The sequence below is a fragment of the Hydrogenophaga sp. R2 genome (assembly GCF_049843595.1).
Classification (GTDB): Bacteria; Pseudomonadota; Gammaproteobacteria; order Burkholderiales; family Burkholderiaceae_C; genus Hydrogenophaga.
This window is the reverse complement of record NZ_JBBHZN010000001.1, coordinates 784,448-839,536: the sequence shown is the minus strand read 5'-3', so window position 1 is coordinate 839,536 and position 55,089 is coordinate 784,448. Positions and strand designations below refer to the sequence as shown.

Here is a 55,089-nt window from a genome sequence, read left to right as displayed (position 1 = left end):
ACCCGATGGACCCGCTGACCGAGGCCCTGCTGATGTTCGCCGCCCGGCGCGACCACCTGCAGCAGGTCATCGAGCCGGCCCTGGCCGCCGGCGAGGTGGTGCTGTGCGACCGCTTCACCGACGCCACCTTTGCCTACCAGGGCCACGGACGTGGCTTCGATCTGCAGGTGCTGTCGCTGCTGGAGGCCTGGGTGCAGGCCATGCCCGACGACACCGTGCGCCAGCCCGACATGACGCTGTGGTTCGATCTGCCGGCCGCGGTGGCCGCCACCCGCCTGGCCTCGGCCCGGGTGCCGGACCGGTTCGAGGCACAGCCGCAGGTCTTTTTCGAGCGGGTGTCCGCCGGCTACGCCGCACGGGCGGCCGCCGCCCACCACCGGTTTGTGCGCATCGACGCGCATCAACCGCTGGAACGCGTGGCCGACGAGGTGCGGGCCGCTCTGGCTGCACGCACCTGGCTGCCGGGAGCCGGGGCATGACGGACGCCCGGACCCTGCCACCCTGGCTGCAGCGCCAGCTGGAGTCGCTGCTGGCCCAGCGCGGTCACGCGCTGTTGCTCACCGGGCCGAGCGGCCTGGGTCAGTACGAGCTGGGCATGGCGCTGGTGCGGGCCTGGTTGTGTGAAAACCCGCTGCCCACCGGTGCGTGCGGCACCTGTGGCAGCTGCCACGCCATCGATGTGCGCACCCATGCCGACCTGCGCGTGCTCATGCCCGAGACCCTGTGCCTGGAACACGGCTGGCCGCTGGACGAGTCCACCCAGAAAGAACTGGACGACAAGAAGCGCAAGCCCAGTCGCTGGATCCGGGTCGATGCCGCCCGCGATGCCGTGGGCTTCGGTCAGACCACCCGCTCGCGCGGGCGGACCAAGGCGGTGCTGGTGTTCCCGGCCGACCGCCTGAACACCGAATCGGCCAACGCCCTGCTCAAGACCCTGGAAGAGCCGGCCGGCGACCTGCGTTTCCTGCTGGCCACCGAAGCGGCCGACCAGCTGCTGCCCACGGTGCGCAGCCGTTGCCAGAGCCATGCCCTGGCCTGGCCCGACGAAGACGAAGCCCTGGCCTGGCTCCAGGCGCAGGCCGGGCAGGGTGTTGACCGCGCCACCGCCCTGGTGTGGTGGCGCGCGGCCGGTGGTCGACCAGCCGATGCGCTGGCCTGGGCGTCGCTGGGACTGACCGAAGCGGTCTGGCGGGCGCTGCCGCGCGCGCTGGCCAAGGGCGACTGGAGCAGGCTGGCCGACTGGGGTGCCGCCCGCCAGCTCTCCGTGCTGCAACAGCTGTGCCATGACCTGATGGTCCATGCCACGGGCGCAACGCCCCGGTACTTCAGGCCCGAGGATCTGCCGGCGCCGCCACCCTGGCGGGCCCTGGCCAACTGGTCGCGCGAGCTGGGAGCGGCAGCGCGCACGGTCGAGCATCCCTTCAATGCCGGCCTGATGCAGGAGGCCTGGGCCGCCCGGGCCCGCCAGGTGCTGGGCAAGGGCGTGACTTCTGTGGCGGCACGGACTCAGTCAGCCCGGGTATCGGTATGAGGCGGCAACGCTTGCCGCTACACTGCGCCCCATGAGCACCAACCCGTCTTCGTCGGCCGCCCGGCCGAGCGTGATCCAGCTCTCCATCAAGGAAAAAGCGGCGCTGTACGCCGCCTACATCCCCTTGTTCGCAGACGGCGGCATCTTCATTCCCTCGGCGCGGGACTACAAGCTGGGCGACGACGTGTATGTGCTGCTGAGCCTGCCGGACGATCCCCAGCGCTACCCGGTGGCCGGCAAGGTGGCCTGGGTGACCCCGGCCAAGGCCCAGGGTGGCAGGACCCAGGGCGTGGGCATCCGGTTTCCGGCCGACGACAAGTCGCGACAGCTCAAGCTCAAGATCGAGGAGATCCTGGGCGCCTCCATCGGCTCCGACCGGGCGACCCAGACCATCTGACCGGGCCCGTGCCCGGCCCCTGACAACGACACCGCCCCGGGCGGTGTCTTCATTTGGCGAACCGACATGTTCATCGACTCCCATTGCCACCTGAGCTTTCCCGAATTGCGGGAACGCCTGCCCGAGATCCTTCAGGCCATGGCCGACGCCCAGGTCAGCCAGGCGCTGTGCATCTGCACCACACTCGAAGAGTTCGACCAGGTGCACGCCCTGACCGCGCAGCCGCAGCTCTGGGCCACGGTGGGCGTGCACCCGGACAACGAAGGCGTCCAGGAGCCCTCGCTGGACGATCTGCTGGCGGGCGCCGCGCGCGCCAAGGTGGTGGGCATCGGCGAAACAGGACTGGACTACTACCGGCTGGAAGGGCGTTCGCTGGCCGACATGGAATGGCAGCGCGAGCGGTTCCGGACCCACATCCGCGCCGCACGGCAGACCGGTTTGCCGCTGGTGATCCACACCCGGTCGGCATCCGACGACACGCTGGCCATCCTGCAGGAAGAGGGTGGCTTTGCCAGCCCGCAGGCGGGCACGCCGGTGGCCCGTGGCGTGTTCCATTGCTTCACCGAGACCGAGGCCGTGGCCCGTGCGGCGCTGGACCTGGGCTTCTACATCTCGCTCTCGGGCATCCTCACCTTCCGCAACGCCGCCGACCTGCGCGACGTGGCGCGTTTCGTGCCGATGGATCGCCTGCTGATCGAGACCGACAGTCCCTACCTGGCGCCCGTGCCGTTCCGGGGCAAGACCAACACCCCGGCCCTGGTGCCCTGGGTGGCGCGCCAGCTGGCCGAGCTGCGCGGGATGTCGGTGGAGGCGGTGGCGCAGGCCACGAGCGACAATTTCCACGCGCTGTTCAACCGGGCCCAGCCGGTCGAAAAACCTCAAGCAACACTTCAATGAAATGAAAAAGCGCGTTGTTCTTAAATCATTTTTGGCCATGGCGGCATGGCCACTGCTGGCCCAGGCAAACTCGTTTGAACGCTTCTTCAGCGCCATCCAGCGGGACGACGCCGATACCCTGCAAGACCTCGCCGCGCGGGGCTTCGACCTGAACACGGTCAACCCGCAAGGCGAACACCCGCTGTTCCTGGCCATGAAGGCCGAGGCCTGGCGCGCGGCGGCGTTCCTGATCTCGCGCCCGGAGGTGAAGGTCGAGTCCCGGTCTTCCAGCAACGAGACGCCGCTCATGATCGCGGCCATCAAGGGCCGTCTCGACCTGGCACGGGGCCTGATCGAGCGGGGGGCCGAAGTCAACAAGCCCGGCTGGACCCCGCTGCACTACGCTGCCACCTTCCCCGGCCCGGCGGCGCCCGACATGACCCGGCTCATGCTGGAGCACCACGCCTACATCGATGCGGAATCCCCGAACGGATCGACACCGCTGATGATGGCCGCCCAGTACGGCAACACCACGGTGGTCAAGCTGTTGCTGGAAGAGGGTGCCGACCCGCTGCTGAAGAACAAGCTGGGGCTGACCGCCATCGACTTTGCCCACCGCGCCAACCGGGCCGAGGCCGCCGGCATCATTGCGGCATTCGTGAGGGCCCGGCAACCCCGTGGCACCTGGTGAGGGCCGCTGTCCACGTCCCCTGAGTAGGTGTAACCCACATTTGCGGGGTGTGGCGCACGCCGGACAATCCCGGCCACCTTCCATCTGAGGAGACGTCGTGAAGTTGGCCAGTCAAAAAGATTTTCTGTCGGGATTGATGTTCACCATCGTGGGGGCCTCGTTCGCGCTGGGCGCCCGTGAATACGAAGTGGGCGGCGCCGCCCGCATGGGACCCGGGTATTTCCCCATGATGCTGGGCATCCTGCTGACCGTGCTGGGCGTGATCGTCACCATCCAGTCGTTCCGCAAGGGGGGCGCCGACGGCGACCCGGTGGGCTCGATCGCCTGGCGCCCGCTGTGCTTCGTGCTCGGCGCCAATCTGCTGTTCGGTGCGCTGCTGGTCGGTGTTCCCGCCCTGGGCATCCCGGCTTTCGGTCTGGTGGTGGCCCTTTATGTGCTGGTCATCGTGGCGGGTTTTGCCCAGCCGGGCGGCAACATCAAGCATTCGCTGGTGCTGGCCACCGTGCTGGCCGTGGGCAGCTACGGCGCCTTTGTCTACATGCTCAACCTGCAGTTCCCGGTGTGGCCTGCGTTCCTGACCGCCTGACCCGGAGACACCTGCCATGGATCTGATCAACAACCTCTCGCTGGGATTCGGTGTCGCGTTCACCTTCCAGAACCTGCTGTACGCCTTCGTCGGCTGCCTGCTGGGCACGCTGATCGGCGTGCTGCCGGGGATCGGCCCGCTGGCCACCATCGCCATGCTGCTGCCGGCCACTTACGGCCTGGAGCCGGTGTCGGCTCTCATCATGCTGGCCGGCATCTACTACGGCGCGCAGTACGGTGGCTCGACCACCGCCATCCTGGTGAACCTGCCGGGCGAATCGTCCTCGGTGGTGACCGTGATCGACGGTTACCAGATGGCGCGACGGGGCAGGGCAGGCCCTGCGCTGGCGGCTGCCGGTCTGGGCTCGTTCTTCGCCGGCTGCGTCGGCACTCTGGTGCTGGCCGCCTTCGCGCCGCCGCTGACCGAGGTGGCGCTGAGCTTCGGGCCGTCGGAGTACTTCGCGCTGATGGTGCTGGGTCTGATCGGTGCCGTGGTGCTGGCCTCGGGTTCGCTGATCAAGGCCCTGGCCATGATCGTGCTGGGCCTGCTGGTGGGTCTGGTGGGCACCGACGTGAACTCGGGCGTGGCCCGCTACACCTTCGACATTCCCGAACTCACCGACGGCATCAACTTCGTGGTGATCGCCATGGGCGTGTTCGGCTACGGCGAGATCATCAGCAACCTGTCGCACTCGGAAGAGAAGCGCGAGGTCTTCACCGGCAAGGTGACCGGCATCATGCCCACGGCCGAAGACTTCAAGAACATGCTGCCGGCGGTGATCCGCGGCACCTCGCTGGGCGCGGTGCTGGGCATCCTGCCGGGTGGCGGCGCGCTGCTGTCGTCGTTTGCGGCCTACACCATCGAGAAGAAGACCAAGCTCAAGCCGGGCGAGGTGCCTTTCGGCCAGGGCAACATCCGTGGTGTGGCAGCGCCCGAGTCGGCCAACAACGCCGGCTCGCAGACCTCGTTCATCCCGCTGCTGACGCTGGGCATCCCGCCCAACGCCGTGATGGCGCTGATGGTGGGTGCCATGACCATCCACAACATCCAGCCCGGACCGCAGGTGATGAGCAGCAACCCGGAGCTGTTCTGGGGCCTGATCGCGTCCATGTGGATCGGCAACGCCATGCTGGTGATCCTGAACCTGCCCCTGATCGGCATCTGGATCAAGCTGCTGACCGTGCCTTACCGCTGGCTGTTCCCGGCCATCATCCTGTTCTGCGCCATCGGCGTGTACTCGACCAACAACAACAATTTCGACATCTGGATGGTGGCGCTGTTCGGCCTGATCGGCTACGGCTTCATCAAGCTGGGCTGCGAGCCGGCGCCCTTGCTGCTGGGCTTCATCCTGGGTCCGATGATGGAAGAGTACCTGCGGCGTGCGCTGCTCATCTCGCGCGGCGACTGGAGTGTTTTCGTGACGCGTCCGATTTCGGCCTCGCTGCTGGTCGCGGCCCTGGTGCTGCTGGCCATCGTGCTGTTGCCGTCGATCAAGAAGAAGCGCGAAGAGGCCTTCGTGGAAGACTGACGCTGCCGTCGTCCCATGACCAGGAAACCGCCAGCGATGGCGGTTTTCGTCGACACCTTGAGATTCCACGATGTATATTATGTAAATATAAGGAGACGGATCGTGAAGCTCAGTCCGGCGGCCTGCCCAGGTGCCACTCCACCCAGGTAAATACCCCCTTGGGTGGCCCTGTCGAACGACCGTTCGCGACCTACAATTCGTCGCCTCCACAACCCATGGCAGCTTCGATCTGCCGAACGTGAAACCATGAAACACCTGCTTTTCTCCCTGACCCTGATCGGTGCCGTGACCCTGGCCGCCTGCGGCAAGAAGGAAGAGCCCGCTGCCGCCGCTCCGGCACCGGCACCGGCCGCTGCACCGGCTGCTGCTCCGGCCGAGATGCCCGAGCTGAAGGTCGCGATCGACCCGACCTACCAGCCGTTCACCTTCAAGACCGCCGACGGCAAGCCCACCGGCTTCGACGTGGACATCGCCGAGGCGCTGTGCACCGAGATCAAGCGCAAGTGCGTGTACGTCGAGCAGGTCTGGGACAGCATGATCCCCGGTCTGCAGGCCAAGAAGTACGACGTGATCATCAGCTCCATGTCGATCACCGACGAGCGCAAGGCCGTGGTGGACTTCACCGACAAGTACTACAACACCCCGAGCCAGATCGTGGTGAAGAGCGACACCAAGTTCACCGACCTGGCTTCGCTCAAGGGCAAGAAGATCGGCGTGCTCAAGGGCAGCACCCAGGAAAAGTACGCCATGGGCGAACTCAAGACCGTGGGCGTGAACGTGGTGCCCTACGAGGCGCAGGACCAGGTCTACCTCGACATCAAGTCGGGCCGTCTGGATGGCACCGTGGCCGATCGCGTGGAAGTCACCGGTGGTTTCCTGAGCAAGCCCGAAGGCCAGGGTTATGGCTTCGTGGGTCCTGAGCTGAAGGAGCCCAAGTACTTCGGCTACGGCGTGGGCGTGGCCCTGCGCCAGGGCGAGACCGAGCTCAAGGACCAGCTCAACGGCGCCATCAAGGCCATCCGCGCCAACGGCACCTACGACACCATCGCCAAGAAGTACTTCGACTTCGACGTCTACGGCCAGTAAGGACACCCAGGTTTGTCCGGCTATTTCAGCTCCATCCTGCAAGGCGCCCTCCTGACGGTGGGCGTCTCGCTGGCCGCCTTGCTGGTGGCCATCGTGCTGGGGCTCATCGGTGCTGCCGCCAAGCTGTCGGGTCGTCCGCTGGCTGTGGCGGTGGCCACCGTGTACACCACGCTGGTGCGTGGCATTCCCGAACTCGTGCTGATGCTGCTCATCTTCTATGGCGGCACCATCGGCCTGAATCACCTGATGGAAGCGCTGGGCAGCAAGAAGACGGTGGACATCAATCCGTTTCTGGCCGGCGTGCTCACCATCGGCTTCATCTACGGTGCCTACATGACGGAAACCTTCCGGGGCGCCATCCTCTCGATCCCCAAAGGCCAGATGGAAGCCGCCTGGGCCTTCGGCATGGGTCGGCTGCAGACCTTCCTGCGCATCACGCTGCCGCAGATGGTGCGTTACGCCCTGCCCGGTTTCACCAACAACTGGCTGGTGCTGATCAAGGCCACGGCGCTGATCAGCCTGATCGGCCTGCATGAAATGACGTACCTCGCCAAGCAGGCCAGTTCGGCCACCCGCGAGCCCTTCACCTTCTACCTGTTCGCGGCAGCGCTGTTCCTGGTCTACACCTCGGTGTCGCTGTGGGGCCTGCGCTGGCTGGAGCGGCGGTTCAGCATGGGCGTGCGCCGTGGACACGTCTGATCCCACCCGGAGCCGATGCCGATGAAGTGGGAGGTGATCTTCCGACCGGACACCCTGGCCATGTACGGCGAGGGTCTGCTCACCACCCTGGGTCTGCTGCTGTCCTCGCTGATCATCGGGGGCATCCTGGCCCTGGTCTTTGCCCTGGCGCTGGTCAGCCGCATCGCGGTGCTGCGCTGGGTGGTCGGGGCCTACACCTATGTGATACGGGGCACGCCGCTGCTGATCCAGCTCTACCTCATCTACTACGGCATTGCCCAGCTGGAATGGGTGCAGGACCGCTGGGACACCGTGTGGCCGTGGACCCACTTCAAGGACCCGTTCTTCTGTGCGCTGCTGGCCTTCAGCCTGAACACGGCCGGCTACACCGCCGAGATGATCGCAGGCGCCATCCGCGAAACCGCCGCCGGCGAGATCGAGGCCGCCCAGGCCATGGGCATGAGCCCGTGGCAGGCCATGCGCCGCATCGTGCTGCCCAGTGCCCTGCGCCGCACCCTGCCCGCGTACAGCAACGAGGTGGTGATGATGCTGCACAGCACCAGCATCGCCAGCGCGGTGCCGGCCATGCTGGACGTCACGGCGGCTGCCAGCCGCATCTATTCCGACTTCTACCTGCCGTTCGAGGCCTACATCGCGGCGGCCGCCATCTACCTCACCATCACCTTCAGCCTGGTGGGACTGTTCCGCCTGGCCGAGCGCCGTTTCCTGGCCCATCTGGCGCCCCGCGCCCACTGAAGACCCGCCATGACGCGCACCGAACATCCGCTGCTCAGCCCCAGCCTGGGGTCCTGCAAGCAACTCGTGTCGTTCGGCTTTGGTGATCCGCAGGCACGTCCCAAGGTCTACATACAGGCCAGCCTGCATGCCGAGGAACTGCCGGGCATGCTGGTGGCGCACCACCTGCGCGGCTGGCTGGAAGCCGCGGAAGCGGCCGGGCACCTGCGGGGCCATGTGGTGCTGGTGCCGGCCGCCAACCCCATCGGCCTGAACCAGCGGCTGGACCACAAGCCCATGGGGCGGTTCGAGCTGGACACGGGTGAAAACTTCAACCGCCACTACCCCGATCTGGCCCAGGCCGTCTGGGAACCGCTGCAGCCGCTGCTCACCGATGACCCGGCCCGCAACGTGCAGGCGGTGCGCCAGCTCACCGCCGCCTGGCTGGACGCGTGGCAACCCGCCACCGAACTGCAGAGCCTGCGCCGCCACCTGCTGAAGCTGGCCCACGATGCCGACCTGGTGCTGGACCTGCACTGCGACTGGGAAGCCGTGATGCACCTCTACGCCGAGCAAGCCTGCTGGCCGCCGCTGGAGCCGCTGGCCCGGCTGCTGGGCGCGCAAGCCGTGCTGCTGGCCAAGGACTCCGGTGGTGGTCCGTTCGATGAATGCCTGTCGGGCCAGTGGTGGCAGCTGGCCGACCGCCTCAAGGCGGCCGGCCTGAACCACCCGCTGCCGCAAGGCTGTGCCAGCACCACGGTGGAACTGCGCGGCGAGGCCGACGTGCTGCACGAGCACGCCACACGCGACGCCCAGGCCTTGCAGGCCTTCCTGGTGCATGTGGGTGCCGTGGCCGGTGATGCCCCTGCCCTGCCACCCCTGCCCTGCCGCCCCACCCCGCTGGCCGGCTCGGAAACCCTGCACACCCCGGTGCCGGGCGTGGTGGCCTACCGAGCGAAAGCCGGCGACCGCCTGGCCGTGGGCGATCCGGTGGCCGATGTGATCGATCCGACCGCACCCGGGCAATCCCGTGTGCACACCGTGCGCGCCGGCGTGGCTGGCGTGCTGTATGCGCGTGTGTCCAGCCGCTATGCGGTGGCGGGCGCCGAGATCGGCAAGATCGCCGGCGAACATGCCTTCCGTACCGGGCCCCTGCTGGGTGCCTGACCTCCCTGAAACCTGACTCCCCCCATCCCATGACCGACGCTGCAGCACCGGCCAACACCCGCCCCTTGCTGGAGGTGCACGACATCCACAAGCGCTTCGGTGCCAACGAGGTGCTCAAGGGCGTGTCGCTCCAGGCCCGTGCGGGCGACGTGATCAGCCTGATCGGCAGCTCGGGCTCGGGCAAGAGCACGCTGCTGCGCTGCATCAACCTGCTGGAAAAGCCCAACAGCGGGCGCATCGTCCTGGGCGGTGAAGAGCTGGAGCTCAAGGCCGACAAGGCCGGTGAACTGCAGGCGGTCAAGGCCGAGCAGCTGCAGCGCCTTCGCACCCGGCTGGCCATGGTGTTCCAGCACTTCAACCTGTGGGCCCACATGACGGTGCTGCAGAACATCATCGAAGCGCCGGTGCATGTGCTGGGCGTGCCGCGCGACCAGGCGGTGCAGACCGCCCGCAAGTACCTGGAGCGCGTGGGCCTGCAAGGCGTGGAAGACCGTTACCCGGCCCACATGAGCGGTGGTCAGCAGCAGCGGGTGGCGATTGCCCGGGCACTGGCGGTGGAACCGGCCGTGATGCTGTTCGACGAACCCACCAGCGCGCTCGATCCCGAGCTGGTGGGCGAGGTGCTGCGGGTGATGAAGCTGCTGGCCGAAGAAGGCCGGACCATGCTGGTGGTGACCCACGAAATGGGCTTTGCCCGCGAGGTGTCGAGCCATCTCATCTTCCTGCACAAGGGCTGCATCGAGGAACAGGGCGTGCCGGCCGAGGTGCTGGCCCGCCCGAAGAGCGAGCGCCTGGCCCAGTTCCTCAAGGGCAACCTGAAGTGAGGCTCAGCCCCCGGTTCTGGGGGGCCGCGAGAGTTCCATGGCGTCGCGGGCCAGGCGGAACTTGAGCGTGGGCGCGGTGAAGTCGGTGAAGGGTGCGCCCATGGCAATCTCGCCGCTGTCGTGCAGCACGCATTCCTGGCGCCGCAGTGCAATCACCTGCTGGCTGCCCTCGAACCGGACCCAGGTGCCGTAGCTGCTGGTGTCTTCCAGCGTGAAGTTGCCCGAGCGGTGGTCGATGCGCGCATGCAGCCGCGACACCCGGGGATCGGACACGGTGAACTGGGCTTCGGCCACCCGGCCGATGGCCACCGGCAACTCCGCCATGGTGAAACGCCGCGAGGTGTCCAGCCAGCTCAGCTCGATGCCGCCCCCCTTGGCGCCCCGCCCCTGGGGCAGCATGTGCAGCGCAGCGGGCACGGTCAGGAAATCGGAGTTCACCTCGGTCTGCCATTCGATGCGGTAGACGTGGCTGGGATCGGTCTTGCCCCGGATCTGCATGGGGCCCAGGTTGCGGTAACGCACCGTGCTGCCGGGGCTGAGCGCCTCGATGACGCTGGCCGACGCCAGGATCTGTTCCGGGCCCGCCAGGTCGCTGAGGCGCGACGCCATGTTGACCGCATCGCCGAAACAGTCGCCGTCCACCAGCACGATCGGCCCGCGCGCCAGACCGATCTGCAGCTGCAGTTTCAGCGGCGCCGGCCACTGCTGCACCCGCTGGGTGTGTTCGGTCTGCACCTGCACGCAGGCCTCGATGGCACGGCGCGAGTCCGGAAACGACATCAGCACGCCGTCGCCCAGCATCTTCACCACCGTGCCGCCGTGCTCCTGCGCCTTGGCGCCGATCCACTGGGTGATGCGGGTGATGGCCTTGGTGGCCCGGTCGTTGCCCAGGGCTTCGAACACCGAAACGCTGCCGGTGAGATCGGCGAAGGCAATGGTCAGATCGGGCATGTCGAGCAGCAACTCGCGGTCTTAGGTATTACAAGGTTAATGCAAAAACTCAATATCGAATGCTAACCGCATGATTTGACTGTTGTTTTTTTTGTTCACAGGGCCATCATGAATTGCGGCTGTCATGAGGCCAGCTTATCCTGAACGCCACGTTACACCTGACACATCTGCACCATGCGTCTGTTCAAGCAGGGATTGCCCCACAGCCTGTCGGCCCTGCTTCTGGGTCACGACGGACCACGTCGCCACCCGGGAGCCGCCGAAGCCGACCCGGTCGAGCCGGTTCGTCAGGCCATGCTGGACGTGCTGGGTGAGGACGGTCACCGCCTGAACCCCACGCTCTCGCGTCGCCTGCGCTTCCTGCACGATGCGCAGGCCCTGTGGTACGCGCGCTCCGAGGTGGTGGCCACACTGAGCCAGCTCCACGGCGAAGCCGAAGCCGTGTCCCGCGTGCAGCGCCTGCTGCCGCTGTTTGAAGGCCGCATTCCGGCCAGCCTGATCGCATCCTGCCGCGTGCCGGGCCGCTGAGCCGTTCACCGCGTCATCCCCAGAAGATCAGGGCATCGCGTCCCTGTACCGCCAGATCGACCGGCTGCCCCACCGGCAGCACCACCTTGGTGGGCACATGCCCGAACGGCAGCCCGCCCAGCACCGGCGCCTTGATCTGCATGCGCAGCCAGGCGGCCACCGTGTTCATGCCGAAACCCCGGTCGTAGCCCGCCACCGGCTGATGGCCGGTGAAGCGCCCCAGCAGCACCGCCTTCTGCCGGCCCAGCACGCCGGCGTGCAGCAGCTGCGTGAGCATGCGTTCGATGCGGTACGGGTGCTCGTTAACATCCTCCAGGAACAGCACGCCCCCCCGAATGTCCGGCATGTAGGGCGTACCGACCAGGCTGCACAGCACGCTGAGGTTGCCGCCCCACAGCGTGGCCTGGCGGATGTGCAGGCCGCGCTCGGGCAGCGTGGCGGCGTCCGGCGCCGGCAGGCGCCAGCCGGTGCCCTCCCCGTGGCCGACCAGCAGATCGTCGAAACAGGCTTCCATGATGTCGTCGGGCGTGCCGGCCACGCCGAAGTCCTCGCCCAGCGCCGGACCCGCCCAGGTCGGTGTGCCCTGCCCGGCCAGCACCGCCATCTGAAAGGCGGTGAAGTCGCTCAGGCCCACGAAGTGCGTGCCGCGCTGCACCGCCTTGGCAATCGCCTTGCCGGGCAGCGCCGGCAGCAGGCGTGTGAGGCCGTAGCCACCGCGGCTGATGAGGGCCACGTCGGCCCCGCTGGCGGCGGCCCGGCCGATGGCCTCCAGGCGGGTGGCGTCGTCCCCGGCGAACCGCATGTGGGCGGTCAGGGCGGCCGGGTCGATCTCGACCTCGTGGCCCAGCGCCTGCAGCCGCTTCACGCCGCGGCGGAACGCGGCCTTGTCGCGCACGGCGCTGGACGGGGAGTAGATGTAGATGTGGCTCATGGGCTCAGGGTGAAGAAGGAGACTGGAAATGGACCAGGGCCTGGCGCGCCACCGGCTCGCCGTGCTCCTGGACAAAATGCCCGGCCTGCGACAGCACTACGGGCTCGGGGCAGTTGCGGATGCAGCGGTGCAGCCGGCGCATGACCGGCTCGCCCAGCACCGGGTCGGCCGCGCCGATGACCATCAGGCTGCGGCCCTGCCAGCGCTCGGACCAGAACACGGCGGCCTCGCGCGAGACGGCAGCGCCCTCGTCCTGCGGCTGTTCGGGCACCAGCGTAGGGAAGGCGCGCAGGGCGGCGCGGTGGCCGCGGTCGGGGAAAGGTGCGTCGTAGGCGGCGCACTCGGCGGCACCCAGCTGCGGGTTGCCGCGCGCGAACAGGCGCGAGACGCTGTAGTCGGGCCGCTCGGCGCACATCTGGCGCCAGGCCAGAAAGCCGGGCGACAAGGGCTCCTGGCCCGTGGCGAGCAGCGTGTTCATGACCAGCAGGCCCTGGTAGCGCTGCGGCGCCGCCATGGGCAAGGTCAGGCCCAGAATGCCGCCCCAGTCCTGCACCACCAGCACCACCCGCTGCAGGTCCAGCCGTTCGATGAATTCCAGCAGCACCTGGCGGTGAAAACCGAAGCTGTGGGCCGTGGCCTTCTTGGGCTTGTCGCTGCGGCCGAAGCCGATCAGGTCGGGAGCCACCACGCGGTGACCGGCTGCGGTCCAGACCGGGATCATGTGCCGGTACAGGTAGCTCCAGGCCGGATTGCCATGCAGGCACAGCCAGGTGATGGGCGCATCCGGCGGGCCTTCGTCCACGTAGGCCATGCGCCAGCCGTTCTGCGACGGCAGATCCTGCACATGGCGGACCCGCCACGGAAAGCCGGGCAGATCGGCGAAGGCGGCGTCGGGCGGGCGCAGCGCGTCGTCGCGCAAGGGCTGGGCATTGACCCGGCGGGGTTGAAAGAACGTCCGCAGCAGCGCGGCCGATGCATCGGCCAGCACACCACCGGTGACACGGGTGTGGTGGTTGATCTGCGGCATGGCAAACAAGTCGGTCACCGAACCGGCCGTGCCGGTCTTGGGATCGGTGGCACCAAAGACCACCCGCTCCAGCCGGGCATGCAGCATGGCGCCGCTGCACATGGCGCAGGGCTCCAGGGTGACGTAGAGGGTGCAGCCGTCGAGCCGGTAATTGCCGAGTCGCTCGGCCGCAGCCCGCAGGGCCACGATCTCGGCATGGGCGGTGGGGTCGTGGGCGGCCACCGGGGCGTTGGCGCCGGTGGCGATCACCTCACCGTTGCGCACCACCACCGCGCCCACCGGCACCTCGCCGCGGGCGGCGGCGGCCCGGGCCTGGTCCAGCGCCAGCCGCATGAAGGCCTCGTCGCGCGGGTCGTGGGCAGAAGCGGGGGACATCCGTCGAGTGTAGGCCAGCCCCAGGGTATTCCCGGGTCGGCGCGGCGGCCTCTGGCATCATCGCGGGTTGCCCTGGGTTAACCCTGATGTCGCACGCTCCCCTGCCCTCCACCGCCCTGCACCCGGCTTCCACGCGCCAGTGGGAGCTGGACGCTCTGCGTGGCCTGCTGCTGGTGCTGATGACGCTGACCCACATGCCCACCGGCTTTTCACTGCCCCTGGGCCAGCCCTTCGGTTATGTGTCGGCGGCCGAGGGCTTCGTCTTCCTGTCGGCGGTGATGGTCGGCCGGGTGTACGGCGGCCTGGCGCTGCGCCGTGGCGACGAAGCCATGCGCACCGCCGTGTGGGCCCGGGCGCGGCGCCTGTACCTGTGCCAGATGGCCCTGCTGCTGCTGGCCTTCACCGTGATCGCCTGGCTGGGCCTGCGCAACCACCAGGGCGGCGTGACCGGCCTGCTGGAGTTCTACCTGGCCCAGCCCTGGACCGCCGTGGTGGCCGCCAGCCTGCTGGTCTACAACCCGCCGCTGCTCGACATCCTGCCCATGTACACCGTGTTCATGCTGGTCACGCCGTGGCTGCTGGCCCATGGCCTGCGCCAGGGCTTTGGGCTGGTGCTGTGCGGCAGTGCGCTGCTGTGGCTGGCCGAACAATGGAACGCCGGTGCCTGGCTGCACACGTGGCTGGCCGGCTGGAGCCCGGTGCCCTACCGCGACATGGGCGCCTTCCACTGGCTGGCCTGGCAGGGCCTTTGGGTGGCCGGCCTGTGGCTGGGCAGCCGCCGCGAACCGTTGCCGCGCCCGCCCTGGTGGCTGGTGCTGCCGGCCGCTACCTACGCCCTGACCATGCTGGTGTGGCGCCACAACGTGGGCCAGGACCCCATGCCCGGCGTGGCCGCCGTGGCCTTGCTGTTCGACAAGTGGGGACTGGGACCGCTGCGGGTGCTGAATTTCGCCAGCGTGCTGGTGCTGCTGCTGGCCGCCGGGCCGTGGTTGTCACGCCATCTGCCGCGTCTGGCCCCGCTGGAACTGCTGGGCCGCCAGTCACTGGCCGTGTTCTGCGCCCATGTGGTGGTGGCCCTGTTCACCCTGGCCTTTTTCGGATCGACCCAGGTGCAGCGGCCCTGGACCACCGACGGGGTGCTGCTCATGGGCGCCTTCGCGGCCCTGCTGCTGACCGTCCTGGCGCTGGAAGAGCGCCGTGCACGGGGTCGGTCCGGTGCCCGGCGTGCCCTCAGGGCCGAAGGTGGGCCGACACCACCTGCCGCCACAGCGCATAGCCCTCGGCACTGAGGTGCAGCTGGTCGCGCACGAACAGCTCGACGCGCGGCCGACCGTCGTTGTCGATCATGGGGGTGTGCACATCGACATAGTCCATGTTCGGACTGGCCAGCACCCAGGTCTGGATCAGCAGGTTGGCCTCGCGCATGGCGTCCAGCCAGGCCATGCGCGACGGGCTGGGCTTGATCGACAGGTAGGCCACGCGGGTGTCGGGCAGATCGGCGCGCACCCGGTCGGTCAGGCGGATGAAGCTGGCCAGCAGGTCGTGGGGGCCACGCCCCTCGGTCAGGTCGTTTTCGCCGGCATACACCATGAGCAGGCGCGGCCGGTGCGGCAGCACCACCGGCGCCACCCAGTCGGGCCATTCGTACAGGCAGGAGCCGCCCACACCCCGGCGCCGCACCGCACCGGCCTCGGGAAACGCGGTCTCCAGCCCGTGCCAGAGCCGCACGGACGAGCTGCCCACGAACAGCACGCCCCCGGGCACCGGCGGGTTCTGCCGGTCCGCCAGGGCGAAGGCGTCGAGTTCGGCGCGCCAGCGGCTCACGCCTGGCTTTCTGCCGGTTCGCCGGTGAGGCCCAGTCGGCGCATCCAGGCGGCCAGGGCCTGCTCGTCGGTGGTGCCGCCCTCGTAGGCGGCCAGCATGGCCGCGTGCGACTGGGGCCGGTGCTGGTTGAGCTTGACCTTGCACTGCCACTCCAGCACCCGCAGCTCGAAGGCGTGGATGCCGTTCATCATCTTGTGCTGGTAGTCCTCGGGCAGCGATCGCCACTGCTCGGCATAGGCCGGGTCGTGGTCGTGGATCAGGTGCTTGAGCAGGCGGTCCTTGTCGTCGAAGGACTCGATGAAGCGGGCCTCGACCGTGGCATGCACCGCCAGGTAGCTCCAGGTGGGCACCATCTGGCGCTCGGTGTAGACCCGGGGCGACATGTAGGCCTGCGGGCCCTGGAACACCACGCGGGCCCGGGGCCGCTGGCGCAGGAAGCCGGCGTGCGGGTTGGGTCGGGCCACATGGCCCAGCAGCGTGAAACCGCCCTCCTCTTCGATCAGGTGCAGGGGCAGCGGCGTGATGAAGGGCAGGCCCTGGTCGTCCACCGAAATCAGCTGGGCCAGCGGGTGGTCGCGAACGATGCGGGGCGCGATGGCAGGGTCTTTGGCGGCGAACTGGGGGGGCAGGTACATGTGCACTCCTGAACGGTCAGGGCTTTTCAGTTTAGTGGAGGGCTGACCGTCCGTCCGGCAGCGCGCTACAGTTCGCCCTCGTCGGCACCGAGTCGGCGCACCACCGAGACCGTTCCATGTCCGTCACGTTCCAGACCGTCAAACCCGGCGCCCGCCTGGCCGATCAGGTGGCCGCCACGCTGGAGGCCGAAATCCGCTCGGGCCGCCTGGCCGAGGGCGAGAAGCTGCCCACCGAACAGAGCCTGGTGCAGCAGTTCGGGGTGAGCCGGACCGTGGTGCGCGAGGCCATCTCGCGGCTGCGTTCGCTGGGCCTGGTCGATGCCCGTCAGGGCAGCGGCATGTTCGTCATCAAGCCCGATGTGGAGCCGCTGAAGTTCGACCCCCAGACCACGGCGTCCATCGAAGCCGTGCTTCAGATCGTCGAGGTGCGCCGTGCGCTGGAGGCCGAGGTGGCCGACCTGGCCGCGCAGCGCCGCCAGCCGTCCGATGTGGCGGCCATCCGCCGTGCCCTGGCCGCCATCGACGCGGCGGTGGCCGCCGGGCGCGACGGCGTGGAGGAAGACGTGGCCTTCCACCGCACCATCGCGCAGGCCGCCGGCAACCCGTTCCTCATCCGCACGCTGGACTACCTGTCGCAGTTCCTGCAGGACGCCACCCGGGTGACCCGCGCCAACGAGGCGCGGCATGCGCACTTTGCCGCCGATGTGCTGCGCGAACACGAGAGCCTGGTGGCGGCCATCGAGGCCGGCGATGCGGCCGCTGCCCGGGCCGCGGCGGCCCGCCACATGCACAACGCTGCGGCCCGCATCGGGCAGGCCGACCCGGCCTTCTGGCAGCAGGACGGCGCGCGCTACGCCCAGGCCCTGCTGCAGGCCCGTCGATGACGCCTAGGTGATAACCCGGATCGTGGCTGGCCTCTTGCAAGTTGTATGATGACCATACGACTAAAGCCCGACGGCAGGTGACCGGCTCCCCCGGTCCTTGCCGTTTTTCACGGAGACCCATCCCATGTCCACCGCCGCCCTGCTCGGCATCGCCCTGGCCAGCGTCGTTCTGCTGCTGGTCCTCATCATCCGTTTTCAGGTGCATGCCTTCGTGGCCATGATGCTGGTGAGCATCCTGGTGGCGCTGGTGGCCGGCATGCCGACCGCCGACATCGTGCCCACGCTCATCCAGGGCATGGGCGGCACGCTGGGCTCGGTGGCCATCCTGGTCGCGCTGGGCGCCATGCTGGGCCGCGTCATCGAGGTCTCGGGCGGGGCCGGCAGCCTGGCCCACCGGTTCACCGGCTGGCTCGGGCCGAAACGCGTGCCGGCGGCACTCACCGCTGCGGCCCTGGTGCTGTCGATCCCGGTGTTCTTCGACGTCGGTTTCATCATCCTGGTGCCCATCATTTACGGCTTCTGCAAGGCCGCCAAGGTGGACCCGGTGAAGTTCGGCCTGCCGGTGGCCGGCATCATGCTGGCCACCCATGTGGTGGTGCCGCCGCACCCGGGCATCGTGGGCGGTGCAGCGGTGCTGCAGGCCGACGTGGGCTGGATCACCCTGCTGGGCCTGGCCATCTGCCTGCCGCTGGCGGTGCTGTCGCAGTACGTGGGTGGCTGGCTGAACCGCCGCCGCTACACCATGCTGCCGGCCACGGCCGAACAGTTCGCCGCCTTCGATGCCGGCAGCGGCGAGAAGGAGCGCCTGGCCGCCCCGGGCGTGGGCGTGGTGCTGGCGCTCATCATCGTGCCGCTGCTGCTGATCATGCTGGGCACCACCGGTGCCACCCTGCTGCCCAAGGGCGACCCGGTGCGCGGCGTGCTGTCCTTCATCGGCGCACCGGTGTTCGCGCTGATGGTGGCCATCGGCATGGCCTTCTTCATGATCGCCAGGCGCCAGGGATGGTCGAACGCCCACACCAGCGAGGTGATGGAATCCGCCCTGCCCCCGGCCGCCACCGTGATCCTGGTGACCGGCGCCGGCGGCGTGTTCGCCAAGGTGCTGACCAGCACCGGCATCGGTGCCGCCCTGTCCGGCAGCATTGCAGCGGCCGGTCTGCCGCTGCTGCTGGCCGCCTTCCTGATCTCGCTGGCGCTGCGGGCGGCCCAGGGTTCGGCCACCGTGGCCATCCTGACCACCTGCGGCCTGCTGGCCGAAGCCGTGGCCAGCGGCGGCTACAGCACGGTTCAGGTGGCGCTGATCGCCGTGGCCATCGGCTTTGGCGGCCTGGGCCTGTCGCACGTCAACGATTCGGGCTTCTGGATCGTGACCCGCTACCTCGGCCTGAGCGTGGCCGACGGCCTGCGCAGCTGGACGGTGCTGACCACCGTGCTGGGCATTGCCGGTTTCCTGCTGACCGCCCTGCTGTGGGCCCTGATGGGCTGATGCCCCTGACCGAGAGGAACTCGACATGACACGACACGTTGGCCTGATCGGCCTGGGCGCCATGGGCGCCGGCATTGCCCGCACCCTGCGCACCAACGGATTCCATGTGCACGCCTGCGATGTGCGTTTTGAAGCCGCCCAGGCCTTCGCGGCCGACGGTGGCACCGCCTGGAAGACCCCCGCCGAGGTGGCTGCGGCCGCGCCGGTGGTGGTGTCGGTGGTGGTGAATGCCGCGCAGACCGAATCCGTGCTGTTCGGCGAAGACGGCGCGGCCGCAGCCATGCAGGCCGGCAGCACCTTCATCATGTGTTCCACCGTCGACCCGAACTGGTCGATGGCGCTGGAAGAAAGGCTGCTGGCCCAGGGCGTGCACTACATCGACGCGCCCATCTCGGGCGGCGCGGCCAAGGCCGCATCAGGCCAGATGACCATGATGACCTCGGCCCGCCCCGAGGCCTACGCCGCCGCCGACGCCGTGCTGGCCGCCATGGCCGGCAAGGTCTACCGCCTGGGAGAGAAGGCCGGCGCGGGCAGCAAGGTCAAGATCATCAACCAGCTGCTGGCCGGGGTGCACATTGCCGCCGCCGCCGAAGCCATGGCCCTGGGCCTGCGCGAAGGCGTGGAGCCGGCTGCGCTGTACGAGGTCATCACCCACAGCGCCGGCAACAGCTGGATGTTCGAGAACCGCATGGCCCATGTGGTGGCCGGCGACTACACGCCGCTCTCGGCGGTGGACATCTTCGTCAAGGACCTGGGGCTGGTGCTCGACACGGCCCGGGCCAGCAAATTCCCGCTGCCCCTGGCCGCCACCGCGCACCAGATGTTCATGCAGGCGTCCACCGCCGGCTTCGGCCGCGAGGACGACAGCGCGGTCATCAAGATCTTCCCGGGCATCACCCTGCCGGAGCGCCAGGCATGAAAGCGGCGCTGAAGCTGGGCTGCATCGCCGACGACTTCACCGGCGCCACCGACCTGGCCAACAATCTGGTGCGTGCCGGCATGCGGGTGGTGCAGACCATCGGCGTGCCACCGGCCGCGCTCGACACCGAAGCCGACGCCGTGGTGGTGGCGCTCAAGTCCCGCACCATCCCCCCGGCCGAGGCGGTGGCGCAGTCGCTGGCGGCCCTGCGCTGGCTGCAGGCCCAGGGCGCGCAGCAGATCTACTTCAAGTACTGCTCCACCTTCGACAGCACGCCGCAGGGCAACATCGGCCCGGTCACCGAGGCGCTGATGGATGCGCTGGGCACCGACTTCACCGTGGCCACGCCGGCCTTTCCGGACAACAAGCGCACCGTCTTCAAGGGCTACCTGTTCGCCGGTGACGTGCTGCTCAACGAGAGCGGCATGCAGAACCACCCGCTCACGCCCATGACCGACCCCAACCTGGTGCGGGTGCTGCAGGCGCAGACCCGCCGCCGCGTGGGACTGATCGACCACAGCGTGGTGGCGCGCGGCCCGCAGGCGGTCACCGAGCGCATCGCGCAGCTGCGCACCGAGGGCGTGGCCATGGCCATCGTGGACGCGGTGTCCAACGACGACCTGCTGCGCCTGGGCCCGGCCATGGCCGCCCTGCCGCTGCTCACCGCCGGCTCGGGCCTGGCCATCGGCCTGCCGGCCAACTTCGGGCTGGCGCCCTCCATCACCGCCGCCGAACTGCCGGCACCCCGTGGGCTGCAGGCGGTGGTCTCGGGCAGCTGCTCCACGGCCACCAATGCCCAGGTGCTGAACTTCATCCAGTCCGGCCGCCCGGCGCTGGCCATTGACCCGCTGCGCATCGCCGCCGGCGTGGACGTGTGTGCCGAAGCCCTGGCCTGGGCCCAGCCCCACCTGGCCGGCGGCCCGGTGCTGATCTACTCCACCGCCGAGCCGCGCGACGTCAAGGCCATCCAGGGCCAGCTGGGCGTGGAACAGGCCGGCGCCATGGTGGAGCGCACCATCGCCGACATCGCCCGGGGCCTGGTGGCCCTCGGCGTGCAGCAGCTGGTGGTGGCCGGTGGCGAGACCTCGGGTGCCTGCGTGCAGGCGCTGGGCATTGCGCAGATGCGCATCGGCCCGCAGATCGACCCCGGCGTGCCGTGGTGCCATGCGCTGGCCGATGCCGCGCTGCATGCGCCGGGCGGCTTGCACATCACGCTGAAGTCGGGCAACTTCGGCACGCCCGATTTCTTCACCAAGGCGTTCCGTTCCCTGGGCGCTGCCACCCCCACCACCCCCGCATGACCGAGCTGCTGTCTGCCGAGACCCGTGCCCGCGACGCCATCTGCCGCGTGGGCCAGAGCCTGTTCGAGCGTGGCTATGTGCACGCCACTGCCGGCAACATCAGCGTGCGGCTGGACGATGGCTTTCTCATCACGCCCACCGACGCCTGCCTGGGCACGCTCGACCCGGCCCGGCTGGCGCGGCTGGATGCGCAGGGCCTGCAGATCGGTGGCGACCGGGCCAGCAAGACCATCGTGCTGCACCGGCGCATCTACCAGGCCACGCGGGATGCCGGCCGCGCGGCCGGCTGCGTGATCCACACCCACAGCCGGGCGCTGGTGGCCACCTCCCTCCGCGCCGACAGCCGCGCGGGCGGCACCCTGCCGGCCGACGCCGAGCTGCTGCCCGCCATCACGCCGTACTTCGTGATGAAGGTCGGGCGCGTGCCCCATGTGGCCTACCACCGCCCGGGTGATCCGGCCGCGGCCGACCGCGTGGCACTGACCATTGCCCGCCATGCCGCCCAGGGGCGCCTGCTGCGGGCCGTGATGCTGGCCCGCCTGGGTCCCAATGTGTGGCACGACAGCCCCACCGAGGCCATGGCGGTGCTGGAGGAACTGGAAGAAACCGCCCTGCTGTTCAACCAGCTGGGCCCTGAACACGCGGTCCCGCTGAGCGAGGACCGGATCGACGAACTGCGCCAGCACTTTGGCGCCCACTGGTGATTGCCCATGCCCCGTTTTGCCGCCAACCTCTCCATGCTCTACAACGAGCTGCCCTTCCTGGACCGCTTCGAAGCCGCTGCGGCCGACGGTTTCCAGGCCGTGGAGTACCTGTTTCCCTATGCCTTCGACGCCGCCGAACTGGCCGCACGCCTGAAGGCCCATGGTCTGCAGCAGGTGCTGTTCAATGCCCCGCCCGGTGACTGGGACGGCGGCGAGCGCGGCCTGGCCTGCCTGCCGGGCCGCGAGGTCGAGTTTCACCAGGGCATCGACCGCGCCCTGGCGTATGCCCAGGCGCTGAACTGCCCCCGGGTGCATGTGATGGCCGGACTGGTGCCGCCCGACGCCTCGCCCGATGCCACCCGCACCACCTACATCTTCAACCTGCGCCAGGCCGCCCGGCGCGCGGCCCAGGCGGGCGTGACGCTGCTGATCGAACCCATCAACCCGCGCGACATGCCCGGCTTCTTCCTGAGCCGGCAGGACCAGGCCCACGCCCTGGTGGCCGAGATCGGCGAGCCCAATGTGAAGGTGCAGATGGACCTGTACCACGCCCAGATCGTCGAGGGCGACCTGGCCATGAAGATCCGCCAGTACCTGCCCACCGGCCGCGTGGGACACATCCAGATCGCCGGCGTGCCCGAACGCCACGAGCCCGATGTGGGCGAGCTGCACCACCCCTACCTGTTCGCCCTGCTGGACGATCTGGGCTATGACGGCTGGATCGGCTGCGAATACCGGCCGCGCCGCGGCGCCGTGCCCGGCGGCACCAGCGCCGGCCTGGGCTGGATCAGGCCCTGGGTGCCGGCGCGCTGACGCCCGGCTCGGCCGCCACCGGCTCGCCGGCGGCCAGCAGCTGCTCAAGCCGCTCCAGCCGGTGCCGGTGCGGCGTGGTGATGGCATAGAAGTGTTCCTCCAGCCGGGTGGACTGCCCCACCCGCACCAGCACGCCGTTGCGCAGCTCGTCCTGCACCACCACCTCGGGCAGCACGGTGAGCCAGCCGCTGTCGCGGGCGATCAGGCGCAGCATGGCCATGTCGTCCACCTCGGCGCGCAGGCGCGGTCGCACCCCGGCCGCCAGGCACAGCGCGTCGAACTGCGCGCGCAGCGCATGGCGCGGCCCGGGCAGCGCCACCTCCAGGCCATCCAGATCTTCCGGCAGCCGCAGGCTGCGCCCTGACCACGCACCGGCCGGCCCCACCAGCGAGATCGCCTGGCTGCCCAGAAAACGGCAGTGCACCGGGCGGTCGGGGTTGGTCGAGACCGGCTCGTTGGCCAGCACCACATCGAGCTGGTGGCGCGCCAGCCGGTCCAGCAGGTCTTCCAGCAGACCGGATTCGAGGGTGAGCACCACGCCCGGATCGGCCAGCAAGGGCCGTATCCACTGCTGCTGGTAGTTGCGCGACAAGGTGGCCACGCTGCCCACGCGCAGGCGCGTCATGCCCTCCACCCGGCCCTGCAGGCGGCCCAGCATTTCCTGGCCCAGGCCAAAGATGTTTTCGGCGTACGACAGCACCATCTGCCCGGTGGCGGTGAGCACCAGGCGGCGGCCCTGGCGTTCGAACAGCGGCTCGCCCAGGCGCTCCTCGAGCTGCCGGATCTGCGCCGACAGCGCCGACTGCGACACATGCATGTCCTGCGCGGCCCGGGTGAGGTGGCCGATCTTGGCCACCCGCCAGAAATAGAAAAGGTGGTGGAAGTTGAACTGGTCGAGCTGCATTGTTCTTTTATACCGAACAGTAGATTCTTAACAATGTATTTTACAGAATGGAATGCGGTCGGCACCATGCCGGGCATCGAGAAAGCCGCCCACGGCCCACCCCGCAGGACCCGACATGACCCCACCCGACGCCTTGCTCACCACCTTGCTGCCCGCCATCACCCTGGCGCCGGCCTTGCTCATGCTGCTGGCCATGCTGCTGCCGCTGCGCCAGCGCACCGGCGACCCGGTGATGCCCCACGCCGGCTGGACCGCGCTGCGCCGCCTGGGCCTGCTGGCCGTGGCCTTCAGCGCCGTGCCGGTGGTGCTGCACGTGACCGGGCTGATCCGGCCTGAACACACCCGGGCGCTCTCGCCCTGGCTGTCCAGCACCGCCTGGGCCGCCTGGATGGCGCTGCTGGTGCAGTGGCTGGGCACCGTGATCGCCGCGTTCTCGGCCCGTTACCTGCAGGGCGAGCGCCGCCAGGGTCGCTACATCAGTGCCCTGGCCGGCGTGCTGGCCTCGGTGCACACCCTGCTGCTGGCCGACCACTGGTGGGTGCTGATCGCCGCCTGGGCGCTGGTGGGGGTGGCGCTGCAGCAGCTGCTGGTGTTCTACCCCGAGCGGCCGTTTGCCCTGCTGGCCGCACACAAGAAGCGCCTGGCCGACCGCCTGGCCGACGGCCTGCTGCTGCTGGCCGCCGCCCTGGCCTGGAGCGCCGTGGGCAGCGGCAGCCTGCCGGCCCTGTGGGCGCATCTGGCCCAGCACGGCGCCGGCCCGGCGCTGCAGGCCAGCGCGGTCTGCCTGGCCCTGGCGGTGGTGCTGCGCACCGCCCTGCTGCCGGTGCACGGCTGGCTGATCCAGGTCATGGAGGCCCCCACGCCGGTGTCGGCCCTGCTGCACGCCGGCGTGGTCAACCTGGGCGGCTTCGTGCTGATCCGCTTCTCGCCGCTGCTGGACGCCGCGCCGCTGGCCCGCTGGCTGCTGGTGGGCGTGGGCCTGACCACCGCCCTGCTGGCGGGTCTGGTGATGCTCACCCGCATCAGCGTGAAGGTGCGGCTGGCCTGGTCCACCGTGGCGCAGATGGGCTTCATGGTCATGGAGTGCGGGCTGGGCCTGTACACCCTGGCCGCGCTGCACCTGCTGGGCCACTCGCTCTACAAGGCGCATGCCTTCCTGTCGGCCTCCAGCGTGGTGCGCGACGCGCGGCTGCAGCGCCTGCGGGCGCCCGCGGCCGGCGTTCGGGTGGGCAGCCTGGTGATCGCCCCGTTGATCGCTGCGGCGGTGCTGGCCGGTGCCCTGTCGGTGGCCGGCACGGTGGCCGCCTGGCTGAGCGGCAGCGGTGCGGCCCCGTCGGGCTGGCCCTGGTGGTGGAGCGGCGTGCTGGCCCTGGCCTGGGCGCCGCTGCTGTGGCTGCCGCTGACCGCATCGCCGGCGGCCGCCGGTTCCAGCGCGTGGCGCCTGGCCGCCGGTGCGCTGGCGATCGCCGGCCTGTCGGTGCTGGCCTATGCCGCCCACGCCCTGCCCCTGGGCACCACCGAGCGGCCGGACCACCTGCTGGGCCTGCTGGCCCTGGTCGGCATGGCGCTCATGTACCTGGCCCTGGCCGGGTTGCAGTGGCGTGCCCGCTGGCTCGAAGGCTGGCGGCGCTGGAGCTACGCCGGCTTTTACGTGGACGAGTTCTACACCCGCCTGACCCTGCGCCTGTGGCCCACCGACTGGGCGCCGCCCCGCGCCGGCCCCCTGCTGCCCGCCGGCATGGGCGACGACCCCTCCGCCCGCTGATCCACCCCGCACACCCCTCACGGAGCCGCACCATGGACGTTCTGGACACCCCCGCCACGCCCCGCGCATCGACCCCGCTGGACCCCGCCCTGATCGATCAGGCCTGCGAACGCGCCTGCGCCGCCATTGCGCCGGCCTGGCCGCTGGACCGCTCGATCGCGGTCAACCCGCACTGGGGCCGGGTGGACCGCCCGGTGCTGGAGGTGGCCGCCCGCATGGCGGTGCTGGGCGGCATCCGGGTGTTCCCGCCGCGCCGCCAGCTGCGCCTGGCCTGGCAGGAAGGCCGCGTGACCGAAGCCGATCTGCAGGCCGCCATCGACGAGCTCGGGCCGGACGCCGGCACGCTCTCGACCGCCGACTGCCTGGACGCGCTGGACACCGACACCCTGCCGCCGCAGCTGCCGCTGCTGATCGACGTGCTGGACGACGATCCGCGCCGCCACACCCGCCTGGCCTGGCGCCAGGCCATCACCCACCAGGTGAGCCAGACCTGCGCCGCCTTCTTCGACCGCCAGCAGGCCGACTGGCACCCCGACCGGCCGCACGACCTCTACACCTTCTGGCGCGACACCCTGGTGCACGACCACGGCATCGGCGTGCTCATGGGCCTGCCCGATCTGGGCCGCCGGCTCGATGGCCTGCCGGCCACCCGCACCGACGCCGAACGCTGGGTGCTGCAGCGCCTGGGCCTGCCGCCGGCGGTGTGGGCCGATTACCTGGAATCGGTGCTGCTCACGGTCAACGGCTGGGCCTCGTGGTGCGCCTACCTGGGCTGGGAAGCCCGCCTGGCCGGCGGCAGCGACGGCAGCCTGCGCGACCTGCTGGCCATCCGGCTGGCCTGGGGCGCCATCCTGCTGGACGACCGTGACCATGCCGACGCCCGGCGCGCCTTTGCCGCCCTGCAGGCCGACTGGAGCCGCGCCGCGCGCCGCCTGCAGCAGGCCCGCGAGACCCTGCGGCCCGATCTGGTGTGGCAGCGCGCCCTGGAAGTGGCCTACCAGCGCTGCCTGGTGCAGCGCCTGACCGTGCCCGGCCCGGTGCCGGCCGAGGTGCTGCCCGAGGTGGCGGTGCAGGCGGCGTTCTGCATCGACGTGCGCTCCGAGCCCCTGCGCCGTGCGCTGGAAGCCACCTGGCCCGCGGTGCAGACGCTGGGCTTTGCCGGCTTCTTCGGCGTGCCGGCGGCCTACACCCCGCTGGGCACCGAAGCGCGGCGTCCGCAGCTGCCGGGCCTGCTGGCACCGGGCATGGAGGTCACCGACCGCATCGACGGCGATCAGGACCGGCAGGCCGCCGACGCGCGCCAGCGCCGGCTGGCCATGACGGACGCCTGGCAGGCCAGCACCCGCTGGCCGGCGGCCGCCTTCTCGTTCGTGGAGGTGGCCGGTGCCGGCTACCTGGGCCGGCTGGTGAACTGGCTGCGCCCGGGCGCCAGCGAGCGCGCCCGCGACGACCTGCACGGCCTGCCGGCGCGCTACCGCCCGGTGTGCCGCCCGGCCCTGGCCGGCGTCGATCTGGAGGGCCGCATCGGCCTGGCCCGCAAGGTGCTGCAGGCCATGGGCCTGGTGCGCGACTTTGCGCCGCTGGTGCTGCTGGTGGGCCATGGCAGCCAGAGCGAGAACAATGCGCACGCCGCTGCGCTGGACTGCGGCGCCTGCTGCGGCCAGACCGGCGAGGTCAATGCCCGGGTGCTGGCCCGCGTGCTCAACGAGCCGGCGGTGCGCCAGGGCCTGGACCGCGAGGGCATCGCCATCCCGGTGGGCACGGCCTTCGTGCCGGCCCTGCACAACACCACCACCGACGAGATCGAGGTGTTCGACATCGACGCGCTGCCTGCCGCCGCCCGCAGCGCCTGGGAACAGCTGCAGCCGGTGCTGGCGCAGGCCGGCGACCAGGTGCGGCGCGAACGCGCGGTGCGGCTGGGTCTGGACCCGCGTGTGGGCGCCCAGGCCCTGCTGGAGCAGCTGCGCCGCCGGGCCAGCGACGGCGCCCAGACCCGGCCCGAATGGGGCCTGGCCGGCAATGCCGCCTTTTTGATTGCACCGCGCCAGCGCAGCCGCCATGCGGTGCTGGACGGCCGCAGCTTCCTGCACGACTACGACGCCGCCAAGGACCCCGACGGCAGCGTGCTGGAACTGCTGATCACCGCGCCTATGCTGGTGACGCACTGGATCAACTGGCAGTACCACGCCTCCACCTGCGACCCGCAGCACCTGGGCAGCGGCAACAAGCTGCTGCACAACGTGGTGGGTGGCGACATCGGCGTGTTCGAGGGCAACGGTGGCGACCTGCGCATCGGCCTGTCGCTGCAGTCGCTGCACGACGGCCACCGCTGGGTGCACGACCCGCTGCGCCTGACCGTGGTGATCGATGCGGCAGCCGGCTCCATCGACCGCATCATCGAGAAGCACGCCATCGTGCGCCAGCTGGTGGACAACGGCTGGCTGCACCTGTGGCGCTTCGAAGGCAAGGGCTTCGAGCGCCGCCAGGCCGGGGGCGGCTGGACGGCGGTGGCTTCAGCCGGCTGATGCGCCGGGCGCGTCGTCCACCTGCAGGCGGTGGGCGTGGAGCGCCTCGAAGATGGGCGCATCACCGAAGCGGAACAGGTCCAGGTGCGTGTCGGCATCGGCCTGGATGCACAGCGGCACCCAGGACGGCATGACGAACATGTCGCCCCGCTCCACGCTCCAGCGCTGCTCCCCCACCTGCACCGTGCCCCGCCCTTCAAACACCTGGAACACCGACGAACCCACCTCGCGCCAGGTGCGGGTGCGGCCACCGGCGCGCACCCGATGCATTTCGGTGCGGATGGTGGGCAGCACATCGCGCCCGTTGGTGGGGTTGGTGAAGCGCACGGCGGCATGGCCCGGGCTGACCGTGGCGGCATGGCCTTCGTCTTCGAGCGCGAGCTGATCGCTCAGTGCGCGGTCGGTGTCGACCCAGCGGTAGGCCAGCAGCGGCGTGGCCGGCGTCGGCTCGGGTTGCGAGACCGGGCGCAGGCCCGGATGCCCCCACAGCCGCTCCGACACCGAGCGCTCGGGCGTGGTGAGTTCGGCCGGCGAGAGCTGGTGGCGGCCGAACTCGAAGAACTGCGACTCGGTGTAGTACGAGAACGGGATGTCCAGCCCGTCGATCCAGGCCATGGGCTCGGTGGCCGCGTTGTGGTGGGCATGCCAGTTCATGCCGGCCTGGGGCAGGAAGTCGCCGCGCGACATGCGCACCGCGTCGCCGCCGACCACGGTCCACACGCCCTCGCCCTCCACCACGAAGCGGAAGGCGTGCTGCGAGTGGCGGTGCTCGGGTGCGTTCTCGCCCGGCATGAGGTACTGGATGGCGGCCCACAGCGTGGGCGTGGCATACGGCTTGCCGCCCAGCGCCGGGTTGGCCAGCGCGATGGCGCGGCGCTCACCCCCGCGACCCACCGGCACCAGCCGTCCGGCATCGGCCGCCAGGGCCAGCAGGCGCTGCCAGCGCCACAGGTGGGCCGAGGCCTTGCTGCGCGGGTGCGGCGGCATCAGGTCGCCGATCTCGGTCCACAGCGGCACCAGCAGTTCCTGCTCGAAGCCGCGGTAGAGCTGCTCAAGCGCAGGCGAAGGCTCGGGCTGGCCGGGTGCGGCCTTCATGGTCAGTCGAACGGGCGAGAGGGTGTTCTGATGGGACATGTCGGCGCTCCTCGGTTCAGGCCTGGCCGATGTTCAAGGCGATCGTGCCCACGCCTTCCACCCGACCCTCGATGCGGTCACCCGGCAGCACCGCGCCCACGCCTTCGGGCGTGCCGGTGTAGATGAGGTCGCCGGGTTGCAGGTGGTAGAACAAAGACAGGTCGGCCAGGATCTCGCGGATGTTCCAGATCAGCTTGTCCAGGTCGGACTTCTGCTTCGTCTGGCCATTGACCGACAGTTCGATGTCGCCACGCTCCAGCACCACGCCCGGCATGGGCACGATGGCGGACGCCACGGCCGACTGCTCGAAATCCTTGCCCAGGTCCCAGGGGCGGCCCTTGTCGCGGGCCACCAGCTGCAGGTCGCGGCGGGTCATGTCCAGGCCGCAGGCGTAGCCGAACACCAGTTCGTGGGCCTGCTCGGCCGGCACTTCAAAACCGGCCTTGCCGATGGCCAGCACCAGCTCCATCTCGTAGTGGTAGTTGCCGGTCTGCGGCGGGTAGGCGATGGTGGCGCCCGATTCCACCAGCGCCGTCGGCGTCTTGGTGAAGTAGAACGGACGCTCCGCCGCCTTGTCCACCGGACGGCCCATCTCGACCGCGTGCGCGTGGTAGTTGCGGCCGACACAGAAGATGCGGCCGACCGGGTAACGCTCGCTGCGGCCTTCGATGGCGAGCGAGGGGGTGGCGGGCGGGGTGAAGAGGTAGGCGGTCATGGGGTTCGGGGTTGAAAGTTCGGAAGAAAAGGCAAGAAGGCGGGCTCAGCCCTGCTGCAGGCAGTTGTCGACGTTCCAGCTGTAGAGCCATTCCATCGCATCGTAGAAGCGCTCCTGCGAACGGCCCTTCCACAGGGCATTGCGCACCAGCCGCTCCACGCCGGCGGCGTGGTAGAGCCGGCCCATCTCGCGGCCGGACAGCACGATGCGGGCGGTGCGGGTGATGCGGTTCTTCTGGTAGAGCTGCAGGGCGGCGTCCCAGTCGTCGTTCGTGACCCGCAAGGCCTCGCCCAGGGTGACCGCGTCCTCGATGGCCATGCAGGCGCCCTGCGCCATGTACTGCGTGGTGGGGTGGGCGGCATCGCCCAGCAGCGTGGCGCGGCCGAACACCCAGTTGCCGATGGGCTCGCGGTCGGCCGTGGCCCAGCGGCGCCAGCTCTTGGGCAGCTCGATCAGCTGCCGCGCCTTGGGCGAGATGCCCTGGAAGTAGGTTTCCACCTCGGCCTTGCTGCCGTCGGTCACGCCCCACTCTTCCTGCTGGCGGCTGTGGAAGGTGACCACGATGTTGTACTGCTCGCCGCCGCGCAGCGGGTAATGCACCAGGTGGCACTTGGGGCCGGCCCACAGGCTGGCAGCGTTCCACTGCAGCTCGGGCGGAAACTCGGACTTGTCCACCACCGCGCGGTACACCACGTGGCCGGTCACGCGGGGCGGATCGTTGACGTACTGGGCACGCACCACCGACTTCACGCCGTCGGCGCCGATGAGGGCGCAGCCGGTCCAGCGGTGGCCGTGCTGGTCGATGGCGGTCACGGTGCCGGCGGCTTCGTCCTGCTCGATGCGCTCGATGCGGGTGCTGGTGTGGAAGGCCACCCGTCCGGTCTCGCGGGCGCCTTCGAGCAGCGCCAGGTGCACGTCGGCCCGGTGGATGACGGCGTAGGGATTGCCGAAGCGCTGGCGGAAGGCCTCGCCGGTGTCGATGCGGCCGACCTGGGTCTCGTCGATGGCATCGTGCATGACCATGTAGTCGGTGTAGACCGCACGGCTGCGGGCCTTTTCGCCGATGCCCAGGGCGTCGAAGGCGTGGAAAGCGTTCGGCCCGAGCTGGATGCCGGCGCCGATCTCGCCGATCTCCGGCGCCTGTTCCAGCACCACCACCGACAGGCCGCGCCGCACCAGGGCCAGTGCAGCGGCGAGGCCGCCGATGCCGCCGCCACAGACGATCACCGGCCGGTCTTCCGGCCCTTTTGCCGCATCTGCACCCATGGGAGTCTCCGTGTTGGAATCTCCCGATTATTCAGTGTACTGATCTAAAGTGCAATGAAGGGGTTACCCGACCGGGCCGAACACATAGGAATCCATGGCCAGCATGCCGTGCGCAATGCCGCCCTCCACCACACTGGCCGGTGCCGGACCACTGCCGGTGTCCGACGCACCGGCCGCCACCAGCAGCGGCCAGAAGTGCTCGGCCGTGGGGTGGGCCCGCTGCGCATCGGGCGCATCGACCAGCGTGCGGCGCAACCGCACGCCGTCGGCCTGCTCCGCCGCCTCGCGCACCCAGGCCGCGAAGGCCTGCACGTAGGGCTCGTCGTCGCCATGGCCGCCCCGGAACTCGTACAGGTTGTGGGTCAGGCTGCCGGAGCCCACGATCAGCACGCCCTGTTCGGCCAGCGGCGCCAGCGCCCGGCCCAGCGCCCAGGCGCGTTCGGCGTCCAGTTGCGCGGGCAACGACACCTGGAACACCGGAACGTCGGCCTCGGGGAAGAGGTGCATCAGCGGCACCCAGGCACCATGGTCCAGGCCGCGGCGGCTGTCCACCCGCACCGGCCAGCCCGCCGCCGCCAGTGCCTGCGCCGCCTGCTCGGCCAAGGCCGGATGCCCCGGCGCCGGGTAGGTCAGCTGGTACAGCGCCGGCGCGAAGCCGCCGAAATCGTGAATGGTTTCCGGCGAGGCGACCGCGCCCACCACCGGCGTGGCCGTCGTCCAGTGTGGCGAGACCACCAGCACCGCTGTCGGGCGGGGCAGGCGCTGCCCCAGCGCGGTGAGCCGCGGGCCGGCCATGCCCGGATCGAGCGCAAAACTGGGCGCGCCGTGGGACACGAACAGGGTGGGCTGGCGGGGGGCGGTGGCGGTCATGGCGAAATCCTTTGAAGTCTCGGGCAAGCAGCCGCAGTGGCTGCATGTCCGAACTCTAGGGCTTTGCGCCGGATGGATAAATCAGCTGCAGCGGGAAGGATTGTTCCACCAAAGGAACAATGCCGAGCTCACTCCCACTCGATGGTGGCCGGCGGCTTGGAGCTCACGTCGTAGGTCACGCGGTTGATGCCGCGCACCTCGTTGATGATGCGGCCCGACACCTTCTTGAGCAGCGCATACGGCAGCTCGGCCCAGTCGGCGGTCATGAAGTCGCTGGTCTGCACCGCGCGCAGGGCCACCACGTAGTCGTAGGTGCGGCCATCGCCCATCACGCCCACGCTCTTGACCGGCAGGAACACGGTGAAGGCCTGGCTGGTGAGGTCGTACCAGCTCTTGCCGGTGGAAGGGTCGATGTGGTTGCGCAGTTCCTCGATGAAGATGGCGTCGGCCCGGCGCAGCAGGTCGGCGTATTCCTTCTTCACCTCGCCCAGGATGCGCACCCCCAGACCCGGGCCCGGGAACGGGTGCCGGTACACCATGGCCGGCGGCAGGCCCAGGGCCACGCCGAGTTCGCGCACCTCGTCCTTGAACAGGTCGCGCAGCGGCTCCAGCAGCTTCAGGCCCAGCTGCTCGGGCAGGCCGCCCACGTTGTGGTGGCTCTTGATGGTCACGGCCTTCTTGCTCTTGGCACCACCCGATTCGATGACGTCCGGGTAGATGGTGCCCTGGGCCAGGAAGGTCGCGCCCTTGTAGCTACCGCTGCCGGCCTTGAGCTTTTCGGCCTCGGCCTTGAACACGTCCACGAACAGCCGGCCGATGATCTTGCGCTTCTGCTCGGGCTCGCTCACGCCGGCGAGTTCACGCAGGAACAGCTCGCTGGCGTCCACCCGGATCACCTTGGCGTGCAGCTGGCCCTCGAACATGTCCATGACCATGTCCCCCTCGTTCAGGCGCAGCAGGCCGTGGTCCACGAACACGCAGGTCAGCTGGTTGCCGATGGCGCGGTGGATGAGCGCCGCCGCCACCGACGAATCCACGCCGCCGGACAGGCCGAGGATGACCTCCTCGTCGCCCACCTGCTCGCGGATCTTCTGCACCGCTTCCTCGATGTGGTCGCGCATCACCCAGTCCGGGCGGGTGCCGCAGATGCCCAGCACGAAGCGCTCCAGCATCGCCCGGCCCTGCACCGTGTGCGTGACCTCGGGGTGGAACTGCACCGCGTAGAAGCGGCGCGCCTCGTCGGCCATGCCGGCGATCGGGCAGCTCTCGGTGCTGGCCATGAGCTTGAAGCCCGGCGGCAGCTCGGTCACCTTGTCGCCATGGCTCATCCACACCTTGAGCATGCCGTGGCCCTCGGGCGTGGTGAAGTCGGCAATGTCCTTGAGCAGCTCGGTGTGGCCGCGCGCCCGCACCTCGGCATAACCGAACTCGCGGGTGTTGGAGCCCTCCACCTTGCCGCCCAGCTGCTGGGCCATGGTCTGCATGCCGTAGCAGATGCCCAGCACCGGAATGCCCAGCTCGAACACCGCATCGGGGGCGCGGTCGTCCACCTCGTACACGCTGGCGTGGCTGCCGGAGAGGATGATGCCCTTGAGCTGGCCGTCGGCCGCGTACTCGCGCACCCAGTCGCTGCTCACGTCGCAGGGATGGACCTCGCAGTACACATGCGCCTCGCGCACACGGCGGGCAATCAGCTGGGTGACCTGGGAGCCGAAATCGAGGATGAGGATCTTCTGGTGCTGCATGGCGGGCGGTGGTGTCTGCGAAGAAATGAAAAAGGCCGTCCCGGTGGACGGCCTGGTGAGCGGGACGGGTCAGTCCGCGCGGTAGTTGGGGGCTTCCTTGGTGATCTGCACGTCGTGCACATGGCTCTCGCGGATGCCGGCCGAGGTGATCTCCACGAACTCGGCCTTGTTGCGCATGTCCTCGATGGTGGCGCAGCCGCAGTAGCCCATGGAGGCCCGCAGACCGCCCGCCATCTGGAAGATGATGGACACGACCGAGCCCTTGTAGGGCACGCGGCCTTCGATGCCCTCGGGCACCAGCTTGTCGGCATTGGGGTTGCCGGTGCTGCTTTCCTGGAAGTAGCGGTCGGCGCTGCCCTGCTGCATGGCACCGATGGAGCCCATGCCGCGGTAGCTCTTGTAGCTGCGGCCCTGGAACAGCACGATCTCGCCCGGCGCCTCTTCGGTGCCGGCGAACATGCCGCCCATCATGACGGTGCTGGCGCCGGCCGCAATGGCCTTGGCGATGTCGCCGCTGTAGCGGATGCCGCCGTCGCCGATCAGGGGCACGCCGGTGCCCTGCAGGGCGGTGGCCACGTTGTCGATGGCCATGATCTGGGGCACGCCCACACCGGCCACGATGCGGGTGGTGCAGATGGAGCCCGGGCCGATGCCGACCTTGACCGCGTCCGCGCCGGCTTCCACCAGGGCGAGTGCCGCCGCGCCGGTGGCGATGTTGCCGCCCACCACGTCGATCTGCGGGTAGTTCTGCTTGACCCAGCGCACGCGGTCGATCACGCCCTTGCTGTGGCCGTGCGCGGTGTCGACCACGATGGCGTCCACACCGGCCTTGACCAGCGCTTCCACGCGCTCTTCGGTGCCCTCGCCCACGCCCACCGCCGCGCCCACGCGCAGGCGGCCGGCGGCATCGCGCGCGGCGTTCGGGAAGTTGAGCTGCTTGGTGATGTCCTTGACGGTGATCAGGCCCTTGAGCTCGAAGGCCTCGTTGACCACCAGCAGGCGTTCCAGCTTGTGCTTGTTGAGCAGCGCCTTGGCCTCGGCCGGGGTGGTGCCTTCGGGCACGGTGATGAGGCGCTCGCGCGGGGTCATGATCTCGCGCACCGGCAGGTCGTAGCGGGTCTCGAAACGCAGGTCGCGGCCGGTGACGATGCCCACCACCTTGCCGCCGTCGACCACCGGGAAGCCCGAAACCCCCAGTTCGTCGGAGAGCTTCATGACCTCGCGGATGGTGGTGCCCGGCGCAATGACGACCGGATCGCGCAGCACGCCGGATTCGTAGCGCTTGACCTTGGCCACCTGGGCCGCCTGCTCCTGGGCCGTGAGGTTCTTGTGAACGATGCCGATGCCGCCTTCCTGGGCGATGGCAATCGCCAGGCGCGCCTCGGTCACGGTGTCCATGGCGGCGGACACCAGGGGCAGGTTCAGGGTGATGTTGCGGGAGAAACGGGTGGCCAGCGAGGTGTCCTTGGGCAGGACCTGGGAGTAGGCTGGGACCAGCAGAACGTCGTCAAACGTGAGCGCTTTGCCGAGGAGGCGCATGGGTCAATCTCCAAAAAACGGATTGTACCCGCGCCCTCCGGCCCGGCCCGGCGGCGCTACACTTTGGCGCATGAAGACACCCGCCGCCCTCCCCCGCCTGCTCCTGGTCCTGCCGCTCGCCTGCCTCACGGTCGCTGCCCATGCCCAGTGGCAGTGGATCGATGGCACCGGCCGCAAGGTCTTCAGCGACACGGCCCCGCCCCCCGGCACCCCCGAAAAGAACATCCTCTCCCGACCTGCCGCCACCCGCGCAGCGCCGCCGGCCGCACCCGTGGCCGCTCAGCCGGCTGCCGCCGTTCCGGGCTCGGCACCGGTGTCGGGCGTACAGGGCGGCGCCCCGAAGGAAGCGGTCGATCCCAAGCTGGAAGCCCGCAAGCGCGAGGCCGAGGCCGCCGAAGCCGCCAAGAAGAAGGCCGAGGAAGAGCGCATGGCGCGCCAGCGCGCCGAGAACTGCGAGCGTGCGCGCAGCGCCAAGGCCACGCTGGATTCGGGCGTGCGCATCGCCACCACCAGCCCCAGCGGCGAACGCTCCATCATGGACGACGCGGCCCGGGCCACCGAGCAGCGCCGGGTGGCCGACGCCATCCGCACCGAGTGCGGACCGGCACCCAGACCGGCCCAGTAACCGGCTCAGTAACCCGACTTGGCGCCCGGGCGCCGACGCGAGAACAGACCCGTGCTGCGGGCGCCCTGCCCCGCAAAACGCTCCCGGCGCGCCACCTTGGGGTCCACGCGCAGATCGCGCACCAGCTCCACCCGGTCACCGTCCTGCAAGGGCTGGTCCAGCGGGGTCTTTCGGCCCCACATGCCCACAAACTGCCCCGCTGGCAGCCCACCCGTGCCGTCGAGCCAACGGGCAGCCCTCAGGGCATCGGCCACGGTGGCACCTGCTGGCAACTGCAGGTGCATCTCGGTCACCGTGCGGGGCGCCGGTGCCTGCATGAGCGTGATGCGCAAGGCCATGTTGGTCAGCCTGCGCCGTAGACCTGGTCGGCCCGCTTGACGAAGGCATCGACCAGGTTGCCGGCGATGCGGTCGAACACCGGCCCGACCACCGACGACAAGGCCTGGCTGGAGAAGCCGTAGGTCAGCGTGAATTCCACCTTGCAGGCCCGCTGGCTGCCATCGCCCAGCGGGGTGAAGGTCCAGCGGCCGTCGAGCCGTGAGAACGGGCCGTCGACCAGCTGCATGTGCACTTCGCGATCGCTCACATGCTGGTTGCGGGTGGTGAAACTCTGGCGGATGCCGCTGATGGACATGCCCACGCGGGCCACCATGCCGTCGTCTGTCTGTTCGAGCACCTCGCCGCTGGCGCACCACGGCAGGAACTGGGGGTAGTGCTGCACATCGGTCACCAGCGCGAACATTTCCTGCGCGCTGTGCCACAGCAGAACGGACTTGTGGATGGTTTTCATACAATCGGCGCCCTGCGCGGCAACCTTGCCGTGCCTGGGCGGAACCCGCAATTTTAGGGGGCTTGCCCTGGCGGCCTTCCGCCCCCACCTGAATCCCCATGTCCCAAGCCTCTCACAAAGCCGGCACCCAGGCCGCATCCAAGGGCTCGGCCCGCCAGCCGGCCGACACCCGCATTGCCGACAACAAGAAGGCGCTCTTCAACTACCACATCGAAGAGCGCTTCGAGGCCGGCATGGTGCTGCAGGGCTGGGAGGTGAAGGCCCTGCGCGAGGGCAAGGTGCAGCTCACCGACGGCTATGTGCTCATCCGCGAGGGCGAGCTCTTCCTCATCGGCTGCCTGATCAACCCGCTGCGCACCGCCAGCACGCATGTGTCGGCCGACTCGGCCCGCACCAAGAAGCTGCTGCTGCACAAGGACCAGATCCGCCGGCTGATCGGCAAGGTGGAGCAGAAGGGGCACACCCTGGTGCCGCTGAACCTGCACTGGAAGGCCGGCAAGGTGAAGTGCGAGGTGGCACTGGCCAAGGGCAAGGCCGAGCACGACAAGCGCGACACCATCAAGGAACGCGAAGGCAAGCGCGAGGTCGAGCGCGCCATGAAGTCCCGCCACCGCTGAGGTGGCGGACAGGCACCGGGCTCAGCCCAGGTGGCGCAGCGGGTGGGCGGCTGCCGGCCAGGGCGACACGAAGAAGGCGGCCACGTCGGACGGCTGCACGTCTTCCACCCGGGCCGGATTCCACTTCGGCGCGTGATCCTTGTCGACCGCCAGCGCACGGATGCCTTCCACGGTTTCGCTGGCGGCACCCGGGCGCAGGTGGAAGCAGCGGCGCACCATGTCGCGCTCCATGCGCAGGTCATCGGCCAGCCCCATGCCGCGCGCACGGCGGATCTGCTCCAGCACCACATGCAGCATGAGCGGCGAACGGTGGCGCAGCACGTCGGCGGTGTGGCGGGCCCAGTCGCTGTCCAGGGCTTCCAGCGCCTGCACGATGGCCGTGGCGCTGTCCAGCGCGAACACGCGGTCCACCTCGGCCACCGGCCACACCGGGGCCGGCACCTGGGTGCTCAGGTGGCTGGCCACCCAGCGCTCCACCGCATCGCCGTTCTCGAACGGCGTGGTGGCCAGGCTGGCCCACAGTCCGGCCAGACGACCCGACTCGATGAAACCGTCAGCCAGGCCGGCGGCCATCGACTCCTGCCCGGCCAGGATGCGGCCGGTCAGCGCCAGGTACTCGCCCAGACGACCTGCACAGCGGCTCAGGAAGTAGCCACCGCCCACATCCGGAAACAGGCCGATGTGGGTCTCGGGCATGGCCAGCTTGCTGCGCTCGGTCACCACCCGCAGGCTGGCGCCCTGGCTGATGCCCATGCCGCCGCCCATGCAGATGCCGTCCATGAAGGCGATGTAGGGCTTGGGATAGGTGTGGATCAGGTGGTTGAGGGCGTATTCCTCGGTGAAGAAGTCTTCCAGCTCCGGGTTGCCCGAGAGTGCGGCCTGGTGGAAGAAACGGATGTCGCCACCCGCACAGAACTGCCCGAACGGCCCTTCCTTGCCGGTGCCCCGGATGGCCACGGCCAGCACGGCCGGGTCGTCACGCCAGGCCAGCAGCGCACCGGCCAGATCGCGCACCATCGACAGCGACAGCGCGTTCAGGGCCTTGGGGCGATTCAGGGTGATGCACCCCACGCGGCCCTGAACCTCGGCCACCACCCATTGCTCGTTGTTCGACATGCAGACTCCGTGAAAAAGGCCGGTCGGGTCAGCGCCCTTCCAGCGACTGGATACGCGGCAGGGCAGAACGCGCCCGCCAGCCCAGCAGTTCGTTGATGACCAGGGCACCGATCACCACGGTCCCCCCCAGCAGCACCGGTCGGCCCGGTGCCTCACCGGCACCCACCCAGGCCAGCAGGATGCCGAAGATCACTTCCAGCAGCGCCAGCAGCGACACCTCGGGCGCCTTGAGCACCCGGGCACACACCACCGACAGCACGCAGGGAATGGCCAGCTGCGCCAGGCCCAGCAGGCCCAGCCAGGCGATGTCGGACCGCGTGGCCTCGAACGGCAGGGCCAGCGGCAGCGTGCACAGGCTGGAGATGACCGCCCCCAGCAGCACCGACGGCACCAGGTCGATCGATTCACCCTGGCTGCGGCTGCGCTGCACCACGGTCCAGTTGGTGGCCCCGGCCAGCGGCACGCACAGCGACACCAGCGAACCGATCACCAGCGAGCTGGTGTCGATGGACGCGTCGTCGAAGGCCGCCAGGAACTGCGTGCCGTACATGTAGACGATGCCCGCGCCGGCCGCCACGATGGCGGCCCAGGTGCGCCAGGGCAAGGCCTGACCGATGACCACCCGGGTGAGCAGCGCCGTGAACAGCGGGCCCAGCGCCATGATGATCAGCACGTTGGCCACGGTGGTGAAGGTCAGCGCCAGCATGAAGGCGGTGAACATCACGCTCCAGCACACCCCGCTGATCCAGAACGCGGGCGATTCCGGCAGCAGGCCCCAGTGCCGGTGCAGCCACCGCCCCAGCGGCGAACGCTCCGTGGCATCGGCCGGCACCCCGCCGGTGCGCCGCCACAGCGGCAGCAGCACCAGCAGCGACAACGCGGTGAAGGCACTGCGCCAGAAGGTCACCTCGAAGCGCGCCGCCGACTCCAGCTGGCGCGAGACCACCCCGGCGGTGGACCACAGCAGGGTCACCACCACCATCAGCAGGACGGCGCGGGTGTGGGTGAGCTTCATGCCTCGCGGCTGGCCCGCTTGCGCTCGTGCTCCTTCAGGAAGCGCTTGCGCAGGCGCACGCTCTTGGGCGTGATCTCGACCAGCTCGTCGTCCTCGATGAATTCCACGCCGTACTCCAGCGTCAGCTCGATCGGGGGCGTGATCTTGATGGCGTCTTCCTTGCCGGACACACGGAAGTTGGTCAGCTGCTTGGTGCGGGTGGCGTTGACCACCAGGTCGTTGTCACGGCTGTGGATGCCCACGATCATGCCCTCGTACACCGGGTCGTTCGGGCGCACGAACATGCGGCCACGGTCGTCCAGCTTGCCCAGGGCGTAGGTGAAGATCTCGCCGTCGTCCATGCTGATGAGCACGCCGTTCTTGCGGCTGGCGATTTCGCCCTTGTGCGGCTCGTAGCTGTCGAAGATGTTGCTGATCAGGCCCGAACCACGGGTCAGGTTCAGGAATTCGTTGGTGAAGCCGATCAGGCCCCGGGCCGGAATGCGGTATTCCAGGCGCACGCGGCCCTTGCCGTCGGGGATCATGTTGACCAGCTCGCCCTTGCGCTCGCCCAGGGCCTGCATCACGCCACCCTGGTGCTGCTCCTCGATGTCGGCCGTCACCAGTTCGATGGGCTCGCACTTCTCGCCATTGATCTCGCGGAACACCACGCGCGGCTTGGACACCGCCAGCTCGTAGCCTTCGCGGCGCATGTTCTCCAGCAGGATGGTCAGGTGCAGTTCGCCGCGGCCCGACACCTCGAACACGCCGTCCTCCTCGGTTTCCTTCACACGCAGGGCCACGTTGGACTGCAGTTCCTTCTGCAGGCGGTCCCAGATCTGGCGGCTGGTGACGTACTTGCCTTCGCGGCCGGCCAGCGGGCTGGTGTTGACGCAGAAGTTCATGGTCAGGGTGGGCTCGTCCACCTTGAGCATGGGCAGGGGCGCGGGGTTGGCCGGGTCGGTCACGGTCACGCCGATGCCGATGTCGGCAATGCCGTTGATCAGCACGATGTCGCCCGGGCCGGCCTCGGGGGCCTGCACACGGTCCAGGCCCTGGAAGGTCAGCACCTGGTTGATGCGCCCCTTGAGCGACTTGCCGTCCGGACCTTCCATCACCAGCACGTCCATGCCGGGCTTGATGGTGCCCTGGCTGATGCGGCCCACGCCGATGCGGCCCACGAAGGTGGAGAAGTCGAGCGCGGAGATCTGCAGCTGCAGCGGCGCGGTCGGGTCACCCTTCTGCGAGGGCACGTGCTTGAGCACGGTGTCGAACAGGGCCGACATGTCCGGGCCCCACTGCTCGCCCGGCGCGCCCTCTTCCAGCGAGGTCCAGCCATTGATGCCCGAGGCATAGACCACCGGGAATTCGAGCTGCTCGTCGCTGGCGCCCAGGTTGGCGAACAGGTCGAAGGCCTCGTTGATCACCTTGGTCGGGTTGGCACCGGGCTTGTCGACCTTGTTGACCACCACGATGGGCTTCAGGCCCAGGGCCAGGGCCTTCTTGGTCACGAAACGGGTCTGCGGCATCGGGCCTTCCTGGGCATCGATCAGCAGCACCACGCCGTCCACCATGGACAGCGCACGCTCCACCTCGCCGCCGAAGTCCGCGTGGCCCGGGGTGTCGACGATGTTGATGTGGGTGCCCTGCCAGCTCACCGCGCAGTTCTTGGCCAGGATGGTGATGCCGCGCTCGCGTTCGATGGCGTTGTTGTCCATCACGGTGTCGACCACCTTCTCGTGCTCGGCGAAGGTGCCGGACTGCCGCAGCAGCTGGTCGACCATGGTGGTCTTGCCGTGGTCGACGTGGGCAATGATGGCGATGTTGCGAATTTGCTTGCTCATGGTGTGGGTTCCGGTGAGGTTTCCTGGATCTGCTGGATTTCGATGGGGCTCAGCAAGCGCCCCGGTATGAGTTCTCCGCCGGCCACGTGGGCACTGCCCAGCAGCACTTCGCTGCCATCGGCGGATGGCGGGCCGTAGACGGCCACCTGGGTGTGATCGGGCCAGTCGCCACGGCGGCGCACGCCGCTGAGGAACCGGCCAGCATCCTCCGGCCCGAGGGTGACGCGGGCATGACCCGGCAGCAGGCTCTGCACCGGCAGCAGCCGCTGCAGGCGCGCGGCCTCGGGCAAGGCCTCCAGCTCGGCCAGGGTGGTGCACTGGGCGTCGGTGAACGGGCCGGTGGCCAGGCGCCGCAGCAGGCTCAGGTGGCCGCCACAGCCCAGGGCCGCGCCGATGTCTTCCCCCAGGGTGCGGATGTAGGTGCCCTTGCTGCAGCACACCCGCAGGCGCAGGCTGGGAGCATCGCCACCCAGCTGCAGGTCCAGCAGCTCGATGTCGTGGATCACCACCCGGCGCGGCTCGCGCTCCACGGTTTCGCCGTCCCGGGCGTATTCGTACAGCGGCTTGCCATCCTTCTTGAGGGCGCTGTGCATGGGCGGCACCTGCTCGATCGGGCCCATGAAGCGGTCCAGCACCTCGACCACCTGGCCTGCCGTGCAGGTCACCGGCCGGGTGTCGAGCACATCGCCCTCGGCGTCGGCGGTGGTGGTGGTCACGCCCAGGCGCACCACCGTCTCGTAGGTCTTGTCGGCGTCCAGGTGCAGCTGGCTGAACTTGGTGGCGGCGCCAAAGCACAAGGGCAGCACGCCGCTGGCCAGCGGATCGAGCGTGCCGGTGTGGCCCGCCTTCTCGGCCCGCAGCAACCACTTGGCCTTCTGCAAGGCCTGGTTGCTGGAGAGTCCCAGCGGTTTGTCGAGCAACAGCACCCCATGCACAGGGCGCCGCTGCACCCGTGTGCTCTGGCGCTGCATGGTCATTCCTCGTTCTTGGAACGCGATGCAACGGCCTTGGAGATCAAGGCGTTCATGTCGGCCGCGCGCTCGGTGGTGCGGTCGAACACGAAGTGCAGCGTGGGCACGGTGTGGATGTGCAGGCGCTTGAACAGCCCGTTGCGCAGGAACCCGGCCGCCGCGTTCAGGCCGGCCAGGGTCTCTTCGGGCTCGCCGGTGAGCAGGCTGAAGAACACCTTGGCGTGGGCGTAGTCGGGCGTGACCTCGACCGCATTGATCGTGACCATGCCCACGCGCGGGTCCTTGAGCTCGCGCGCGATCAGCTCGGCCAGATCGCGCTGGATCTGGTCGGCCACGCGGAAGCCGCGGTTGGGGACGGAAGACGCTTTGCGGGGCATGACCAGGCCTTACAGCGTGCGCGCCACTTCCTTGACTTCAAAGAACTCGAGCTGGTCGCCCTCTTTGATGTCGTTGTAGTTGCGCAGCTTGATACCGCACTCGAAGCCTTCCTTGACCTCGCGCACGTCGTCCTTGAGGCGCTTGAGCGACTCCAGCTCGCCGGTGTAGACCACCACGTTGTCGCGCAGCAGGCGGAAATGCGCCGAACGCGTGACCATGCCGTTGGTGACCATGCAGCCGGCCACGGTGCCGATCTTGGAGGCCACGAACACGGTGCGGATCTCGGCCGTGCCGATGACTTCCTCGCGCTTCTCGGGAGCCAGCATGCCCGACATGGCGGCCTTGAGCTCGTCCACCGCGTCGTAGATGATGTTGTAGTAGCGCAGGTCGATCTCGTTGCCCTCGGCCAGCTTGCGGGCACCGGCATCGGCGCGCACGTTGAAGCCGATCACGATGGCACCGGCCGCAATGGCCAGGTTGATGTCGGATTCGCTGATGCCGCCCACGCCGGCGTACACCAGCTGCACCTTGACCTCGTCGGTCGAGAGCTTGAGCAGCGAGGCCGCCAGGGCTTCCTGCGAACCCTGCACATCGGCCTTGAGGATGATGGGCAGCGTCTTGACCTCGCCGGCGGTCATGTCGGCAAACATGTTCTCCAGCTTGGCCGCCTGCTGCTTGGCCAGCTTGGTGTTGCGGAACTTGCCCGCGCGGTACGTGGCGATCTCGCGGGCACGGCGCTCGTCGGCCATGACCATGAACTCGTCGCCGGCCTGCGGCACTTCCGACAGACCCTGGATCTCCACCGGGATCGACGGACCGGCTTCCTTGGCCGGCTTGCCGTTCTCGTCCAGCATGGCGCGCACGCGGCCGGAGGTCTGACCCGCCAGCACCACGTCGCCCACCTTGAGCGTGCCCGACTGCACCAGCACGGTGGCCACGGCGCCACGGCCCTTGTCCAGGCGGGCTTCGATCACCAGGCCCTTGGCCATGGCGTCCACCGGAGCCTTGAGCTCCAGCACCTCGGCCTGCAGCAGCACCTGCTCCAGCAGCGCGTCGATGCCCAGGCCGGTCTTGGCCGACACCGCCACGAAGGGGGAGTCGCCACCGAATTCTTCCGGCACCACCTCTTCGCCGACCAGTTCGGACTTGACGCGCTCGATGTTGGCTTCCGGCTTGTCGGCCTTGGTCATGGCCACGACGATGGGAACACCGGCCGCCTTGGCGTGCTTCACGGCTTCCTTGGTCTGCGGCATGACGCCGTCATCGGCCGCACAGACCAGGATGACGATGTCGGTGGCCTGTGCACCGCGCGCCCGCATGGCGGTGAACGCCTCGTGGCCCGGGGTGTCCAGGAAGGTGACCATGCCGCGCGGCGTGTCCACGTGGTAGGCACCGATGTGCTGGGTGATGCCGCCGGCTTCGCCCGCCGCCACCTTGCTGCGGCGGATGTAGTCCAGCAGCGAGGTCTTGCCGTGGTCGACGTGGCCCATCACGGTCACCACCGGTGCCCGCGGCAGGGCTTCGGCCGACTGGCTTGCGGCTTCCTCGTCGGTGAAGGCTTCCGGATCGTCCAGCGCGGCCACCACCGCCTTGTGGCCCAGTTCCTCCACCACGATCATGGCGGTGTCCTGGTCCAGGGGCTGGTTGATGGTGACCATCTGGCCCAGCTTCATCAGCTGCTTGATGACCTCGGACGACTTCAGGCTCATCTTGTGGGCCAGTTCCGCCACCGTGATGGTCTCGGGCACATGCACCTCGATGACCTTGAACTCGGTCGGTGCCTGGAAGCTGCCCTGGCCACCGTCGCGCGAGTCGCGGTCGTTTCGACGGCCCTTGGGACCGCCGCGCCAGTTGGAGCGCCCGGCCGTGGTGTCGCCACGGGTCTTGATTTCCTTCTTCTTGGCCGCGTCGTCCTTCCAGGTGGAAGACAGGTTCTCCGACTTGACCTCTTTCTTGCCGGCCACGCCGGCAGCGGGTGCCGCGGCACCGGCAGGCGCCTTGGCAGGCGTGCCGGCGGGCTTGTGCAGGGTGCCCTTGAGGCCGGCCTTGGCATCGGGTGCCGGCTCGGGCTTCTTGGCCACCAGGGTCTTGGCCGGGGTGGCCATCATGGCGCGGATGCTGGCGGCTTCGGCCTCGGCCTTGCGGCGGCGCTCCATCAGCTCCTGGGCGCGCTGGTCCTCGGCCTTCTTGGCCTCGGCGGCGCGGGCAGCTTCGGCACGGGCGGCTTCGGCCTTGGCATCGGCAGCCTTGGTGTCCACCGCGGGCGCGGGGGCCGGGGCGGCCACGGCAGCCGGCTTCTCGGCGGCCTGGCGGGCGCGCTCGGCCTCGGCAGCGGCGGCCGCTTCGGCTTCCTGGCGGGCGGCCTCGGCAGCGCGGGCTTCTTCGGCTTCGCGCTGCTGGCGCTTGGCGGCCAGTTCTTCTTCCTGGCGACGGATCAGCTCGGCCCGACGGCGGGCTTCTTCCTCGCGGCGGGCCAGTTCCTCGTGATCGATCACGGGAGCGGCCGGGGCCTGCGGCTCGGCAGCTGCCTGCGCCTCGGGCACGGCCACTTCGTCATCGCGCTTGATGAAGGTGCGCTTCTTGCGCACTTCCACCTGGATGGTGCGGGCACGCCCGGTGGCGTCGGCCTGCTTGATCTCGGAGGTGGACTTCTTGACCAGGGTGATCTTCTTGCGCTCGCCACCGGCCGTGCCATGCGCGGCCTTGAGGTGGTTGAGCAGCATCTGCTTGTCGGACTCGGTCACGGGGTCCGATCCGGCGGATTTGGGCACGCCGGCTGCGGAGAGTTGCTCCAGCAGCAGGGTGGTCGGTTTGTTCAGTTCGGCAGCCAGCTCGGCGACGGTGGTACTTGTCATGGGTTCTTTGCTCCGTGGGCCTCCGCTGCTCAGGATGCCGAGGACGCTTCGTCACCGGCGAACCAGTGCGCGCGCGCCTGCATGATCAGGGCAGTGGCCTCTTCCGGCGTCTGGCCGGTGATGTCGGTGAGCTCGTCGGTGGCCAGATCGGCCAGCTCGTCGCGGGTGTGGATGCCGGCCTCGGCCAGCTTGGCGATCTGCTCTGGGGTGATGCCGGTGAGGTCACGCAGGTTCTGCGACACCTCCTCCACGCTCTCCTCGCGGGCGATCTCCATGGTCAGCAGGGCATCCTTGGCACGGGTGCGCAGCTCGTTGACGGTCTCTTCGTCGAAGGCCTCGATCTCCAGCATTTCCTGCAGCGGCACGTAGGCCACCTCTTCGAGGCTGGTGAAGCCTTCCTCGATCAGGATGTCGGCGATTTCCTGGTCCACGTCGAGCTTGGCCATGAAGACCTTGCGGATGCCGTCGGCCTCTTCGGCCTGTTTCTGGGCCGACTCGTCGGCGGTCATGATGTTGATGCGCCAGCCGGTCAGGTCGGAGGCCAGGCGCACGTTCTGGCCGCCACGGCCGATGGCGATCGCCAGGTTTTCCTCGTCCACCACCACGTCCATGGCGTGGCGCTCTTCGTCCACCACGATGGACACCACGTTGGCCGGGGCCAGGGCGCCGATGACGAACTGGGCCGGGTCGTCGGACCAGAGCACGATGTCCACGCGCTCGCCGGCGAGCTCGTTGGTCACGGCGTTCACGCGGGAGCCACGCACGCCCACGCAGGTGCCGATGGGGTCGATGCGGCGGTCGTTGCTCTGCACCGCGATCTTGGCGCGCGAACCCGGGTCACGGGCGCACTTCTTGATCTCCAGCAGGCCCTGCTCGATCTCGGGCACTTCCTGGCGGAACAGCTCGATCATGAACTCGGGGGCGGAACGCGACAGCAGGATGGGGGCGCCGCGCAGGGTCAGGTCCACTTCCATGATCATGGCGCGCACACGGTCGCCGGTGCGGAAGTTTTCCTTCGGGATCATCTCGCCGCGGCGCAGACGGCCCTCGACGCGACCGCTCTCGACGATCAGGTCGCCCTTGTCCATGCGCTTGACCGTGCCCACGAAGATCTTGTCGCCGCGCGACATGAAGTCGTTGAGCAGCATCTCGCGCTCGGCGTCGCGGATCTTCTGCAGGATGACCTGCTTGGCGGCCATGGCGCCGATGCGGCCGATCGGCACGCTCTCCACCGGCTTCTCGATGTAGTCGCCTTCCTCGATGTCGGCGATCTCCTCGCGGGCATCGGACAGCAGCTCTTCGGCATCGGGGTTCTGCAGGCCGGCCGAATCGGGCACGACCAGCCAGCGGCGGAAGGTCTCGTAGGCGCCGGTGTCGGGGTCCATGGCCACCCGGATGTCGACCTCGCCCTTGTAGAGCTTCTTGGTGGCCGAGGCCAGGGCCTGTTCCACAGCACCCATGACGATATCGCGCTCGACGTTCTTCTCACGCGAGATCGCATCGATCAGCATCAACATTTCGCGGTTCATTTCACTCGCCCACCTTTCGCATTGCTTGTCTGTTCTGTCATCGGTCGGGGATCAGCCGGCATCGGCTGCCGACCCTCCCGGGGCCTTGCGGCCCTTGAAATTCACGATCGGCGCCAGTCGCGCCTGCTGCAGTTCGTCCAGCGAGAACGTCAGTGCCTGCAGCGGCGCGGCCTGCCGCTTCTTGCTCACGCGCTGGCCCGGCTTGGGTTCGGGCTCGTCGCTCCAGACGATCTGCCACTGCACACCGTCGGCCGCACGCTCCAGCGTGCCGCGAAACTTCTTGCGGCTGGCCGAGACGGCGCCGCCATTGGCCCCCAGCGGGGCCTTGAGCGTGATGTCGATCACCTCGCCCTGGAAGCGGACGAAATCGATCTCGTGCCGCAGCGGCCGGTCGATGCCGGGCGACCCGACTTCCAGGCGGCGGTAGTCCAGACCTTCCACCTCCAGCAGGTACTGCAGCTGGCGGGTGATGGTCTCGCAGTCTTCCACGGTCACGAAGCGCTCGGCCGGCCGGGCCTGGCCTTCGGCGGGCGGCGTCCAGGGCCAGTCGATGGTGACGCGCAGCAGCCCGCCGGCCGACCGTTCAAGGTCGACCAGGTCAAAACCCAGTCCGGTGACGGTTTGCGCGACGGTGTCTTGCCAGGCCATGTATGCGTGTGTCGGGGCCGAGGCCCCGGGTCCCGTACAGAGAAGCACCCAAAGCCGATCAGCCAAAAAAAATGGGCCGGTAGTAACCCGCCCATTTGGTCGTGAAGCCGGGATTGTAACGCGCACGACACCCCGGATGCAACCCGCCACGCCCCCTCAGATGCCCAGAATCCACTGGATCAGGTTCTTGGCCAGAAAACCCAGCATGCCGAAGGACAGCACCATGAACAGCACGAAGGTGCCGAAGCGGCCCGCCTTGGACTCCCGGGCCAGGTTGAACACGATGAACAGCATGTACAGGATGAAGGCGCCCACCCCGAACGTCAGCCCGAACTGGGCGATCTGACCCTCGGTGAAGCCCCAGAGCGTGCCTTCCATGTCAGTGCGCCGCCAGGTCGCGGTAGGCATGCCAGCTGGCATGGGCGATCCAGGGGATGACCACCACCAGCCCGGCCAGGGCCAGCACCATGCCCAGCCCCACCAGCACGGCGATCAGCAGCGCCCACAGCACCATGGGCGCCGGGTGCGCCGCCACCGCCCGCCAGCTGGCCATCACCGCCTGGTGCACCGGCACCGGGCGGTCCACCAGCATGGGCAGCGCCACCACGGTGGAGGCGTACACCGGGGTGGCCAGCAAGGCCCCCTGCAGCAGCCAGAGCTCGAACAGGCCGAGCTCGGGCGCCAGCACCACGAAGCGCAGGAAATCCAGCGGCTTTTCGATCGGCGTGGGCGACGCCAGGGTGATCAGCCCGGCCGAGGTCAGCACCCAGCCCGTGCCGGCCAGGCCCAGCAGCAGGCCGAACCGCACCAGCCGCGCCTCGCGCGAGCGCCACAGTGCCATCACCTCGGGCATGCCGATCTGCCGGCCCTCCTGCAGCGCCCGGCTGACCGCGTACAGGCCGGTGGCGACGATGGGCGCCACGATGAGGAAGCCGGAAAACGCCCCGGCCAGCAGCCAGAAACGGTCGCGGGCCAGCAGCAGGAGCAGCCCGCCGAAGGCGGTGACCAGCAGGCCGTGCACCAGCCCGGGCACCGGGTTGCGGCACAGGTCGGCCCAGCCCAGGCGCAGCCAGCGCCAGGGAGACGAGAGGGATACAGGCTCGGTGGAAGCGTTCATGTCGTGTCAGGCGGCCGCCTGGACCAGCAGCCGGGTGTAAGGATGCACCGGGGCGCTCAGCACCTGCGCCACCGGCCCCGATTCGACCACCTGACCGTCCTTCATGACGATCACGTCGTGGGCCATGGCAGCGATCACGTCCACGTCGTGCGTGATCAGCAGGTAGGCCAGGCCGCGTTCGCGCTGCAGCCGCTGCAGCAGGCCCAGCACCTGTTTCTGCACCGTCACATCCAGCGCGCTGGTGGGCTCGTCCAGCACCAGCAGCTCGGGCTCCACCACCAGGGCGCGCGCAATGGCCAGGCGCTGGCGCTGGCCGCCGGAGAATTCGTGCGGGTAACGCTGCAGCCAGTCGCCACCCCGCTGCGGATCGTCCACCAGCCCCACGTCGGCCAGGGCGGCCACCACGCGGGCGCGGCGCTCGTGCGGCGACAGGTCCGGGTGGTGGATGGTCAGGCCCTCGCCCACGATCTGCTCCACCGTCATGCGCGGCGACAGGGACGAGAACGGGTCCTGGAACACCACCTGCACCCGCCGGCGCACCGCGCGCTGCGCCGGCAGACCCCGGCAGTCCTGCCAGCGGGTGCCGGCCACCTGCAGGTCGCCGGCGTGCGGCACCAGGCCCAGCGCGGCCAGCGCCAGGGTGGACTTGCCGGATCCGGATTCGCCGATCACGCCCAGCGTGCGCCCCCGGCCCAGCCGGAAATCAGCGCCCTGGACCGCCACGAAGCGGCCCTTGCGGAACCAGCCCCGCAAGCCCGGCAGCGGCACCGGGTAGGCCACTTCCAGGCCCTGGGCAGCCAGCAGCGCCGGTCCCTCGGGCGGCGCCTCCCCCACGTCCCGCTGGGGCTTGCTGGCCAGCAGCATGCGGGTGTAGGCATGGGCGGGCTGCGCAAACACGTCGGCCACACTGCCCTGCTCCACCAGATGACCCCGCTCCATCACCGCCACCCGGTCGGCGAAGCGGCGCACCAGGTTCAGGTCGTGGGTGATCAGCAGCACCGCCATGCCGTGCTGGCGCTGCAGGTCGGACAGCAGGTCGAGCATCTGGCCGCGCAGGCTCACGTCCAGCGCGGTGGTGGGTTCGTCGGCCAGCAGCAGCTTCGGTGAGCTGGCCAGCGCCATGGCGATCATGGCGCGCTGGCGCTGGCCGCCGCTGAGCTGGTGCGGGTAGGCGCCAGCGCGGCGCTGCGGCTCGGGAATGCCGGTGGACGCCAGCAGCTCCACCGTGCCGGCCTGGGCCTGGGCGGCAGTCAGCCCCTTCTTGAGCTGCAGCACCTCGGCAATCTGCTGGCCCACGGTGTAGAGCGGGTTGAGCGCCGTCATGGGCTCCTGGAAGATGACCGCCACCTCGTCGCCGCGCACGCCGCGCAGTTCGCGTTCGGACAAGGCCAGCAGGTCGCGCCCGCCCAGCAGAGCCTGGCCGCGCACCTCGGCGTTGTTGACCAGCTTCAGCAGCGACAGGGCCGACACCGTCTTGCCCGAGCCCGACTCGCCCACCAGGGCCAGCTTCTCGCCCGGCGCAATGGAGAAGTCGATGCCGTGCACCACGGTGCGCCCGGCAAAGGCCACCTGCAGGCCACGCACGTCGAGCAAGGGGATCGTGGCGTGGCTCATGCGTCGGCCTTGCGGGGGTCGAGGGCGTCGCGCAGCGCGTCGCCCATGAAGGTCAGCAGCAGCAGGGTGATCACCAGCACGCCGAAGGTGGACATCGAGATCCACCAGGCATCGATGTTGTTCTTGCCCTGGCTCAGCAGCTCGCCCAGCGACGGCGTGCCCGGCGGCACCCCCAGCCCCAGGAAGTCCAGCGAGGTCAGCGCCAGGATGGCGGCGCTCATGCGGAACGGCAGGAAGGTCACCACCGGCGTCAGGCTGTTGGGCAGCACATGGCGCCAGATGATCTGGGCATTGCTCAGGCCCATGGCCCGGGCGGCCCGCACATAGTCGAGCTGGCGGTTGCGCAGGAACTCGGCCCGCACATAGTCCGACAGCCCCATCCAGCCGAACAGGCTGAGCAGCACCAGCAGCAGGCCCACGCTGGGTGCGAACACCGCCGAGAAGATGATCAGCAGGTAGAGCTCGGGCATGGAGCCCCAGATCTCGATGAAGCGCTGGAAGGCCAGGTCGGTGCGGCCGCCGAAGAAGCCCTGGATGGCGCCGGTGAGCACGCCCAGCAGCACGCCGATGACGGTCAGTGCCAGGGCAAACAGCACGCTCACGCGAAAGCCGTAGATCAGCTGGGCCAGCAGGTCGCGGCCCCGGTCATCGGTGCCCAGCCAGTTGGCCGCCGACGGGGGCGACGGGTTGGGCAGCTCGGCAAAGTAGTTGATGGTCCTGGGGCCGTAGGGGTTGGGGGCGTAGAGGGCCCAGTTGTCGCCCTGGGTGATCTGCGCCTTGATGAACGGGTCCAGGTAATCGGTGGGCGTATCGAAGTCGCCACCGAACACCGTTTCGGCATGGTCCTGCACGATGGGGAAGTACCACTGACCCTGGTAGCGCACCACCAGCGGCCGGTCGTTGGACACCAGCTCGGCCGCCAGGCTCAGCAGCACCAGCACACAAAAGCCGATCAGGCTCCAGTAGCCCAGGCGGTTGCGGCAGAAGCGCTGCCAGGCGCGGCGGCCCGGGCTCAGGGCGACAGGACGGGGGGTGGCGGCGTCGGTCATCAGTCGAACTTCACCCGGGGATCGACCCAGACATAACAGAGGTCGGAGATCAGCTTGGTCACCAGGCCGATCAGCGTGAACAGGAACAGCGTGCCCAGCACCACCGGGTAGTCGCGCCGGATCACGCTCTCATAGCTCAGCAGGCCCAGGCCGTCGAGCGAGAACAGGGTTTCGATCAGCAGCGAGCCGGCAAAGAAGGCACCGATGAAGGCGGCCGGAAAACCCGTGACGATGGGAATGAGCGCGTTGCGGAACACATGCTTCCACAGCACCTGCCGCTCGCTCAGGCCCTTGGCCCGGGCGGTCATGACGTACTGCTTGCGGATCTCTTCCAGGAAGGCGTTCTTGGTCAGCATGGCGGTCACCGCAAAGCTGCCCAGCACCATGGCGGTCACCGGCAGGGTGATGTGCCAGAGGTAATCGACGATGCGCGCCCCCCAGGACAGCTCCTCCCAGTGGGACGAGGTCAGCCCGCGCAGCGGAAACCACTGCAATTGCCCGCCAAAGATCACCAGCAGCGCCACGCCCAGCACGAAACCGGGGATGGCATAGCCGACCAGGATGATCAGCGTGGTGACCAGATCGAACCGGGTGCCGGCCCGCACCGCCTTGGCCACGCCCAGCGGCACCGCCACGCCGTAGCTGATGAGGAAGGTCCACAGACCCAGCGTGATGGACACCGGCAGCTTCTCGATGATGAGGTCGGCCACCGGCTTGTTCTGGAAGAAGCTGGTGCCCAGGTCAAAGCGGGCGAACTGGCCCAGCATCTGGAAGAAGCGCTCGTGCGCCGGCTTGTCGAAGCCGTAGAGCGCCTTGATCTGCTCGATGCGCTTGGGGTCCACGCCCTGCGCCCCCCGGTACACCGCCCCGCCCTCGGCCCCGGCCGCGCCACCAGCCGCGCGCGCCTCGGCCAGGTACTGCTCCACCGGCCCGCCCGGCACGAACTGGATGACCACGAAGGTCAGCAGCAGCACCCCCAGTAGGGTGGGGATCATCAGCAGCAGGCGTTTGAGGATGTAGACCCACATGATCAGCGTGACTCCCGTGCCCACCAGGTGTCGATGGCCCAGACCTCGCCGGAGGCATACGGCGGCATCTGCTCGGGCCTTGCGAGGCGCCAGGCGTTGTAGGCCATGCGGTGCGTGGTGGCGGACCACTGCGGGATCAGCACATGGCTGTGGCTCACGGCCCGGTCCAGCGCGCGGCAGGCGGCGGTGAAGCTGGCGCGGTCGCTGGCGGCGGTCATGCGTTCGATGATCGCGTCCACCGCCGGGTTGGCCAGACCGGTGTGGTTGCCGGAGTCTTCCGTGCGGGCGGCCTGGCTGCCGAACAGGTCGGCGTACTCGGCCCCGGGCGTGCTGGTGCCGCCGTAGGCCAGCGAGATGATGTCGAAATCGAAGGTGCGCAGCCGCTGCTGGTAGAGCGCGAAGTCCACCGGGCGGAAGCGCAGCTGCACGCCCAGCTTTTCCAGGTTGCGGGTCCAGGGCGCCACCACCCGGGCACCCACCTCGGCACTGTCCAGATACTCCAGCACCATGGCCTTGCCTTCGGCGTTGCGCAGCGCGCCGTCCTTGACGGTCCAGCCGGCCTCGCGCAGCAGGGCCTGGGCCTGACGCAGGTTCTGGCGCAGGGACCTGTCGCCATCGGTGCGCGGCGGTTCAAAAGCGGGGCCGAACACGGCATCGGGCAATCGGCCGCGCCACGGCTCCAGCAGCGCCAGCTCGGCCGGCGACGGCAGGCCCTGGGCCGAACAGTCGGTGTTGCCGAACAGGCCACGCACCCGCTGGTAGGCGCCGTAGAACATCTGCCGGTTCATCCACTCGTAGTCCAGCGCCAGGCCGAGTGCCTGGCGCACCCGGATGTCGTCGAGCGGCGGGCGCCGGGTGTTGAGCACATAGCTCTGGAAGCCCGTGGGCAGGCGGTGCTGGAACTCGCCCTTGACCAGCTCGCCGCTGTCGAAGCGCTTGCCGGTGACGCGGCGCGCCCAGTCGCCGGCCGAGAAGAAGCGCATCAGGTCGAACTCGCCGGCCTTGAGCGCTTCCAGCCGCGCCGTGTTGTCCTTGTAGATCTTGACCGTGATGCGGTCGAAGTTGGCCGTGCCGCGCCGCACCGGCAGGTCGCGCGCCCAGTAGGCCGGGTCGCGCAGGTAGGTGATGTCGCGCCCGAAGTTGACCGGCCCGATGCGGTACGGCCCGCTGCCGATGGGGATGTCGGTGACCACCTGGTCGAAGGTCTTGCGCTGCCCGGTCTTGGGGTCGATCTGGTTGCCCCACTGCCGGCTGAACACCGGCAGGCCACCCACGGTGAGCGGCAGTTCGCGGTTGGGCTTGCGGAAGCGGTAGCGCACCGTGCGCTCGTCCAGCACGTCCAGGCCGGCCACCTCGGCCAGGATGGTCTTGTAGACCGGCGAGGTGTGCGGCCCCATCAGGGTGTCGAAGCTGTGCTTGACGTCGGCGGCCAGCACCGGGTCGCCGTTGTGGAAGCGCGCCGTGCTGCGCAGCCGGAAGGTCACCGACAGGCCGTCGGGCGCGGCCTGCACGTCTTCGGCCAGCAGGCCGTAGCCGGCGCCGTTCTCGTCCAGCGCGCCGGTCAGCAGGCTGTCGAACATCAGGTTGCTGAGATAGGCCGGTGCACTGCCCCGCAGGGTGAAGGGGTTGTACTTGTCGAAGGTGCTGGTGCGCAGGTTGCTCACCAGCGGCAACTCACCCCCTTTGGGGGCCTGCGGGTTGACATAGCCGAAATGGGTGAAGCCGGCGGGGTACTTGAGGTCGCCCCAGATCGCATACCCGTGGGCCGCCCAGGCCGGCGCCGACAGGGCCGCCAGCACCAGGAGCATGCAGAAGCGGCGGCAGGCGCACAAAAACGTCATGCGACAATTCTGCTGCAATTTTTATGGAGATTGAATGATGGGTTTTCTCGCGGGCAAGAAACTGCTGATCACAGGCGTGCTGTCCAACCGCTCGATTGCTTATGGCATTGCCAAGGCCTGCCACCAGCAGGGTGCCGAACTGGCCTTCAGCTACGTCGGTGAACGCTTCAAGGACCGCATCACCGAGTTCGCCGCCGACTTCGGCTCGAACCTGATCTTCGATTGCGACGTGGGAGACGACGCCCAGATCGCCCAGCTGTTTGAAGACCTCTCGAAGACCTGGCCCAAGTTCGACGGCTTCGTGCACAGCATCGGCTTCGCCCCGCGCGAGGCCATTGCCGGCGACTTCCTGGACGGCCTCTCGCGCGAGAGCTTCCGCATCGCCCACGACATCAGCGCCTACAGCTTCCCGGCCATGGCCAAGGCCGCCCTGCCCTACCTCAACGACAAGTCGGCCCTGCTGACCCTGAGCTACCTGGGCGCCCTGCGGGCCGTGCCCAACTACAACACCATGGGCCTGGCCAAGGCCAGCCTGGAGGCCTCGGTGCGCTACCTGGCCGAATCGCTGGGCCCGCGCGGCATGCGCGTCAACGGCATCAGCGCCGGCCCCATCAAGACCCTGGCCGCCAGCGGCATCAAGGACTTCGGCAAGCTGCTCAACGTGGTGGCCAGCGCCTCGCCGATCCGTCGCAACGTGACCATCGAGGACGTGGGCAACGTGGCGGCCTTCCTGCTGTCCGACCTGGCCGGCGGCGTCACGGCCGAGATCACCTATGTGGATGGCGGCTACAGCCAGACCACCGGCCTGAGCAAGGACAACATGGCCTGATCCCCCGAGCATCCGGGCATGAAAAAGCCGCCCTCGGGCGGCTTTTTTGTGGGCGCTGCGGTGGCCTCAGGCCTTGACGCTGGCGGCGACACAGTCAGCGAAATACGCCTTCTGGCCGTCCTCGCCCACCACCTCCACCAGGCCGTGGATGTCGGTCTCGAAGCCGGGGCACTGGCGGTTGAATTCGCGGGCGAACTTCAGGTAGTCCACGATCTTGCGGTTGAACACCTCGCCCGGGATGAGCAGCGGGATGCCGGGCGGGTACGGCGTGACCAGGCTGGTGGTGATGCGGCCTTCCAGCTGG

The 55,089-nt window shown here is 69.1% G+C and carries 54 protein-coding genes (2 of these 54 only partly in view); 25 read left to right on the top strand and 29 right to left on the bottom strand.

All coding sequences use genetic code 11. The features are described from left to right. The 12 genes from tmk to WD026_RS04030 form a co-directional block, all read left to right on the top strand. Nucleotides 1–479, top strand: the 3' portion of a protein-coding gene (gene tmk, locus WD026_RS04085) for a dTMP kinase (protein WP_425722369.1). 169 nt of this gene lie to the left of the window's left edge; the window shows 479 of its 648 coding nt (coding positions 170–648); its start codon lies beyond the left edge, outside the window; it ends in the stop codon at nt 477–479. Next, complete coding sequence (locus WD026_RS04080; RefSeq protein ID WP_425722368.1) at nt 476–1,531, top strand: DNA polymerase III subunit delta'; 1,056 nt, start codon at nt 476–478, stop codon at nt 1,529–1,531. Before tmk ends, WD026_RS04080 begins: the two co-directional genes overlap by 4 nt. A 31-nt stretch (nt 1,532–1,562) precedes the next feature. Continuing rightward, nucleotides 1,563–1,928: a PilZ domain-containing protein gene (locus WD026_RS04075; RefSeq protein ID WP_086119676.1), complete on the top strand. Its 366-nt coding sequence runs from the start codon at nt 1,563–1,565 to the stop codon at nt 1,926–1,928. 66 nt (nt 1,929–1,994) lie between these two features. Continuing rightward, nucleotides 1,995–2,825, top strand: coding sequence for a TatD family hydrolase (locus WD026_RS04070; protein ID WP_425722367.1), 831 nt, complete (start codon nt 1,995–1,997; stop codon nt 2,823–2,825). 37 nt (nt 2,826–2,862) lie between these two features. Further along, nucleotides 2,863–3,495 (top strand): ankyrin repeat domain-containing protein, encoded by a 633-nt coding sequence (locus tag WD026_RS04065; RefSeq protein ID WP_425722366.1) that lies wholly within the window; start codon nt 2,863–2,865, stop codon nt 3,493–3,495. 97 nt (nt 3,496–3,592) lie between these two features. Further along, complete coding sequence (locus tag WD026_RS04060; RefSeq protein WP_425722365.1) at nt 3,593–4,081, top strand: tripartite tricarboxylate transporter TctB family protein; 489 nt, start codon at nt 3,593–3,595, stop codon at nt 4,079–4,081. A 16-nt stretch (nt 4,082–4,097) separates the two neighbouring features. After that, nucleotides 4,098–5,609 carry a tripartite tricarboxylate transporter permease gene (locus WD026_RS04055; protein ID WP_425722364.1) on the top strand — a complete coding sequence of 504 codons (1,512 nt, stop codon included), beginning with the start codon at nt 4,098–4,100 and terminating at the stop codon, nt 5,607–5,609. A gap of 246 nt (nt 5,610–5,855) precedes the next feature. Then, entirely contained in the window at nt 5,856–6,695 is an 840-nt protein-coding gene (locus WD026_RS04050; RefSeq protein ID WP_425722363.1) for an ABC transporter substrate-binding protein, read from the top strand. A 12-nt stretch (nt 6,696–6,707) separates the two neighbouring features. After that, nucleotides 6,708–7,394 carry an ABC transporter permease gene (locus WD026_RS04045; protein WP_425722362.1) on the top strand — a complete coding sequence of 229 codons (687 nt, stop codon included), beginning with the start codon at nt 6,708–6,710 and terminating at the stop codon, nt 7,392–7,394. A gap of 15 nt (nt 7,395–7,409) precedes the next feature. Continuing rightward, complete coding sequence (locus WD026_RS04040; protein WP_425722361.1) at nt 7,410–8,129, top strand: ABC transporter permease; 720 nt, start codon at nt 7,410–7,412, stop codon at nt 8,127–8,129. A gap of 9 nt (nt 8,130–8,138) precedes the next feature. Next, a complete protein-coding gene (locus WD026_RS04035) occupies nt 8,139–9,275 on the top strand; it encodes a succinylglutamate desuccinylase/aspartoacylase family protein (protein ID WP_425722360.1) in 1,137 nt (378 codons plus the stop codon). Between the two features lie 29 nt (nt 9,276–9,304). Then, the gene (locus WD026_RS04030) at nt 9,305–10,099 is read left to right on the top strand and encodes an ABC transporter ATP-binding protein (protein WP_425722359.1); all 795 of its coding nucleotides are present in this window, start codon (nt 9,305–9,307) and stop codon (nt 10,097–10,099) included. A gap of 3 nt (nt 10,100–10,102) precedes the next feature. Here WD026_RS04030 and WD026_RS04025 read toward each other — a convergent pair whose 3' ends face one another. After that, on the bottom strand, nt 10,103–11,050 hold the full coding sequence (locus tag WD026_RS04025) for an adenylate/guanylate cyclase domain-containing protein (RefSeq protein ID WP_425722358.1): 948 nt from the start codon (nt 11,048–11,050) through the stop codon (nt 10,103–10,105). A gap of 174 nt (nt 11,051–11,224) precedes the next feature. Here WD026_RS04025 and WD026_RS04020 point away from each other — a divergent pair, with 174 nt between their 5' ends. Next, nucleotides 11,225–11,578, top strand: a complete 354-nt coding sequence (locus WD026_RS04020; protein WP_425722357.1) for a hypothetical protein — start codon at nt 11,225–11,227, stop codon at nt 11,576–11,578. A 13-nt stretch (nt 11,579–11,591) separates the two neighbouring features. Here the strand turns inward: WD026_RS04020 and WD026_RS04015 are convergent, their stop codons facing one another. Continuing rightward, nucleotides 11,592–12,509, bottom strand: coding sequence for an LD-carboxypeptidase (locus tag WD026_RS04015; protein WP_425722356.1), 918 nt, complete (start codon nt 12,507–12,509; stop codon nt 11,592–11,594). A gap of 4 nt (nt 12,510–12,513) precedes the next feature. Continuing rightward, a complete protein-coding gene (gene tadA / locus WD026_RS04010) occupies nt 12,514–13,911 on the bottom strand; it encodes a tRNA adenosine(34) deaminase TadA (protein ID WP_425722355.1) in 1,398 nt (465 codons plus the stop codon). Between the two features lie 86 nt (nt 13,912–13,997). On the opposite strand from tadA, the gene opgC reads away from it, so the two are divergent. Then, nucleotides 13,998–15,200: an OpgC domain-containing protein gene (opgC, locus tag WD026_RS04005; RefSeq protein WP_425722354.1), complete on the top strand. Its 1,203-nt coding sequence runs from the start codon at nt 13,998–14,000 to the stop codon at nt 15,198–15,200. Here the strand turns inward: opgC and WD026_RS04000 are convergent. Both WD026_RS04000 and WD026_RS03995 read right to left on the bottom strand, forming a co-directional pair. Then, nucleotides 15,142–15,735 (bottom strand): GDSL-type esterase/lipase family protein, encoded by a 594-nt coding sequence (locus WD026_RS04000; RefSeq protein ID WP_425722353.1) that lies wholly within the window; start codon nt 15,733–15,735, stop codon nt 15,142–15,144. The two genes, opgC and WD026_RS04000, sit on opposite strands and share 59 nt — an antisense overlap. After that, entirely contained in the window at nt 15,732–16,370 is a 639-nt protein-coding gene (locus tag WD026_RS03995; RefSeq protein ID WP_425722352.1) for an FMN-binding negative transcriptional regulator, read from the bottom strand. The genes WD026_RS04000 and WD026_RS03995 overlap by 4 nt, the downstream gene beginning before the upstream one ends. A gap of 116 nt (nt 16,371–16,486) precedes the next feature. Between WD026_RS03995 and WD026_RS03990 the strand changes: the two genes are divergently transcribed. The 6 genes from WD026_RS03990 (at nt 16,487) to otnI (ending at nt 22,477) form a co-directional block, all read left to right on the top strand. After that, a complete protein-coding gene (locus WD026_RS03990; RefSeq protein WP_425722351.1) occupies nt 16,487–17,254 on the top strand; it encodes a FadR/GntR family transcriptional regulator in 768 nt (255 codons plus the stop codon). 124 nt (nt 17,255–17,378) lie between these two features. Then, nucleotides 17,379–18,740: a GntP family transporter gene (locus WD026_RS03985; protein WP_425722350.1), complete on the top strand. Its 1,362-nt coding sequence runs from the start codon at nt 17,379–17,381 to the stop codon at nt 18,738–18,740. Between the two features lie 25 nt (nt 18,741–18,765). Next, a complete protein-coding gene (ltnD, locus tag WD026_RS03980; protein WP_425722349.1) occupies nt 18,766–19,659 on the top strand; it encodes an L-threonate dehydrogenase in 894 nt (297 codons plus the stop codon). Beyond that, nucleotides 19,656–20,960, top strand: a complete 1,305-nt coding sequence (gene otnK / locus WD026_RS03975) for a 3-oxo-tetronate kinase (RefSeq protein WP_425722348.1) — start codon at nt 19,656–19,658, stop codon at nt 20,958–20,960. Before ltnD ends, otnK begins: the two co-directional genes overlap by 4 nt. Further along, nucleotides 20,957–21,664 (top strand): aldolase, encoded by a 708-nt coding sequence (locus tag WD026_RS03970; RefSeq protein ID WP_425722347.1) that lies wholly within the window; start codon nt 20,957–20,959, stop codon nt 21,662–21,664. The genes otnK and WD026_RS03970 overlap by 4 nt, the downstream gene beginning before the upstream one ends. Before the next feature lie 6 nt (nt 21,665–21,670). Continuing rightward, nucleotides 21,671–22,477: a 2-oxo-tetronate isomerase gene (gene otnI, locus WD026_RS03965; RefSeq protein ID WP_425722346.1), complete on the top strand. Its 807-nt coding sequence runs from the start codon at nt 21,671–21,673 to the stop codon at nt 22,475–22,477. Here otnI and WD026_RS03960 read toward each other — a convergent pair. Next, a complete protein-coding gene (locus WD026_RS03960) occupies nt 22,452–23,381 on the bottom strand; it encodes a LysR family transcriptional regulator (protein WP_425722345.1) in 930 nt (309 codons plus the stop codon). The genes otnI and WD026_RS03960 overlap by 26 nt on opposite strands. Before the next feature lie 115 nt (nt 23,382–23,496). On the opposite strand from WD026_RS03960, the gene WD026_RS03955 reads away from it, so the two are divergent. Both WD026_RS03955 and WD026_RS03950 read left to right on the top strand, forming a co-directional pair. After that, nucleotides 23,497–25,146: an NADH-quinone oxidoreductase subunit L gene (locus WD026_RS03955; RefSeq protein WP_425722344.1), complete on the top strand. Its 1,650-nt coding sequence runs from the start codon at nt 23,497–23,499 to the stop codon at nt 25,144–25,146. A 32-nt stretch (nt 25,147–25,178) separates the two neighbouring features. Continuing rightward, nucleotides 25,179–27,671: a YbcC family protein gene (locus tag WD026_RS03950; RefSeq protein ID WP_425722343.1), complete on the top strand. Its 2,493-nt coding sequence runs from the start codon at nt 25,179–25,181 to the stop codon at nt 27,669–27,671. Here WD026_RS03950 and WD026_RS03945 read toward each other — a convergent pair. The 6 genes from WD026_RS03945 to guaB all read right to left on the bottom strand — a co-directional run bounded on the left by WD026_RS03945 (nt 27,660) and on the right by guaB (nt 34,940). Continuing rightward, nucleotides 27,660–28,805: a cupin domain-containing protein gene (locus WD026_RS03945; RefSeq protein ID WP_425722342.1), complete on the bottom strand. Its 1,146-nt coding sequence runs from the start codon at nt 28,803–28,805 to the stop codon at nt 27,660–27,662. The two genes, WD026_RS03950 and WD026_RS03945, sit on opposite strands and share 12 nt — an antisense overlap. A 16-nt stretch (nt 28,806–28,821) precedes the next feature. Beyond that, a complete protein-coding gene (locus WD026_RS03940) occupies nt 28,822–29,520 on the bottom strand; it encodes a fumarylacetoacetate hydrolase family protein (protein ID WP_425722341.1) in 699 nt (232 codons plus the stop codon). Between the two features lie 45 nt (nt 29,521–29,565). Continuing rightward, nucleotides 29,566–30,786 (bottom strand): 3-hydroxybenzoate 6-monooxygenase, encoded by a 1,221-nt coding sequence (locus tag WD026_RS03935; protein ID WP_425722340.1) that lies wholly within the window; start codon nt 30,784–30,786, stop codon nt 29,566–29,568. Between the two features lie 63 nt (nt 30,787–30,849). Beyond that, nucleotides 30,850–31,656: a dioxygenase gene (locus WD026_RS03930; protein WP_425722339.1), complete on the bottom strand. Its 807-nt coding sequence runs from the start codon at nt 31,654–31,656 to the stop codon at nt 30,850–30,852. Between the two features lie 128 nt (nt 31,657–31,784). Beyond that, the gene (gene guaA / locus WD026_RS03925) at nt 31,785–33,401 is read right to left on the bottom strand and encodes a glutamine-hydrolyzing GMP synthase (protein WP_425722338.1); all 1,617 of its coding nucleotides are present in this window, start codon (nt 33,399–33,401) and stop codon (nt 31,785–31,787) included. A 69-nt stretch (nt 33,402–33,470) separates the two neighbouring features. Next, nucleotides 33,471–34,940, bottom strand: a complete 1,470-nt coding sequence (gene guaB / locus WD026_RS03920; protein WP_425722337.1) for an IMP dehydrogenase — start codon at nt 34,938–34,940, stop codon at nt 33,471–33,473. Between the two features lie 70 nt (nt 34,941–35,010). Here guaB and WD026_RS03915 point away from each other — a divergent pair, with 70 nt between their 5' ends. Further along, entirely contained in the window at nt 35,011–35,565 is a 555-nt protein-coding gene (locus WD026_RS03915) for a DUF4124 domain-containing protein (protein ID WP_425722336.1), read from the top strand. Nucleotides 35,566–35,570: 5 nt separating this feature from the next. Here the strand turns inward: WD026_RS03915 and WD026_RS03910 are convergent, their stop codons facing one another. Further along, nucleotides 35,571–35,903 carry an RnfH family protein gene (locus WD026_RS03910; protein WP_425722335.1) on the bottom strand — a complete coding sequence of 111 codons (333 nt, stop codon included), beginning with the start codon at nt 35,901–35,903 and terminating at the stop codon, nt 35,571–35,573. A gap of 5 nt (nt 35,904–35,908) precedes the next feature. Then, complete coding sequence (locus WD026_RS03905) at nt 35,909–36,355, bottom strand: type II toxin-antitoxin system RatA family toxin (protein WP_425722334.1); 447 nt, start codon at nt 36,353–36,355, stop codon at nt 35,909–35,911. 98 nt (nt 36,356–36,453) lie between these two features. Here WD026_RS03905 and smpB point away from each other — a divergent pair, with 98 nt between their 5' ends. Beyond that, the gene (gene smpB, locus WD026_RS03900) at nt 36,454–36,972 is read left to right on the top strand and encodes an SsrA-binding protein SmpB (protein ID WP_425722333.1); all 519 of its coding nucleotides are present in this window, start codon (nt 36,454–36,456) and stop codon (nt 36,970–36,972) included. Nucleotides 36,973–36,993: 21 nt separating this feature from the next. Here smpB and WD026_RS03895 read toward each other — a convergent pair whose 3' ends face one another. From WD026_RS03895 to WD026_RS03830, 14 genes are all read right to left on the bottom strand, one after another. After that, complete coding sequence (locus tag WD026_RS03895) at nt 36,994–38,088, bottom strand: enoyl-CoA hydratase/isomerase family protein (protein ID WP_425722332.1); 1,095 nt, start codon at nt 38,086–38,088, stop codon at nt 36,994–36,996. Between the two features lie 28 nt (nt 38,089–38,116). After that, the gene (locus WD026_RS03890) at nt 38,117–39,103 is read right to left on the bottom strand and encodes a DMT family transporter (RefSeq protein ID WP_425722331.1); all 987 of its coding nucleotides are present in this window, start codon (nt 39,101–39,103) and stop codon (nt 38,117–38,119) included. Continuing rightward, nucleotides 39,100–40,926, bottom strand: a complete 1,827-nt coding sequence (gene typA / locus WD026_RS03885; protein WP_425722330.1) for a translational GTPase TypA — start codon at nt 40,924–40,926, stop codon at nt 39,100–39,102. The genes WD026_RS03890 and typA overlap by 4 nt, the downstream gene beginning before the upstream one ends. After that, nucleotides 40,923–41,897, bottom strand: a complete 975-nt coding sequence (gene truB / locus WD026_RS03880) for a tRNA pseudouridine(55) synthase TruB (RefSeq protein ID WP_425722329.1) — start codon at nt 41,895–41,897, stop codon at nt 40,923–40,925. Before truB ends, typA begins: the two co-directional genes overlap by 4 nt. Nucleotides 41,898–41,899: 2 nt before the next feature. Then, entirely contained in the window at nt 41,900–42,274 is a 375-nt protein-coding gene (gene rbfA, locus WD026_RS03875) for a 30S ribosome-binding factor RbfA (protein WP_086120992.1), read from the bottom strand. 9 nt (nt 42,275–42,283) lie between these two features. After that, nucleotides 42,284–45,130, bottom strand: coding sequence for a translation initiation factor IF-2 (gene infB / locus WD026_RS03870; RefSeq protein WP_425722328.1), 2,847 nt, complete (start codon nt 45,128–45,130; stop codon nt 42,284–42,286). A gap of 29 nt (nt 45,131–45,159) precedes the next feature. Then, a complete protein-coding gene (nusA, locus tag WD026_RS03865) occupies nt 45,160–46,659 on the bottom strand; it encodes a transcription termination factor NusA (RefSeq protein WP_425722327.1) in 1,500 nt (499 codons plus the stop codon). Between the two features lie 51 nt (nt 46,660–46,710). Next, nucleotides 46,711–47,307, bottom strand: a complete 597-nt coding sequence (rimP, locus tag WD026_RS03860) for a ribosome maturation factor RimP (RefSeq protein ID WP_425722326.1) — start codon at nt 47,305–47,307, stop codon at nt 46,711–46,713. A 156-nt stretch (nt 47,308–47,463) separates the two neighbouring features. Next, the gene (locus tag WD026_RS03855) at nt 47,464–47,685 is read right to left on the bottom strand and encodes a DUF2788 domain-containing protein (protein ID WP_425722325.1); all 222 of its coding nucleotides are present in this window, start codon (nt 47,683–47,685) and stop codon (nt 47,464–47,466) included. 1 nt (nt 47,686) lies between these two features. Next, nucleotides 47,687–48,424, bottom strand: coding sequence for a DUF2189 domain-containing protein (locus tag WD026_RS03850; protein ID WP_425722324.1), 738 nt, complete (start codon nt 48,422–48,424; stop codon nt 47,687–47,689). A 6-nt stretch (nt 48,425–48,430) separates the two neighbouring features. Then, nucleotides 48,431–50,038 (bottom strand): ABC transporter ATP-binding protein, encoded by a 1,608-nt coding sequence (locus tag WD026_RS03845; protein WP_425722323.1) that lies wholly within the window; start codon nt 50,036–50,038, stop codon nt 48,431–48,433. Beyond that, a complete protein-coding gene (locus WD026_RS03840; protein ID WP_425722322.1) occupies nt 50,035–51,087 on the bottom strand; it encodes an ABC transporter permease in 1,053 nt (350 codons plus the stop codon). Before WD026_RS03840 ends, WD026_RS03845 begins: the two co-directional genes overlap by 4 nt. Continuing rightward, on the bottom strand, nt 51,087–52,115 hold the full coding sequence (locus WD026_RS03835) for a microcin C ABC transporter permease YejB (RefSeq protein WP_425722321.1): 1,029 nt from the start codon (nt 52,113–52,115) through the stop codon (nt 51,087–51,089). The genes WD026_RS03840 and WD026_RS03835 overlap by 1 nt, the downstream gene beginning before the upstream one ends. Before the next feature lie 2 nt (nt 52,116–52,117). Beyond that, nucleotides 52,118–53,923 (bottom strand): extracellular solute-binding protein, encoded by a 1,806-nt coding sequence (locus WD026_RS03830; RefSeq protein WP_425723197.1) that lies wholly within the window; start codon nt 53,921–53,923, stop codon nt 52,118–52,120. Nucleotides 53,924–53,993: 70 nt separating this feature from the next. Here WD026_RS03830 and fabI point away from each other — a divergent pair, with 70 nt between their 5' ends. Further along, entirely contained in the window at nt 53,994–54,785 is a 792-nt protein-coding gene (gene fabI / locus WD026_RS03825; RefSeq protein WP_425722320.1) for an enoyl-ACP reductase FabI, read from the top strand. Nucleotides 54,786–54,851: 66 nt separating this feature from the next. Here fabI and WD026_RS03820 read toward each other — a convergent pair whose 3' ends face one another. Continuing rightward, nucleotides 54,852–55,089, bottom strand: partial view of an Orn/Lys/Arg decarboxylase N-terminal domain-containing protein gene (locus WD026_RS03820; protein ID WP_425722319.1) — the 3' end only. Its footprint extends 2,060 nt past the window's final position; the window shows 238 of its 2,298 coding nt (coding positions 2,061–2,298); the start codon falls outside the window, past its right edge — the gene reads right to left on this strand; it ends in the stop codon at nt 54,852–54,854.

Excerpts from the sequence above, each read along its gene's own strand:
- WD026_RS04080 (WP_425722368.1), top strand. The coding sequence starts at position 476 with ATGACGGACGCCCGGACCCTGCCACCCTGGCTGCAGCGCCAGCTGGAG.
- WD026_RS04075 (WP_086119676.1), top strand. The coding sequence starts at position 1,563 with ATGAGCACCAACCCGTCTTCGTCGGCCGCCCGGCCGAGCGTGATCCAG.
- WD026_RS04070 (WP_425722367.1), top strand. The coding sequence starts at position 1,995 with ATGTTCATCGACTCCCATTGCCACCTGAGCTTTCCCGAATTGCGGGAA.
- WD026_RS04065 (WP_425722366.1), top strand. The coding sequence starts at position 2,863 with ATGGCGGCATGGCCACTGCTGGCCCAGGCAAACTCGTTTGAACGCTTC.
- WD026_RS04055 (WP_425722364.1), top strand. The coding sequence starts at position 4,098 with ATGGATCTGATCAACAACCTCTCGCTGGGATTCGGTGTCGCGTTCACC.
- WD026_RS04050 (WP_425722363.1), top strand. The coding sequence starts at position 5,856 with ATGAAACACCTGCTTTTCTCCCTGACCCTGATCGGTGCCGTGACCCTG.
- WD026_RS04040 (WP_425722361.1), top strand. The coding sequence starts at position 7,410 with ATGCCGATGAAGTGGGAGGTGATCTTCCGACCGGACACCCTGGCCATG.
- WD026_RS04035 (WP_425722360.1), top strand. The coding sequence starts at position 8,139 with ATGACGCGCACCGAACATCCGCTGCTCAGCCCCAGCCTGGGGTCCTGC.
- WD026_RS04030 (WP_425722359.1), top strand. The coding sequence starts at position 9,305 with ATGACCGACGCTGCAGCACCGGCCAACACCCGCCCCTTGCTGGAGGTG.
- WD026_RS04025 (WP_425722358.1), bottom strand. The coding sequence starts at position 11,050 with ATGCCCGATCTGACCATTGCCTTCGCCGATCTCACCGGCAGCGTTTCG.
- WD026_RS04020 (WP_425722357.1), top strand. The coding sequence starts at position 11,225 with ATGCGTCTGTTCAAGCAGGGATTGCCCCACAGCCTGTCGGCCCTGCTT.
- WD026_RS04015 (WP_425722356.1), bottom strand. The coding sequence starts at position 12,509 with ATGAGCCACATCTACATCTACTCCCCGTCCAGCGCCGTGCGCGACAAG.
- tadA (WP_425722355.1), bottom strand. The coding sequence starts at position 13,911 with ATGTCCCCCGCTTCTGCCCACGACCCGCGCGACGAGGCCTTCATGCGG.
- opgC (WP_425722354.1), top strand. The coding sequence starts at position 13,998 with ATGTCGCACGCTCCCCTGCCCTCCACCGCCCTGCACCCGGCTTCCACG.
- WD026_RS03995 (WP_425722352.1), bottom strand. The coding sequence starts at position 16,370 with ATGTACCTGCCCCCCCAGTTCGCCGCCAAAGACCCTGCCATCGCGCCC.
- WD026_RS03990 (WP_425722351.1), top strand. The coding sequence starts at position 16,487 with ATGTCCGTCACGTTCCAGACCGTCAAACCCGGCGCCCGCCTGGCCGAT.
- WD026_RS03985 (WP_425722350.1), top strand. The coding sequence starts at position 17,379 with ATGTCCACCGCCGCCCTGCTCGGCATCGCCCTGGCCAGCGTCGTTCTG.
- ltnD (WP_425722349.1), top strand. The coding sequence starts at position 18,766 with ATGACACGACACGTTGGCCTGATCGGCCTGGGCGCCATGGGCGCCGGC.
- otnK (WP_425722348.1), top strand. The coding sequence starts at position 19,656 with ATGAAAGCGGCGCTGAAGCTGGGCTGCATCGCCGACGACTTCACCGGC.
- WD026_RS03970 (WP_425722347.1), top strand. The coding sequence starts at position 20,957 with ATGACCGAGCTGCTGTCTGCCGAGACCCGTGCCCGCGACGCCATCTGC.
- otnI (WP_425722346.1), top strand. The coding sequence starts at position 21,671 with ATGCCCCGTTTTGCCGCCAACCTCTCCATGCTCTACAACGAGCTGCCC.
- WD026_RS03960 (WP_425722345.1), bottom strand. The coding sequence starts at position 23,381 with ATGCAGCTCGACCAGTTCAACTTCCACCACCTTTTCTATTTCTGGCGG.
- WD026_RS03955 (WP_425722344.1), top strand. The coding sequence starts at position 23,497 with ATGACCCCACCCGACGCCTTGCTCACCACCTTGCTGCCCGCCATCACC.
- WD026_RS03950 (WP_425722343.1), top strand. The coding sequence starts at position 25,179 with ATGGACGTTCTGGACACCCCCGCCACGCCCCGCGCATCGACCCCGCTG.
- WD026_RS03945 (WP_425722342.1), bottom strand. The coding sequence starts at position 28,805 with ATGTCCCATCAGAACACCCTCTCGCCCGTTCGACTGACCATGAAGGCC.
- WD026_RS03940 (WP_425722341.1), bottom strand. The coding sequence starts at position 29,520 with ATGACCGCCTACCTCTTCACCCCGCCCGCCACCCCCTCGCTCGCCATC.
- WD026_RS03935 (WP_425722340.1), bottom strand. The coding sequence starts at position 30,786 with ATGGGTGCAGATGCGGCAAAAGGGCCGGAAGACCGGCCGGTGATCGTC.
- WD026_RS03930 (WP_425722339.1), bottom strand. The coding sequence starts at position 31,656 with ATGACCGCCACCGCCCCCCGCCAGCCCACCCTGTTCGTGTCCCACGGC.
- guaA (WP_425722338.1), bottom strand. The coding sequence starts at position 33,401 with ATGCAGCACCAGAAGATCCTCATCCTCGATTTCGGCTCCCAGGTCACC.
- guaB (WP_425722337.1), bottom strand. The coding sequence starts at position 34,940 with ATGCGCCTCCTCGGCAAAGCGCTCACGTTTGACGACGTTCTGCTGGTC.
- WD026_RS03915 (WP_425722336.1), top strand. The coding sequence starts at position 35,011 with ATGAAGACACCCGCCGCCCTCCCCCGCCTGCTCCTGGTCCTGCCGCTC.
- WD026_RS03910 (WP_425722335.1), bottom strand. The coding sequence starts at position 35,903 with ATGGCCTTGCGCATCACGCTCATGCAGGCACCGGCGCCCCGCACGGTG.
- WD026_RS03905 (WP_425722334.1), bottom strand. The coding sequence starts at position 36,355 with ATGAAAACCATCCACAAGTCCGTTCTGCTGTGGCACAGCGCGCAGGAA.
- smpB (WP_425722333.1), top strand. The coding sequence starts at position 36,454 with ATGTCCCAAGCCTCTCACAAAGCCGGCACCCAGGCCGCATCCAAGGGC.
- WD026_RS03895 (WP_425722332.1), bottom strand. The coding sequence starts at position 38,088 with ATGTCGAACAACGAGCAATGGGTGGTGGCCGAGGTTCAGGGCCGCGTG.
- WD026_RS03890 (WP_425722331.1), bottom strand. The coding sequence starts at position 39,103 with ATGAAGCTCACCCACACCCGCGCCGTCCTGCTGATGGTGGTGGTGACC.
- typA (WP_425722330.1), bottom strand. The coding sequence starts at position 40,926 with ATGAGCAAGCAAATTCGCAACATCGCCATCATTGCCCACGTCGACCAC.
- truB (WP_425722329.1), bottom strand. The coding sequence starts at position 41,897 with ATGCAGCGCCAGAGCACACGGGTGCAGCGGCGCCCTGTGCATGGGGTG.
- rbfA (WP_086120992.1), bottom strand. The coding sequence starts at position 42,274 with ATGCCCCGCAAAGCGTCTTCCGTCCCCAACCGCGGCTTCCGCGTGGCC.
- infB (WP_425722328.1), bottom strand. The coding sequence starts at position 45,130 with ATGACAAGTACCACCGTCGCCGAGCTGGCTGCCGAACTGAACAAACCG.
- nusA (WP_425722327.1), bottom strand. The coding sequence starts at position 46,659 with ATGAACCGCGAAATGTTGATGCTGATCGATGCGATCTCGCGTGAGAAG.
- rimP (WP_425722326.1), bottom strand. The coding sequence starts at position 47,307 with ATGGCCTGGCAAGACACCGTCGCGCAAACCGTCACCGGACTGGGTTTT.
- WD026_RS03855 (WP_425722325.1), bottom strand. The coding sequence starts at position 47,685 with ATGGAAGGCACGCTCTGGGGCTTCACCGAGGGTCAGATCGCCCAGTTC.
- WD026_RS03850 (WP_425722324.1), bottom strand. The coding sequence starts at position 48,424 with ATGAACGCTTCCACCGAGCCTGTATCCCTCTCGTCTCCCTGGCGCTGG.
- WD026_RS03845 (WP_425722323.1), bottom strand. The coding sequence starts at position 50,038 with ATGAGCCACGCCACGATCCCCTTGCTCGACGTGCGTGGCCTGCAGGTG.
- WD026_RS03840 (WP_425722322.1), bottom strand. The coding sequence starts at position 51,087 with ATGACCGACGCCGCCACCCCCCGTCCTGTCGCCCTGAGCCCGGGCCGC.
- WD026_RS03835 (WP_425722321.1), bottom strand. The coding sequence starts at position 52,115 with ATGTGGGTCTACATCCTCAAACGCCTGCTGCTGATGATCCCCACCCTA.
- WD026_RS03830 (WP_425723197.1), bottom strand. The coding sequence starts at position 53,923 with ATGCTCCTGGTGCTGGCGGCCCTGTCGGCGCCGGCCTGGGCGGCCCAC.
- fabI (WP_425722320.1), top strand. The coding sequence starts at position 53,994 with ATGGGTTTTCTCGCGGGCAAGAAACTGCTGATCACAGGCGTGCTGTCC.